Source organism: Streptomyces sp. NPDC102406, from assembly GCF_044765725.1.
In the GTDB taxonomy this organism is placed as follows: domain Bacteria; phylum Actinomycetota; class Actinomycetes; order Streptomycetales; family Streptomycetaceae; genus Streptomyces.
The window spans coordinates 1-55,307 of record NZ_JBIWKP010000015.1; the positions used below are offsets into that span (position 1 = coordinate 1).

General features: G+C 72.8%; 53 protein-coding genes and 1 pseudogene. 36 read left to right on the forward strand and 18 right to left on the reverse strand.

Annotation, left to right across the window (positions count from 1 at the left end; genetic code table 11):
• Positions 1-385: 385 nt before the first annotated feature.
• Complete coding sequence (locus ACIRF8_RS34370) at positions 386-1,063, reverse strand: pyridoxamine 5'-phosphate oxidase family protein (protein ID WP_404221556.1); 678 nt, start codon at positions 1,061-1,063, stop codon at positions 386-388.
• 37 nt (positions 1,064-1,100) lie between these two features.
• Here ACIRF8_RS34370 and ACIRF8_RS34375 point away from each other — a divergent pair, with 37 nt between their 5' ends.
• Entirely contained in the window at positions 1,101-2,432 is a 1,332-nt protein-coding gene (locus ACIRF8_RS34375; RefSeq protein ID WP_404221559.1) for an aminotransferase class I/II-fold pyridoxal phosphate-dependent enzyme, read from the forward strand.
• A gap of 39 nt (positions 2,433-2,471) precedes the next feature.
• On the opposite strand, the gene ACIRF8_RS34380 is transcribed toward ACIRF8_RS34375, so the two are convergent.
• Positions 2,472-3,413 carry a DMT family transporter gene (locus tag ACIRF8_RS34380; protein WP_404221562.1) on the reverse strand — a complete coding sequence of 314 codons (942 nt, stop codon included), beginning with the start codon at positions 3,411-3,413 and terminating at the stop codon, positions 2,472-2,474.
• A 75-nt stretch (positions 3,414-3,488) separates the two neighbouring features.
• Here ACIRF8_RS34380 and ACIRF8_RS34385 point away from each other — a divergent pair, with 75 nt between their 5' ends.
• Positions 3,489-4,406 carry a LysR substrate-binding domain-containing protein gene (locus tag ACIRF8_RS34385; RefSeq protein WP_404221564.1) on the forward strand — a complete coding sequence of 306 codons (918 nt, stop codon included), beginning with the start codon at positions 3,489-3,491 and terminating at the stop codon, positions 4,404-4,406.
• A 28-nt stretch (positions 4,407-4,434) separates the two neighbouring features.
• Here ACIRF8_RS34385 and ACIRF8_RS34390 read toward each other — a convergent pair whose 3' ends face one another.
• Positions 4,435-4,902 carry a pyridoxamine 5'-phosphate oxidase family protein gene (locus ACIRF8_RS34390; protein ID WP_404221566.1) on the reverse strand — a complete coding sequence of 156 codons (468 nt, stop codon included), beginning with the start codon at positions 4,900-4,902 and terminating at the stop codon, positions 4,435-4,437.
• Positions 4,903-5,019: 117 nt separating this feature from the next.
• Between ACIRF8_RS34390 and ACIRF8_RS34395 the strand changes: the two genes are divergently transcribed.
• Positions 5,020-5,661 carry a cysteine hydrolase gene (locus ACIRF8_RS34395; RefSeq protein ID WP_404221568.1) on the forward strand — a complete coding sequence of 214 codons (642 nt, stop codon included), beginning with the start codon at positions 5,020-5,022 and terminating at the stop codon, positions 5,659-5,661.
• On the opposite strand, the gene ACIRF8_RS34400 is transcribed toward ACIRF8_RS34395, so the two are convergent.
• Complete coding sequence (locus ACIRF8_RS34400) at positions 5,648-6,103, reverse strand: Rieske (2Fe-2S) protein (protein ID WP_404221570.1); 456 nt, start codon at positions 6,101-6,103, stop codon at positions 5,648-5,650. The two genes, ACIRF8_RS34395 and ACIRF8_RS34400, sit on opposite strands and share 14 nt — an antisense overlap.
• Positions 6,104-6,212: 109 nt before the next feature.
• Here ACIRF8_RS34400 and ACIRF8_RS34405 point away from each other — a divergent pair, with 109 nt between their 5' ends.
• The 7 genes from ACIRF8_RS34405 to ACIRF8_RS34435 all read left to right on the forward strand — a co-directional run bounded on the left by ACIRF8_RS34405 (position 6,213) and on the right by ACIRF8_RS34435 (position 12,247).
• Positions 6,213-7,025 carry a HipA family kinase gene (locus tag ACIRF8_RS34405; RefSeq protein ID WP_404221572.1) on the forward strand — a complete coding sequence of 271 codons (813 nt, stop codon included), beginning with the start codon at positions 6,213-6,215 and terminating at the stop codon, positions 7,023-7,025.
• Positions 7,022-7,405: a DUF3037 domain-containing protein gene (locus ACIRF8_RS34410; protein WP_404221574.1), complete on the forward strand. Its 384-nt coding sequence runs from the start codon at positions 7,022-7,024 to the stop codon at positions 7,403-7,405. The genes ACIRF8_RS34405 and ACIRF8_RS34410 overlap by 4 nt, the downstream gene beginning before the upstream one ends.
• A 146-nt stretch (positions 7,406-7,551) precedes the next feature.
• Positions 7,552-8,313, forward strand: coding sequence for a 3-oxoacyl-ACP reductase FabG (gene fabG / locus ACIRF8_RS34415; RefSeq protein WP_404221576.1), 762 nt, complete (start codon positions 7,552-7,554; stop codon positions 8,311-8,313).
• A 17-nt stretch (positions 8,314-8,330) separates the two neighbouring features.
• Positions 8,331-9,098: an SDR family oxidoreductase gene (locus ACIRF8_RS34420; protein WP_404221579.1), complete on the forward strand. Its 768-nt coding sequence runs from the start codon at positions 8,331-8,333 to the stop codon at positions 9,096-9,098.
• Positions 9,099-9,304: 206 nt separating this feature from the next.
• Entirely contained in the window at positions 9,305-10,834 is a 1,530-nt protein-coding gene (locus tag ACIRF8_RS34425; protein ID WP_404221770.1) for an ABC transporter substrate-binding protein, read from the forward strand.
• Positions 10,835-10,924: 90 nt separating this feature from the next.
• Positions 10,925-11,608 carry a uracil-DNA glycosylase gene (gene ung / locus ACIRF8_RS34430; protein WP_404221582.1) on the forward strand — a complete coding sequence of 228 codons (684 nt, stop codon included), beginning with the start codon at positions 10,925-10,927 and terminating at the stop codon, positions 11,606-11,608.
• An 87-nt stretch (positions 11,609-11,695) separates the two neighbouring features.
• Positions 11,696-12,247 carry a hypothetical protein gene (locus ACIRF8_RS34435; protein ID WP_404221585.1) on the forward strand — a complete coding sequence of 184 codons (552 nt, stop codon included), beginning with the start codon at positions 11,696-11,698 and terminating at the stop codon, positions 12,245-12,247.
• Between the two features lie 16 nt (positions 12,248-12,263).
• Here ACIRF8_RS34435 and ACIRF8_RS34440 read toward each other — a convergent pair whose 3' ends face one another.
• Positions 12,264-12,749: a hypothetical protein gene (locus ACIRF8_RS34440; protein WP_404221587.1), complete on the reverse strand. Its 486-nt coding sequence runs from the start codon at positions 12,747-12,749 to the stop codon at positions 12,264-12,266.
• Positions 12,750-12,887: 138 nt separating this feature from the next.
• Between ACIRF8_RS34440 and ACIRF8_RS34445 the strand changes: the two genes are divergently transcribed.
• Positions 12,888-13,790 carry a Gfo/Idh/MocA family protein gene (locus tag ACIRF8_RS34445; protein ID WP_404221589.1) on the forward strand — a complete coding sequence of 301 codons (903 nt, stop codon included), beginning with the start codon at positions 12,888-12,890 and terminating at the stop codon, positions 13,788-13,790.
• Between the two features lie 27 nt (positions 13,791-13,817).
• Here ACIRF8_RS34445 and lnt read toward each other — a convergent pair whose 3' ends face one another.
• Together lnt and ACIRF8_RS34455 are read right to left on the reverse strand one after the other, a co-directional pair.
• A complete protein-coding gene (gene lnt / locus ACIRF8_RS34450; RefSeq protein WP_404221591.1) occupies positions 13,818-15,398 on the reverse strand; it encodes an apolipoprotein N-acyltransferase in 1,581 nt (526 codons plus the stop codon).
• A 111-nt stretch (positions 15,399-15,509) separates the two neighbouring features.
• Positions 15,510-15,980, reverse strand: a complete 471-nt coding sequence (locus tag ACIRF8_RS34455; protein ID WP_404221593.1) for a nuclear transport factor 2 family protein — start codon at positions 15,978-15,980, stop codon at positions 15,510-15,512.
• 136 nt (positions 15,981-16,116) lie between these two features.
• Between ACIRF8_RS34455 and ACIRF8_RS34460 the strand changes: the two genes are divergently transcribed.
• Both ACIRF8_RS34460 and ACIRF8_RS34465 read left to right on the forward strand, forming a co-directional pair.
• Positions 16,117-16,830, forward strand: a complete 714-nt coding sequence (locus tag ACIRF8_RS34460) for a hypothetical protein (protein WP_404221595.1) — start codon at positions 16,117-16,119, stop codon at positions 16,828-16,830.
• Positions 16,831-16,848: 18 nt separating this feature from the next.
• Positions 16,849-17,604 carry an SDR family oxidoreductase gene (locus ACIRF8_RS34465; RefSeq protein WP_404221597.1) on the forward strand — a complete coding sequence of 252 codons (756 nt, stop codon included), beginning with the start codon at positions 16,849-16,851 and terminating at the stop codon, positions 17,602-17,604.
• Positions 17,605-17,634: 30 nt separating this feature from the next.
• Here the strand turns inward: ACIRF8_RS34465 and ACIRF8_RS34470 are convergent, their stop codons facing one another.
• The 3 genes from ACIRF8_RS34470 to ACIRF8_RS34480 form a co-directional block, all read right to left on the reverse strand.
• Positions 17,635-17,811, reverse strand: a complete 177-nt coding sequence (locus ACIRF8_RS34470) for a hypothetical protein (protein ID WP_404221599.1) — start codon at positions 17,809-17,811, stop codon at positions 17,635-17,637.
• A gap of 92 nt (positions 17,812-17,903) precedes the next feature.
• Positions 17,904-18,779: an undecaprenyl-diphosphate phosphatase gene (locus ACIRF8_RS34475; RefSeq protein ID WP_404221601.1), complete on the reverse strand. Its 876-nt coding sequence runs from the start codon at positions 18,777-18,779 to the stop codon at positions 17,904-17,906.
• Positions 18,780-18,977: 198 nt separating this feature from the next.
• Positions 18,978-19,961, reverse strand: coding sequence for an ArsR/SmtB family transcription factor (locus ACIRF8_RS34480; protein ID WP_404221603.1), 984 nt, complete (start codon positions 19,959-19,961; stop codon positions 18,978-18,980).
• 83 nt (positions 19,962-20,044) lie between these two features.
• Here ACIRF8_RS34480 and ACIRF8_RS34485 point away from each other — a divergent pair, with 83 nt between their 5' ends.
• The 3 genes from ACIRF8_RS34485 to ACIRF8_RS34495 all read left to right on the forward strand — a co-directional run bounded on the left by ACIRF8_RS34485 (position 20,045) and on the right by ACIRF8_RS34495 (position 23,493).
• Positions 20,045-21,232: an MFS transporter gene (locus ACIRF8_RS34485; RefSeq protein ID WP_404221605.1), complete on the forward strand. Its 1,188-nt coding sequence runs from the start codon at positions 20,045-20,047 to the stop codon at positions 21,230-21,232.
• Between the two features lie 178 nt (positions 21,233-21,410).
• Positions 21,411-22,571, forward strand: a complete 1,161-nt coding sequence (locus tag ACIRF8_RS34490; protein WP_404221607.1) for a Gfo/Idh/MocA family protein — start codon at positions 21,411-21,413, stop codon at positions 22,569-22,571.
• Complete coding sequence (locus tag ACIRF8_RS34495) at positions 22,564-23,493, forward strand: PmoA family protein (RefSeq protein ID WP_404221609.1); 930 nt, start codon at positions 22,564-22,566, stop codon at positions 23,491-23,493. The genes ACIRF8_RS34490 and ACIRF8_RS34495 overlap by 8 nt, the downstream gene beginning before the upstream one ends.
• 43 nt (positions 23,494-23,536) lie before the next feature.
• Here the strand turns inward: ACIRF8_RS34495 and ACIRF8_RS34500 are convergent, their stop codons facing one another.
• Entirely contained in the window at positions 23,537-24,244 is a 708-nt protein-coding gene (locus ACIRF8_RS34500) for a TVP38/TMEM64 family protein (protein ID WP_404221611.1), read from the reverse strand.
• Between the two features lie 419 nt (positions 24,245-24,663).
• Between ACIRF8_RS34500 and tuf the strand changes: the two genes are divergently transcribed.
• From tuf to ACIRF8_RS34515, 3 genes are all read left to right on the forward strand, one after another.
• Positions 24,664-25,845: an elongation factor Tu gene (gene tuf / locus ACIRF8_RS34505; RefSeq protein WP_404221613.1), complete on the forward strand. Its 1,182-nt coding sequence runs from the start codon at positions 24,664-24,666 to the stop codon at positions 25,843-25,845.
• A 93-nt stretch (positions 25,846-25,938) separates the two neighbouring features.
• Positions 25,939-26,784, forward strand: coding sequence for a patatin-like phospholipase family protein (locus ACIRF8_RS34510; RefSeq protein ID WP_404221615.1), 846 nt, complete (start codon positions 25,939-25,941; stop codon positions 26,782-26,784).
• Between the two features lie 41 nt (positions 26,785-26,825).
• Positions 26,826-27,692, forward strand: a complete 867-nt coding sequence (locus ACIRF8_RS34515; protein WP_404221772.1) for a spermidine synthase — start codon at positions 26,826-26,828, stop codon at positions 27,690-27,692.
• Here ACIRF8_RS34515 and ACIRF8_RS34520 read toward each other — a convergent pair.
• Both ACIRF8_RS34520 and ACIRF8_RS34525 read right to left on the reverse strand, forming a co-directional pair.
• The gene (locus ACIRF8_RS34520) at positions 27,679-29,019 is read right to left on the reverse strand and encodes an MFS transporter (protein ID WP_404221617.1); all 1,341 of its coding nucleotides are present in this window, start codon (positions 29,017-29,019) and stop codon (positions 27,679-27,681) included. The genes ACIRF8_RS34515 and ACIRF8_RS34520 overlap by 14 nt on opposite strands.
• A gap of 69 nt (positions 29,020-29,088) precedes the next feature.
• A complete protein-coding gene (locus ACIRF8_RS34525; protein WP_404221619.1) occupies positions 29,089-30,159 on the reverse strand; it encodes a hypothetical protein in 1,071 nt (356 codons plus the stop codon).
• 120 nt (positions 30,160-30,279) lie between these two features.
• Between ACIRF8_RS34525 and ACIRF8_RS34530 the strand changes: the two genes are divergently transcribed.
• From ACIRF8_RS34530 to ACIRF8_RS34550, 5 genes are all read left to right on the forward strand, one after another.
• Positions 30,280-30,732, forward strand: coding sequence for a DUF4442 domain-containing protein (locus ACIRF8_RS34530; RefSeq protein ID WP_404221622.1), 453 nt, complete (start codon positions 30,280-30,282; stop codon positions 30,730-30,732).
• A gap of 83 nt (positions 30,733-30,815) precedes the next feature.
• Positions 30,816-31,004 carry an antitoxin gene (locus tag ACIRF8_RS34535; RefSeq protein ID WP_404221624.1) on the forward strand — a complete coding sequence of 63 codons (189 nt, stop codon included), beginning with the start codon at positions 30,816-30,818 and terminating at the stop codon, positions 31,002-31,004.
• Between the two features lie 213 nt (positions 31,005-31,217).
• Entirely contained in the window at positions 31,218-33,713 is a 2,496-nt protein-coding gene (locus ACIRF8_RS34540) for a beta-glucosidase (RefSeq protein WP_404221626.1), read from the forward strand.
• 1 nt (position 33,714) lies between these two features.
• Complete coding sequence (locus tag ACIRF8_RS34545; protein WP_404221628.1) at positions 33,715-35,331, forward strand: carboxylesterase/lipase family protein; 1,617 nt, start codon at positions 33,715-33,717, stop codon at positions 35,329-35,331.
• Between the two features lie 96 nt (positions 35,332-35,427).
• The gene (locus tag ACIRF8_RS34550; protein ID WP_404221631.1) at positions 35,428-36,069 is read left to right on the forward strand and encodes a DedA family protein; all 642 of its coding nucleotides are present in this window, start codon (positions 35,428-35,430) and stop codon (positions 36,067-36,069) included.
• A gap of 21 nt (positions 36,070-36,090) precedes the next feature.
• On the opposite strand, the gene ACIRF8_RS34555 is transcribed toward ACIRF8_RS34550, so the two are convergent.
• The gene (locus tag ACIRF8_RS34555; RefSeq protein WP_404221633.1) at positions 36,091-36,630 is read right to left on the reverse strand and encodes a gamma carbonic anhydrase family protein; all 540 of its coding nucleotides are present in this window, start codon (positions 36,628-36,630) and stop codon (positions 36,091-36,093) included.
• Between the two features lie 126 nt (positions 36,631-36,756).
• Here ACIRF8_RS34555 and ACIRF8_RS34560 point away from each other — a divergent pair, with 126 nt between their 5' ends.
• Both ACIRF8_RS34560 and ACIRF8_RS34565 read left to right on the forward strand, forming a co-directional pair.
• Complete coding sequence (locus tag ACIRF8_RS34560) at positions 36,757-37,491, forward strand: acyltransferase (RefSeq protein WP_404221774.1); 735 nt, start codon at positions 36,757-36,759, stop codon at positions 37,489-37,491.
• A gap of 79 nt (positions 37,492-37,570) precedes the next feature.
• On the forward strand, positions 37,571-38,878 hold the full coding sequence (locus ACIRF8_RS34565; RefSeq protein WP_404221635.1) for an MFS transporter: 1,308 nt from the start codon (positions 37,571-37,573) through the stop codon (positions 38,876-38,878).
• 46 nt (positions 38,879-38,924) lie between these two features.
• Here the strand turns inward: ACIRF8_RS34565 and ACIRF8_RS34570 are convergent, their stop codons facing one another.
• Entirely contained in the window at positions 38,925-39,782 is an 858-nt protein-coding gene (locus ACIRF8_RS34570; RefSeq protein WP_404221776.1) for an EamA family transporter, read from the reverse strand.
• A gap of 110 nt (positions 39,783-39,892) precedes the next feature.
• Here ACIRF8_RS34570 and ACIRF8_RS34575 point away from each other — a divergent pair, with 110 nt between their 5' ends.
• Both ACIRF8_RS34575 and ACIRF8_RS34580 read left to right on the forward strand, forming a co-directional pair.
• Positions 39,893-40,465, forward strand: coding sequence for a helix-turn-helix domain-containing protein (locus tag ACIRF8_RS34575; RefSeq protein WP_404221637.1), 573 nt, complete (start codon positions 39,893-39,895; stop codon positions 40,463-40,465).
• A gap of 93 nt (positions 40,466-40,558) precedes the next feature.
• A pseudogene (locus tag ACIRF8_RS34580) lies at positions 40,559-41,056 on the forward strand (YbaK/EbsC family protein); the annotation flags it as partial.
• On the opposite strand, the gene ACIRF8_RS34585 reads toward ACIRF8_RS34580, so the two are convergent.
• Positions 41,052-42,038 (reverse strand): LacI family DNA-binding transcriptional regulator, encoded by a 987-nt coding sequence (locus tag ACIRF8_RS34585; protein WP_404221639.1) that lies wholly within the window; start codon positions 42,036-42,038, stop codon positions 41,052-41,054. The pseudogene ACIRF8_RS34580 and the gene ACIRF8_RS34585 sit on opposite strands and share 5 nt — an antisense overlap.
• 268 nt (positions 42,039-42,306) lie before the next feature.
• Here ACIRF8_RS34585 and ACIRF8_RS34590 point away from each other — a divergent pair, with 268 nt between their 5' ends.
• The 6 genes from ACIRF8_RS34590 (at position 42,307) to ACIRF8_RS34615 (ending at position 50,811) form a co-directional block, all read left to right on the forward strand.
• Positions 42,307-43,242, forward strand: a complete 936-nt coding sequence (locus tag ACIRF8_RS34590; protein ID WP_404221641.1) for a carbohydrate ABC transporter permease — start codon at positions 42,307-42,309, stop codon at positions 43,240-43,242.
• 4 nt (positions 43,243-43,246) lie between these two features.
• Positions 43,247-44,197, forward strand: a complete 951-nt coding sequence (locus ACIRF8_RS34595) for a carbohydrate ABC transporter permease (protein ID WP_404221643.1) — start codon at positions 43,247-43,249, stop codon at positions 44,195-44,197.
• An 84-nt stretch (positions 44,198-44,281) separates the two neighbouring features.
• Positions 44,282-45,622, forward strand: coding sequence for an ABC transporter substrate-binding protein (locus ACIRF8_RS34600; protein ID WP_404221645.1), 1,341 nt, complete (start codon positions 44,282-44,284; stop codon positions 45,620-45,622).
• Between the two features lie 42 nt (positions 45,623-45,664).
• Entirely contained in the window at positions 45,665-47,710 is a 2,046-nt protein-coding gene (locus ACIRF8_RS34605) for a beta-galactosidase (protein WP_404221647.1), read from the forward strand.
• Between the two features lie 56 nt (positions 47,711-47,766).
• Positions 47,767-49,800, forward strand: coding sequence for an RICIN domain-containing protein (locus ACIRF8_RS34610; RefSeq protein ID WP_404221650.1), 2,034 nt, complete (start codon positions 47,767-47,769; stop codon positions 49,798-49,800).
• Positions 49,801-49,911: 111 nt separating this feature from the next.
• Positions 49,912-50,811, forward strand: coding sequence for an NAD(P)-dependent oxidoreductase (locus ACIRF8_RS34615; RefSeq protein ID WP_404221652.1), 900 nt, complete (start codon positions 49,912-49,914; stop codon positions 50,809-50,811).
• Between the two features lie 25 nt (positions 50,812-50,836).
• Here the strand turns inward: ACIRF8_RS34615 and ACIRF8_RS34620 are convergent, their stop codons facing one another.
• Positions 50,837-51,244 carry a CoA-binding protein gene (locus ACIRF8_RS34620; RefSeq protein WP_404221654.1) on the reverse strand — a complete coding sequence of 136 codons (408 nt, stop codon included), beginning with the start codon at positions 51,242-51,244 and terminating at the stop codon, positions 50,837-50,839.
• 227 nt (positions 51,245-51,471) lie between these two features.
• Here ACIRF8_RS34620 and ACIRF8_RS34625 point away from each other — a divergent pair, with 227 nt between their 5' ends.
• Positions 51,472-52,446, forward strand: coding sequence for an arabinan endo-1,5-alpha-L-arabinosidase (locus ACIRF8_RS34625; RefSeq protein WP_404221656.1), 975 nt, complete (start codon positions 51,472-51,474; stop codon positions 52,444-52,446).
• Between the two features lie 3 nt (positions 52,447-52,449).
• On the opposite strand, the gene ACIRF8_RS34630 is transcribed toward ACIRF8_RS34625, so the two are convergent.
• The gene (locus ACIRF8_RS34630; protein ID WP_404221658.1) at positions 52,450-54,423 is read right to left on the reverse strand and encodes an APC family permease; all 1,974 of its coding nucleotides are present in this window, start codon (positions 54,421-54,423) and stop codon (positions 52,450-52,452) included.
• Positions 54,424-54,542: 119 nt separating this feature from the next.
• Here ACIRF8_RS34630 and ACIRF8_RS34635 point away from each other — a divergent pair, with 119 nt between their 5' ends.
• The gene (locus ACIRF8_RS34635; RefSeq protein WP_404221660.1) at positions 54,543-55,163 is read left to right on the forward strand and encodes a YigZ family protein; all 621 of its coding nucleotides are present in this window, start codon (positions 54,543-54,545) and stop codon (positions 55,161-55,163) included.
• The last annotated feature ends 144 nt before the right edge of the window (positions 55,164-55,307 follow it).

Sequence of the window (55,307 nt, forward strand, 5' to 3'; positions counted from 1 at the left end):
CAACGGCTCGATCACCGCCCACGATTCATCAGTCAGCTCATGTCGACGCACCACAAAGACACCAACGACCCAACCACTTTGCGGACACGACCTAGGGCGTGTTTCGGAAGTAGCGTCGTCCGCCCGAAGGGCGGGCCCCGCGGCGTCCGGTGCGTGCGATCGCAAGGCGCCGGGGCGTCCTCATGGCGGAGCTGTGCGGACGTTCCGGCAACGCCGCTGGGGGTCCCCCCTGCTCGAAGAGCTTGGGGGAGTGCGTGCCAGGTGTCGCGGGGCTGGGGGCACCTCCCGGCCGGAGGCTGGGGGAGGGACTTTCGAAACACGCCCTAGGAGACCTCGGAAGTCCCGCCCGGCCCACCACGCCGACCTTCCGCCCGTCGGGCAGGTGTCACAGGTCCCTGAGATAGGCGGGGACGTCGATGCCGTCGGCGAGGTCGTCCGCCGGGACGAGCGGGCCGTGGCTCTGCCGCAGGGGGACGAGACCCGTCCAGTGCGGCAGGTCCAGGTCCTCGGGCTCGTCGTTCGGGCCGCCGGTGCGCAGCTTCGCCGACACCTCGGCGAGGTCGAGGCTGAGCACGGCGGTCGCGGCGAGCTCCTTGGCGTTCGCCGGGCGCGCGTCGGCGGACCGGCCCGGCACGACGTGGTCGACGAGCGCGTCCAGGGCGAGCCGCTTCTCCTCCGGGTCCGTGACCTGGTGCGCGGTGCCGTGGATCACCACGGAGCGGTAGTTGATGGAGTGGTGGAAGGCGGAGCGGGCAAGCACCAGGGCGTCGACATGCGTCACCGTCAGGCACACCGCGAGCCCCGGGTCCTGCTGCCCTGCCATCCGCAACGGACGCGACCCCGTGGACCCGTGCACGTAGAGGCGCTCGCCCACGCGGCCGTAGAGCGTGGGCAGCACGACCGGGGCGCCGTCGCGCACGAACCCGAGGTGGCAGACGTACGCCTCGTCGAGTATCGAGTGGACCAGGGCGCGGTCGTAGGCGGCGCGTTCCTTGGAGCGCGTCGGCACCGTGCGCTCGGTCGGCGCGTAGGCGGGGGCTGACGACTCAGGGGCGACACTCATGTTGCGGACTCCATTGCACTAGTGCAAACTATGGTTTGTGCTAGGAGAGTATCGGATCACCGGGCGGCGTGCCGCGGACATTTCCGCGAGCGTCGAGGGCGCGGTCGCCGACGGCCTGCTGGAACCGGGGCAACCGCTGCCCCCGATGCGGGAGTTGGCGCAAGAGTTGGGCGTGAATTCCAATACGGTCGCGGCCGCCTACCGCACCCTGCGCGAACGCGGGGTGATCGAGACGGCGGGGCGCAGGGGCAGCCGGGTGCGGCCCAAGCCGGCCACGACCGGTCGGGAGCAGATCAGGGTGGACGTGCCACCGGGTGTGCGGAACGTGTCCGACGGCAACCCCGACACGGCGCTGCTGCCTTCCCTCGCCGAGGCGTTCAGGGCGGCGGCGACCGAGGCGGACCGCGCGCCGGTGCTGTACGGGGACGAGCCCCTGGAGCCGGAGCTGGTGCGCAGGGCGCGGGCCGACCTCGACCGCGACGGGGTGTCCGACGGACCGGTGGCCGTCGCGTCCGGGTCGCTGGACGCGATCGAGCGCGTCCTCACCGCGCACCTCAGGCCGGGTGACGCGGTCGCCGTCGAGGACCCCGGCTGGGGCAGCGTGCTGGACCTCGTGCCCGCCCTCGGACTGCGCCTCGTACCGGTCGGCGTGGACGACGAGGGACCGCTGCCGGGCGACGTGGAGCGCGCGCTGCGGGAGGGGGCGCGGGCCCTCGTGGTGACCGACCGGGCGCAGAACCCGACCGGCGCCGCCGTGAGCGCGGCACGGTCGAAGACGCTGCGCGCGGTGCTCGCGGCCCACCCCGACGTGCTGCTCATCGAGGACGACCACGGGCACGGCATCGTCGATCTGCCGCCGCACCCGCTGGCCGGGGCCACCCGCCACTGGGCGTTCGTCCGCTCCGTCGCCAAGGCGTACGGGCCCGATCTGCGGCTCGCGGTCCTCACCGGCGATCCCGTCACCGTCGACCGGGTGCGCGGCCGCCAGCGCCTCGGGCCCGGCTGGGTCAGCCGTGTCGTCCAGCGGGCGGTGGTCCATCTGTGGGCGAGCGGCGCCGTGGACGCGCGGGCGGTCGCGGCCTCGTACGGTCACCGGCGCGACGCGCTGATCGCGGCCCTCGCCGCCCGGGGGGTCGACGCACACGGGCGCACCGGCATGAACGTATGGATCCCGGTGCCCGACGAGACCGGTGCCGTGGCGCGGCTGCTGCACGCGGGGTGGGCGGTCGCGCCGGGTGCCCGGTTCCGGATGAACGCCGGTCCAGGCATGCGGATCACCGTCTCCCGGATGCGTGTCGAGGAGATCGACGCGGTGGCGGACGCGGTCGCCGAGGCGGTGGGATCGCGACCGGCGAGACATTACGCCTGAGGGGGCGGGCGGGCGACGGGCGGGGAGCCGTCGAACCGGTCACGGCTTCGGGCGCGCCCTGGACTGGGTCAAGGCCGCGCCCGCCAGGACGACGGCCGCGCCGACCGGGGTCGACCAGCTCAGGGACTCACCCAGCACGGCGACGCCCGCCGCGGTCGCGATGACCGGGATGAAGTACGTGACCATCTGCGCCGTGGTCGGACCGACCTCCGCGACCAGGCCGTACTGGAGAAGGACCGCGAGGCCCGTGCCGAGGGCCCCCAGGGCGACGATCGAGAGCAGCGGGGCCGGCGCGAGACGGGCGGGCCAGGAGGTGAACATCGGGGTGACGACGGCCAGTTGCGCGGTGGCGAGCAGCAACTGGGCGCCGGTCATCGACAGATGCGAGTACCCGGTGTCCGCCAGGGTCCTGCGGACGTAGATCCAGCCGACCGGGTAGCTGAACGAGGCGAGCAGCGCCAGCACCGTGCCCGTCACGTCCAGACCGTGGAAGCCCTGCCACACGCCCAGGACCGTCAGCACGCCGAGGAAGCCGATGCCGAGGCCCGCGACCCGGCGCCGCGTCGGCCGGTCCTCCGACAGTGCGACCAGGGACAGGGCCATGCCCCACAGCGGCGACGTCGCGTTGCAGACCCCGGCCAGCGTCGAGGGGATCGTCTCCTCGGCGAAGGCGAACAGGGAGAACGGGAGCGCGTTCAGCAAGAGCGCCGCGACCGTCAGATGCCCCCAGGTCCTGGCCCCGCGCGGCAGCCGCTCCCGCTTCACCGCCATCGCCGCGGCGAGCACCAGCGTGCCGAAGAACAGCCGCCCGAACGTCACCTGGAACGGGGCGTACCCCTGCGTGCCCACCTTGATGAGCAGGAAGCTGAAGCCCCAGATGAGGCAGAGCGCGCAGAACCGGACGCGCCAGTCGAGCGCGCGAGGGGCCGGGGCGGCAGGAGGGGCGGACGGTGCGGTACGGGCGGAGGTGACGGTGCTCATGCACGCCAGGATCAGGCCCGGCCACTTCTTAGCACAAGCGAGATTCCGTGCGCTGTATCGATTAGCATCGCTTACATGTTGAACCTGGAGCGGCTGCGCGTCCTCGACGCGCTCGCCCGGCACGGCTCGGTGAGCGGCGCCGCCGACGCGCTGCACGTCACGACATCGGCCGTCTCGCAGCAGATGGCGAAGCTGGAGCGGGAGGTCGGCCAGCAGATGCTCGCCCGGCACGGGCGCGGGGTGCGCCTCACCGACGCCGGACGGCTGCTCGCCGACCACTCCGCCCGCATCCTGTCGCAGGTCGAGCTGGCCCAGTCCGACCTTGAGGCGCAGCGCGGACAGGTCGTGGGCGAGCTGCGCCTGTCCGCCTTCCCCACCGCCGCGCGCGGACTCTTCCCCGCCGCGCTCTCCGCACTGCGCGCCGCGCATCCGCAACTGCGGGTGCGGTCACAGGAGTCGGAGCCGGAGGCCTCGGTCGCCGGGGTGATCCGCGGCGACCTCGACCTGGCCGTCGTACTCGACTGGTACAACAAGCCGATGCCGCTGCCCGACGGCCTGGCCAAGGCGAGCATCCTCGACGACCCGGCGGACATCGCCATGCCCGAGGGCCACCGGCTCGCCCATCGCGCCGAGGTCCGCCTGGAGGACTTCGCCGACGACGAGTGGATCACCTGGGGCGACGGCGAGTTCTGTCATGAGTGGCTGCTGTTCACACTCCGCGCCATGGGCGTCGAACCCCGGATCGGCCATCGCGCCGCGGAGACCCACACTCAACTCGGTCTCGTGGCAGCCGGGTTGGGGGTCTGCGTGGCGCCGCTGCTCGGCCGCGCGCCGGTCCCGGCGGGCGTGGTGACCGTGCCGGTCAGGCAGCGGGTCAAGCGCCATGTGTACGTGGTGTGGCGGGCCGACGCCGATCGCCGGCCCTCGATCCGGGCGGCGGTGGAGGCGTTGCGGAAGGTGGGCGCGGAGCTGGGCCGGGCGGCAGCCGGCTGACGGCCCCGCCGGGGTTCGAGGCGGGCCCTCAGAGATCGGCCAGCTTGCGGAAGTCCCAGGAGGCCGTCCTGTCCGGGGTCAGCCGGGCCCAGGCGTGGCGGCCGTCGTGGAACATCTCGGACAGGCCGAAGTTCTTCCGGGCGAACAGCCGCTCCGGCGCGTCGAGTTCGGGGCAGGGCTCGCCCGTGCGCGGGGACTCGCCGACGAACTCGATGCGCCCGGACAGCTCGACGCCGCGCAGCTCCCCGTACTCCTCGCCCGCGTCGACCACCACGGCCACCCGCCCGTCGGCCCGCAGGTCGGACCAACGGCGGCTGCGCGCCAGGGAGTACAGCCACAGCGATGTCCCGTCCCACGCGAACCACAACGGGCTGACATGCGGCGTGCCGTCCGCCGACACCGTGGCCACCCGGCACGTGCGCTGCTCGGTGAGGAACGTGTCCAGCTCCTGCGGGGTCATCATGATCCTGCGTCCCCTGCGCTGGCCGACGGTCATGGGCGCTCCCGGTTCGATGGTCTGACGGAGTGTCAGAAGGGAGCATGCGGCCTCTTCCGTCCCCGCGCAATGGTGGTTAGTCTCCAGCACCCCGCGAAGCCGCGTACAGGGAGAGTCATGCCGACCCGTGAGGACCTGGCCGAGCTGCTGGCCCCGGCGAACACCGTGCTGCTGACCGTCGAGTGCCAGGAGGGCGTCGTCGGCACCGACAGCGCCCTGCCCGAACTCGCCGCGGAGGCCCGGACGTCGGGCGCCCTGGTCCACGTGGCGAGGCTCGTCGCCGCCGCCCACGCGAGTGGGGTCCAGGTGCTGCACGCCGTGGCCGAGCGCCGCCCCGACGGCCGGGGAGCCAACCGCAACGGGCGTCTCTTCCGCGCCGCCGAGCGACTGCCCGTCCAGCAGTTGAGGGGCACCAGGGCCGTCCGGATCGCCCCGCCGATCGAGGTCGCCGACGAGGACCTCGTCGTCCGCCGCCTGCACGGGCTCTCGCCGATCGCCGGGACCGACGTCGACCCGCTCCTGCGCAACCTGGGCTGCCGCACCCTCGTCGTCACCGGCGTCTCCGCCAACGTGGCGATACCCAACGCGGTCTTCGACGCCGTGAACCTCGGCTACACCGCCGTCGTCCCCCGGGACGCGATCGCGGGGGTGCCCTCCGAGTACACCCCCGCGATGATCCGCCACACGCTCGCCCTCGTCGCCACCGTCACCACGACGGCGGATGTCCTCGCCGCGTGGAAACGCCCTAGGCGAGGCTGATCGAGTCGCCGCTGACCATGATCTTCTTCTCGGGCAGCGGGCGGGTGGCCGGCGGGTGCGCGACGCTGCCGTCCTCGATGGAGAACTTGCTGCCGTGGCACGGGCAGTCGATCGTGCCGCCCTCGATCCTCGTCACCGCGCACCCCTGATGCGTGCACGTGTGCGAGAACCCCTTGAACTCGCCCTTCCTCGGCTGGGTCACCACGACACCGGCAGCGGCGAAGATCTTGCCGCCGCCCTCCGGGATGTCCGATGTCCTCGCGAGTTCCTCGCTGCCGCCGCCGCCCGCCGCCGCGGCGTCGCCCGCCGGTTCGGACGCGCCGTCCTTCGTGTCTCCGCACGCGGCCAGCGCCGCCGCGAGCCCCACCGCGCCGACCGCCGCGACGACGGTGCGCCGGGCGGGAGCCGGTCCGAGGGGCCCGGATTCCTGTGAAGCGGTCATGCGCTCGGTTCCTTTCGCTGGGCCGACCTGGATCCCGTGGGGGGTGCTCTCCCGTACGTGCCGTGATCCCGAAGCGTTCAACGTCTCGCCGATCTCATAACCTGGGCGCATGCTCACCGAAGTAGCGGCGACCCGATATATCACCCCATTGAGGGAGGGCGGATCGCTCCCCGGCCTGGTCGAGGCCGACGACCTGATCCCGTACGTCATGAAGTTCACCGGCGCGGGACAGGGCCGCAAGACGCTCGTCGCCGAGGTGATCTGCGGGCAGTTGGCGCGCCGGCTCGGCTTCCGGGTGCCGGAGCTGGTCGCCCTCGACCTCGACCCGGTCATCGGGCTCGGGGAACCCGACCCCGAGGTACAGGAGCTGCTGAAGTCCAGCGGCGGCACCAACCTCGGGATGCGGTTCCTGCCGCGCGCGCTCGGCTTCGACCCGCTCGCCTACACCGTCGGCCCCGAGGAGGCGGGCCGGGTCGTCTGGTTCGACGCCCTGATCAACAACGTCGACCGGTCCTGGCGCAACCCCAACATGCTGGTCCACGGCGGCGACCTGTGGCTCATCGACCACGGCGCCACCATGATCTGGCACCACAACTGGCGCGGCGCGGCGGCCTGGGCGACCCGGCCCTACGACGCCACCGACCACGCGCTCGCCCCCTTCGGACCGGACGTCGCCGCTGCCGCCGCCGACCTGGCGCCGCGCGTCACGGGTGACCTCCTCGCCGGGGCGGCGGCCGACGTGCCCGACGTCTGGCTCGCGGACGAGCCGGGCTTCGACAGCCCCGACGCGGTGCGACGCGCCTACGTGGAGATGCTGGCGGAGCGCGCCGAGACCGTCCACGAACGGATCGAACTGCCCCGCGGCGGCGCGGCGGACGCCGCGCGACCGACCGGCTGGGTGACGCGAGGAGCGGCACGATGAACGAGCGCGATGTCTTCGAGTACGCCCTGCTGCGGGTCGTGCCGCGCGTCGAGCGCGGCGAGCAGATCAACGCGGGCGTGATCGTCTACTGCCGCGCCAAGTCGTTCGTCACGGCGCTCACCCATCTCGACGAGGCCCGGCTCCTGGCGCTCGACCCCGAGGCCGATGTGGCCGGTGTCCGGGCCCTGCTCGGCGCCGTCGAGCGGCACTGCCGGGGCGGCGAGAGCGCCGGGCAGGCCGCGGCCGACGACGCGGGGCGCCGCTACCGGTGGCTGGTCGCGCCCCGTTCGACGGTGGTGCGGGCGGGGCCGGTGCACACCGGTCTGACGACCGATCCCGCGGCCGAGGCGGAGCGACTGCTCCAGCTTCTGGTGCGGTGAACTCTTCAGCGGAGTGATCAGAGGCACCCGATGGGTACGTTGACACCGGGTGCCAGGGCTTCTAGCGTCACCCGCACAGGGTACTAAGCGGTCGCTCACCCGTTCCGGAGTGGGCGACCGCCCTCTAGGGCGAGGAGACCGAGAGCATGTCCACCACTGAGCAGCGCGTAGCGATCGTCACGGGAGCGGCGCGCGGCATCGGCGCCGCCACCGCCGTCCGGCTGGCCGAAGAGGGCCGCGCCGTGGCCGTGATCGACCTCGACGAGGCCGCCTGCAAGGACACCGTCGAGAAGATCACCGCCGCCGGTGGCAAGGCGCTCGCCGTCGGCTGCGACGTCTCCGACGAGGCGCAGGTCGAGGCCGCCGTCGCGCGGATCGCCGACGAGCTCGGCGCCCCCACGATCCTCGTGAACAACGCGGGCGTCCTGCGCGACAACCTGCTGTTCAAGATGAGCGCGTCCGACTGGGACACGGTCATGAACGTGCACCTGCGCGGCGCGTTCCTGATGTCCAAGGCCGTCCAGAAGCACATGGTGGACGCCACCTTCGGCCGCATCGTGAACCTCTCCTCGTCGTCGGCGCTCGGCAACCGCGGCCAGGTCAACTACGCCGCCGCCAAGGCCGGTCTCCAGGGCTTCACCAAGACCCTCGCCAAGGAACTCGGCAAGTTCGGCATCACCGCCAACTCGGTGGCCCCCGGCTTCATCGTCACCGAGATGACCAAGGCCACCGCCGACCGCGTCGGCATGGACTTCGAGGAGTTCCAGGCCGCCGCCGCCACGCAGATCCCGGTGGCGCGCGTGGGCCGGCCCGAGGACATCGCCAACGCCATCGCCTTCTTCACGGGCGACGCGGCCGGCTTCGTCTCCGGCCAGGTCATGTACGTCGCCGGCGGACCGCTCAACTGAGGCCGGGGGAAAGACACATGACCACTTCGCAGCTCCCGCCCCTGTCCGGCAACGTCGCCCTCGTCACCGGCGCCAGCCGTGGCATCGGCTACGGCATCGCCGAGGCCTTCGTCGCCCGCGGCGACCGCGTCTGCATCACCGGTCGCGGCGAGGACGCGCTGAAGGAGGCCGTGGAGACCCTCGGCTCCGACCGCGTCATCCACGTAGCCGGCAAGGCCCACGACGAGGCGCACCAGGCCGCCGCCGTCGAACGCACCATGGAGGCGTTCGGCCGCGTCGACTTCCTGGTCAACAACGCCGGTACGAACCCGGTGTTCGGCCCCATCGCCGAGCTCGACCTGAACGTGGCCCGCAAGGTCTTCGAGACCAACGTCGTCTCCGCGCTCGGCTTCGCGCAGCAGACGTGGAAGGCGTGGCAGAGCGAGAACGGCGGCGCGATCGTCAACATCGCCTCCGTCGCCGGTGTCTCGGCCTCGCCGTTCATCGGCGCCTACGGCATGAGCAAGGCCGCCATGGTCAACCTTACGCTCCAGCTCGCGCACGAGTTCGCGCCGAAGGTGCGGGTCAACTCCATCGCGCCGGCCGTCGTGAAGACCAAGTTCGCCCAGGCCCTGTACGAGGGCCGGGAGGCCGAGGCCGCGGCCGGCTACCCGCTGGGCCGGCTCGGGGTGCCCGAGGACATCGGCGGCGCCGCCGCGTTCCTCACCTCGCACCAGGCCGACTGGATCACCGGGCAGACGCTCGTCGTGGACGGCGGCATCTTCCTCAACGCGGGCGTCGCCTGACGAGGGACCGCCGGGCGAAAATGCGGGCGTCGGATGACAACGCCTGACAAACGTCCTCGACGCCGAAGTGCCCCGTCCGATCAAGGGAGTTGATCAGGCGGGGCGCTGCGGTATGGTCTGCCGACCCTTGGCAAGGCTGATCGAGGAGCGTGCGCGTGTTCAGACGGTTGCTTGCCCCCCGCACGTCGGCGGTGATCGCGTCCGGGATGCTGGTCGCCGGGTGCGGCCTGGTGGGATCGGGCGGCTCGGAGAATGAGAAACCGATCGTGGTGGGCACCACCAGCGCGCCCAGCACCCTCGATCCCGCGGCGTCCTGGGACGGCTCCTGGGAGCTGTTCCGCAACGTGTACCAGACCCTGGTCGCCTTCCCCTCGGGCGCCGCCGAACCGGAGGCGGACGCGGCCGACTGCTCCTTCGCGGACGGCGCCAACCGCGTCTACCACTGCAAGCTGCGCGAGGGCCTGCGGTTCTCGGACGGGGACCGGCTCGACGCCGCGGCCGTGAAGTACTCGATCGACCGGATCCGCGCGATCGCCGTCAAGGGGGGCCCCGGCGGTCTCCTCGGCAGTCTCGACCGCGTCGAGACATCGGGCGAACGCGACGTGACGTTCCACCTGAAGAAGCCGGACGCGACGTTCCCCTTCGTCCTCGCCACCCCGGCCATGTCGATCGTCGACCCCGGCGAGTACCCGGCCAAGGCGCTGCGCACGGACGGCAAGGTCACCGGGTCGGGACCGTACGCGCTGCGGGCCTACCAGGACGACGAGGAAGCGGTGCTCGTCGAGAACTCCCACTACAAGGGGTTCGCCGAGCGCAAGAACGCCGCCGTGACGATCCGCTACTTCCCGACGTCGTCCGCGATGGTCGCCGCCCTGAAGGCCGGGCGGATCGACGCCACCTTCCGCGGTCTCGCGGCCGAGGACGTCGTGCGGCTCCAGGCCGAACGCGACGACACGGCGGGCCTGCAACTCGTCGAGGGCGCGGGCACGGAGATCAGCTACCTCGTCTTCAACCCGAAGGACCCGTGGGCGGGCAAGCGCGCCGTCCGCCGGGCCGTCGCCCAGGTCGTCGACCGCGGGGCCATCGCGCACGACATCTACAAGGACACCGTCGAACCGCTGTACTCCATGGTCCCCAAGGGCCTCGCGGGACACACCACCGACTTCTTCGACGACTTCGGCGACCCCAGCCCGGCCAAGGCCGCAGGCATCCTCTCCGCGGCCGGTGTCACCGCGCCGGTGCCGCTCACCCTCTGGTACACCACCGACCGCTACGGCTCGGCCACCGCGCCCGAGTTCGCCGCGCTCAAACGGCAGTTGGAGGCCTCGCGCCTGTTCACCGTGACGCTCAAGAGCCGGCCCTGGAAGACGTACGAGAAGGGGTACCGCAACGGGGAGTACCCGGTGTTCGGGCGCGGCTGGTTCCCGGACTTCCCCGACGCCGACAACTTCATCGCGCCCTTCGTGGGCCAGGAGAACGCGCTCGGCACACCGTACGTGTCGCCCGAGATCACCGGCCGGCTCCTGCCGCGGTCGCGCGGCGAGAGCGACCGGGGCGCCGTCGTGCGGCAGTTCCAGCGCGCCCAGCGGATCATGGCGGACGACGCCCGGCTGCTGCCCCTGTGGCAGGGCAAGCAGTACATCGCGGCCAGCGACGAGATCTCCGGCGGCGAGCGGGCCCTCGACCCCTCGACGATCATGATGATGTGGGAGCTGCACCGCAAAACGAGCTGGTGAGCCGGGGACGGGCGGCAGGCCTCCTTGTCAGTGGGTGCCGGTAGGTTCGGGGGTGTCGAAAGAAGTGCCCGTACCCCGGAGGTTGTTGACGTGACCGACACCGCGATGCTGCCCGAGTCCTGGCGCGGCGTCCTCGGCGAGGAGCTCCAGAAGCCCTACTTCAAGGAGCTCACCGAGTTCGTCGAGGAGGAGCGCGCGAAGGGCCCCGTCTACCCGCCGCGCGAGGAGGTCTTCGCCGCGCTCGACGCGACGCCCTACGACAAGGTCAAGGTGCTCGTCCTCGGCCAGGACCCGTACCACGGCGAGGGCCAGGGGCACGGGCTGTGCTTCTCGGTGCGGCCCGGTGTGCGGACGCCCCCGTCGCTGCGCAACATCTACAAGGAGATGCAGGCCGAGCTGGGCACCCCGATCCCGGACAACGGATACCTGATGCCGTGGGCCGAGCAGGGCGTGCTGCTGCTCAACGCGGTGCTCACGGTGCGGGCGGGCGAGGCCAACTCGCACAAGGGCAAGGGCTGGGAGAAGTTCACGGACGCCGTGATCCGCGCCGTCGCGGACCGGCCCGATCCGGCGGTCTTCGTCCTGTGGGGCAACTACGCGCAGAAGAAGCTGCCCCTCATCGACACCGAGCGGCACATCGTGGTGAAGGGGGCGCACCCCTCGCCGCTGTCGGCGCGGAAGTTCTTCGGCTCCCAGCCCTTCACACAGATCAATGAGGCGGTCGCGGCCCAGGGCCACGAGCCGATCGACTGGCGCATCCCGGATCTGGGCTGAGCCGTGCCTGTCCCGGATCGCGGGCGCGGGCCGTTAGCGTCGGTGCCCGGGACCGGTGCGCGGCCGGTCGGAGAGGCGGAGGAGCCAGTGGGACAGCAGCGCGAGCAGGCGGCGGACGACGCCACGATGACCCGCATCGGCCAGGCGGTCATGCTGGCGCACGCCGGGGACCGCGAGGAGGCGCGGGACCGCTTCCTCGGGCTGTGGGCGGAGATCGGCGAGGACGGCGACCCGCTGCACCGCTGCACGCTCGCCCACTACATGGCCGACACCCAGGACGACCCCGCGGACGAGCTGGCCTGGGATCTGCGCGCCCTGTCCGCCGCCGACGGACTCACCGAGGAGCGGCTCGCGGCTCACGAGGGGTCCCTGGCGTTGCGGGCCCTGTACCCGTCGCTGCACCTCAACCTGGCGGCGGACTATGTGAAGCTGGGCCGCCCCGGCGCGGCCCGCGGCCATCTGGCACGGGCCTGGTCGGTGGTCGACGCCCTGGGGGACGACGGATACGGGAACAGGGTGCGCGCCGCCCTCACCCGGCTCGAACAGCGGGTCGCGGGCATGCCGGACGACGGTGACGACGCAGCCGGGGGCGGGCGCCCGGGCGGCGAGCCGCTCGGGCCGCCGCGCCGCGGCTCCTGAGACGAGCGGCCACGCGTCAACCGCCGTACGTGGTGCGGCAGATGACGGCCTGCGGACTGTCCGGGTCCCAGCCGCCGTACTGACGGCCCAGCGTGCACACATCGGTCCGCGGCGGAGGCTTCCGCACGACGCGCGGCGCGGGCGCGGGCGCCGGCGCCGTCCTGCGAGGTGCGGGCGCGGCAGGCGCGGGTTCGGGCGCGGCGCGGCGGGCGGGCGCGGCCGTCCGCGGGGGAGCGGACGGGGGCGGTTCCCCGGTGCGCGGGGCGGCGGCGGGAGCCGGGTGCGGGGAAGGGCCCGTGCGCCTCAGGGCCTCCCGGGCGGGCGCCTGGACCGGTGGCCGGTCGGCGTGCCCGTCGGGGCGGGGCGCGGGGGCGGTGGCGGACGGTGAGGGCGCGGCCGGGGCGGCCGGGGAGCGGACGCTCATGCATCCGGACGTGACGGCGGCGGTGACAGCGGCGGTCGCCGCCAGCAGGAGCGTTGCTGAGCTGGACTTTCGGGGCACCCGCGCCACTCTGCTCGACGCGGCGGCGCGGAGGGAACCGCAGCGGGCGAGGTTGCCCCGCACGGGTGACGGCCAAGCTCGAGAGCCCCGTATGCTGCCCGGACGCGACGGGACAAGGCGACAGAGGAGCACGAAGACGTGAAGGTCGGCTGCATCGGACTCGGGGACATCGCGCAGAAGGCCTATCTGCCGGTGCTCGCCACGCAGGCCGGGACGGAACTGCATCTTCAGACCCGTTCGCCCGCGACTCTCGCGCGCGTGGGCGACCAGTTCCACATCCCGGCCGCGCAGCGCCACGGTGACCTGGACGCGCTGCTCGCCCAAGGGCTCGACGCGGCCTTCGTGCACGCGCCGACCACCGTGCACCCCGAGATCGTCACCCGCCTCCTGGAAGCGGGAGTCGCCACCTACGTCGACAAGCCCCTCGCCTACGAACTCGCCGACTCCGCGCGGCTGGTGGAGCTGGCCGAGGAGCGCGGCGTCAGCCTGGCCGTCGGCTTCAACCGCCGGTACGCGCCCGGGTACGCGCAGTGCGTCGAGCACCCGCGCGAGCTGATCCTCATGCAGAAGAACCGGGTCGGCCTGCCCGAGGAACCGCGTTCCATGATCCTCGACGACTTCATCCACGTCGTCGACACGCTCCGCTTCCTGGTGCCCGGCACGGTCGACGACGTCTCCGTGCGCGCCCGCGTCGAGGGCGGGCTGCTGCACCACGTGGTCCTCCAGCTCGCGGGCGACGGGTTCACCGCGCTCGGCGTCATGAACCGGCTCAGCGGCTCCTCCGAGGAGATCCTGGAGGTGTCGGGGCAGGACACCAAGCGGCAGGTCGTCAACCTCGCCGACGTCGTCGACCACAAGGGCCAGCCGACCGTGCGCCGCCGCGGCGACTGGGTCCCCGTCGCCCGCCAGCGCGGCATCGAGCAGGTCTCGCTCGCCTTCCTCGACGCCGTACGCGCGGGCAGGGTGCTCAGCGCCCGCGACGCGCTCGCCACCCACGAACTGTGCGAGCGGATCGTGCGCGAGGTGCGGCGCCACGCCTGACGCAGGCGCGCCGCACGGCCGCTGACGTCAGCGGCCGTCCCAGGCATGGGCGGGCGGCGCCTCGGACGCCGCCGTCCGGCGCCTGAGCAGCCGCGCCGCCTCCGCCGCGGCCAGCACCGCGAGGATCGCCACGGCCGCGTGCACCGGCCAGTCCCCGAAGCGGACGTACAGCGTGCTGCCATGGGCCGTCGGCACCGTGTACACGCGGGCCGCGGACGCCGAGGTGGGCAGCCAGGCGCCCGCCCGGCGCCCGTCCGGGCCGTACACCGCGGACACACCGGTCAGCGTCGCGTGCACCATCGGGCGGCCGGTCTCCGCGGCCCGCACCGCGGCGAGCGAGGCGTGCTGCCCCGGAGCCCAACTGTGCTGGAACGTGGAGGTCGAGGACTGGGCGAGCAGCAGCCGCGCCCCGTCCCGGGTCAGCTCACGCGTCATGTCGGGGAACGCGGACTCGAAGCAGACCAGCGGCCCGACGCGCAGTTCCCGGCCCCCGTGGCGCACGTCCATGACGACCTGGCGGGTGCCCCGCACGCGGTCCTCGCCCGCCGCCTTGCCGACGGAGGTGGCCCAGCCGAGCAGGGTGCGCGCGGGCACGTACTCGCCGAAGGGGACGAGCCGCATCTTGTCGTAGCGCTCGCCCGTCGGGCCGCCGGGGCCGACGAGCACCGAGGTCTTGTGGATCCCGGGGCTCCCGGCGTCCGCGTCCCGGCGGCGGGCGTCCACGTTGACCAGGACGTCCGCATCGACGGCGCGGGAGAGCGCGGCGACCCGGCGTGCCAGGTCGGGACGGTCGGCCAGGTCGAAGCTGACGCTGCTCTCGCCCCACACCACCAGGTCGACGTCCTGCCCGGCGAGTCGGCGGGTCAGCGCCTCCTCCCGGTCGAACCGCCGCTCGGCGCTGTCGGCACCGTCGATCACGCCCGGCTGGACCACGGCGACGCGCGCCTGCCCGTCGGTCTGCGGGCGCGGCGCCCACGCCCAGGCCGCACCGGTGACGGCGGCGGTCGCGACGAGCCCGGCCACCGCGGGGGCGCGCGCGTCGCGGGCGACGAGGAGCACGGCGACACCGGTGTTCACGGCCACCACGAGCAGGCTCACCAGCCACACCCCGCCCACGGAGGCGAGCCGCAGCGCCGGCGCCACCTGCCACTGGCTGGAGCCGAGCAGCCCCCAGGGCCCGCCGAGCCCCTGCCAGGAGCGGACCAGCTCGACCATCAGCCAGCCCGACGGCACGGCCACGAGCGCCGCCGCACCCCGCCCCGGCGTGGGCACACCGTGCAGGAGCCTGCGCACCAGGACGCCCCACGGCGCCCACAGCGCGCCGAGCAGCGCCGCGATGACGACGGTGAACACGTGCAGGCTCGGCAGCAGCCAGTGGTGGACCGCCAGCATGAACCCGAGGCCGCCGAGCCAGCCGTCGAGGGCCGCGCGGCGCGGAGAGTCCGCCGAGCGCGCCAGCAGCAGCCATGGCACGAGGGCGGCATAGGCGCACCACCACAGCGAAGGCGCGGGGAAGGCGAGCGCGGGCAGGGCGCCCGCGAGGAGCGCGGCGGCACCGCGCCACCAGGGCGACGATCCGAGCCGCTGCCGCCATCGCCCTAGCCGCATCGGCCGCGCCTCCCCGTTCGTACGACACCCGGCGCCACCCGCCGCGTGCCTCCAGTGTGCGCGCCCGCGACGATCAACGACAGGGGGCCGGCCCGGGCGGGGGAGGGACGGTCATGCCCCGGCCGGGGTCCGCTCCGGAGCGCGCCGCCACTTCTCGTGGACGGTCACCCGGTGCAGCCGCCAGCCGCCGGGCGTACGGACGAGCCCGAAGGCGTACCGGCCGCCGCTGACGAAGTCCGGGGCGGTGCCGTCGCCCGCGAAGCGCATGGGATTGACGTAGTCCGCCCGGACGTCGGCCGTGTCGCCGATCTCCCGGTCCACGGAGTCGAACCGCACCAGCCGGTTCACGATCAGGTGCTGCCGCATCGGGAACAGCTCCATCGTGGACGTCAGCCAGCGTGCGATCTCCTCGGCACTGCCCTCCACGCCCCCGGCGTCCCGGTAGTCGGCGCGGCCGTCCGGCGCGAACAGGGCGCGGTACGCCGCCCAGTCACCGTCGTCCACGGCCACCGCGTACCCGGTCACCAACTCGTCGACCGCGAGCCGGTCCAGGACGGTCGCCAGTTCCACACGCTGCGTCATCGGCCAAGTGTCGAGCCCCGGGTACGTTCCGCCAAGAGCTGCGCACCGAACCGTGATTGACACTGCGTCAGAAGTGGCCCGCGGGACGGGCCGGGACGCCGGGAGCGGCCGGGCGGGACCCTGTTACGGTCACCCCATGTCAGCACAGCCGAACACCCCGAACACCCCTGATGTCCCGGACGCGCCGGACGCCCGGAGCGCCGCGTCGAAACCGGTCCCGGGGCCCGTCACCGGTGACGACGTCGCGCAGGCCGTCGCGCTCACCGTGACCGCGCTGCGCCCCGCGCTCGACGCCGACTGGGACGTCCCGGCCGGCTCGCTGGAGTGGACGTGCTGGGAGACCGGCGAACACCTCGCCGACGACCTGTTCGCCTACGCGGCCCGGATCGGCTCGCTGCGGCCACCGACGGACGCGCGGGAACCCTTCGGCTGGTCGCGGCGCCGCCCCGAAGGACCCGCGAACACCATCACCGCCGACCCGGCGGCCGGTCCCGCGGGGCTCCTGCAGACGCTGGAGAGCTGCGGCGGACTGCTCGCCACCGTCGCGCGGGCGACATCGCCGACCGCCCGCGCCTATCACGTCTTCGGGATCAGCGACCCCGAGGGCTTCGCCGCGATGGGCGTCGTCGAGACGCTGCTGCACGCCCACGATCTGGCCCAGGGGCTCGGCGTCGACCTCCCGCCGCCCCCGGCCGACCTCTGCGCCCGCTCCCTGCGCCGCCTCTTCCCGGACGCCCCCGAGGACGCCGAACCCTGGCCGGCCCTGCTGTGGCTGACCGGGCGCGGTGACCTCCCCGGGCGCGAGCGCGTCGGTGAATGGCGCTGGTACGGTGCACCCCGCGCGACATGATCATCCTCGGGAGGACCCGTGACCCACCCCGACGCCCCGCGCCCCCGCACCCTCGTGACGGGCGGCAGCCGGGGCATCGGCGCGGCGACCGCGCTGCGGCTCGCCCGTGACGGACACGACGTCGCGCTCTCCTACGTCCACGACAAGGACGCCGCGGACCGGGTCGCCCAGGCCGTGACCGCGGCCGGCGCCCGCTGCGCCGTCCTCCGCGCGGACACCTCCCGGGAAGCCGACGTGGAGCGGATGTTCGACCAGGCGGCCGACCGGCTCGGGCCGCTCACCGGCCTGGTCAACAACGCGGGCGTCACCTCCGCGCTCGGCCCGCTCGCCGAGGCGTCCACCGACGACCTGCGCCGCGTCGTCGACGTCAACGTCCTCGGCGTCCTGCTCTGCTGCCGTCGCGCGGCCCAGGACATGGGCGCCGCCGGCGCGGGCGCGATCGTGAACCTGTCCTCGGCCGCCTCCACCCTCGGCAGCCCCGGCGACTACGTCCACTACGCCGCGTCCAAGGCCGCCGTCGACACGCTCACCCTGGGCCTCGCCAAGGAGCTCGGCCCGCTGGGCGTACGGGTCAACGCGGTGGCGCCGGGCATCATCGACACCGAGATCCACGCGGCGAGCGGCGCGCCCGACCGGGCCGAGCAGGCCGCCCCCGGCATCCCGCTGCGCCGCCCCGGCACCGCGGACGAGGTCGCCGCGGCCATCGCCTGGCTGCTGTCGGAGGACGCCGCGTACACGACGGGCACGGTCGTGCGGGTGGCGGGCGGTCGCTGAACCCGGCCCGCCGGGGCGACGGCGAGCGGGTCAGGCGGCTTCGCGGACGACTTCGGCGCGGACGGCCTCGGCCCACTCCGTCACCAGTCGCTCGTACTGCGCGCGCTGCTCGGCGCGGAGCCGTCCGCCGGCGCGCAGCCACAGATTCCGGATCTGCTCGTTCACCTCGTCGGCAGACCGCACGGAACCAGAACTGACAGGCGGCATGTGCCAAGGCTACGTGCCGGGCGACCGGATGGGAACCCTGAGCGAGCGTTCGGACGCGCCAAGTGATCGAATACGTAACGGAGTTGGCGTACTCAGCCTGCGGACTCGGCGGCGTGCGGGCTCAGGACGCCCATGCCGACCAGGACGAACAGGGCGATGCCGAGCGCGATCCGGTAGTAGACGAACGGCATGAAACTCTTCGTCGAGATGAATTTCATCAGCCAGGAGATCACCGCGTAGCCCACGCCGAAGGCGATCAGGGTGGCGAAGATCGTCGGGCCCCAGGAGACGTGGCCGCCCTCGGTCGCGTCCTTGAGCTCGAAGACGCCGGAGGCGAGGACCGCCGGGATGGCCAGCAGGAACGAGTAGCGGGCGGCCGACTCGCGGGTGTAGCCGAGGAAGAGGCCGCCGCTGATCGTCGCGCCGGAGCGGGAGACGCCCGGGATCAGGGCCATCGCCTGGCAGACGCCGTAGATCAGGCCGTCCTTGACGGAGAGGTCCTTGAGCTCCTTGCGGCTGCGGATGGCCCGGTGCCGCCCGCCCGTCTCGTCGCGCGCCGCGAGGCGGTCGGCGACGCCGAGGACCACGCCCATCACGATCAGCGTCGTCGCCGTCAGCCGCAGATCGCGGAACGGGCCCTCGATCTGGTCCTTGAACGTCACGCCGAGCACACCGATCGGGATGGAGCCCACGATCACGAGCCAGCCCATCTGCGCGTCGTGGTCGCCGCGCATGGTCCTGTCCGTCAGCGAACGGAACCACGCGGAGACGATCCGCGCGATGTCCTTGCGGAAGAAGATCACCACCGCGGTCTCCGTGCCGAGCTGGGTGATGGCCGTGAAGGCGGCGCCCGGGTCGCTCCAGCCCGCGAACGCGGCGGTCAGACGGAGATGGGCGCTCGACGAGATCGGGAGGAACTCCGTCAGTCCCTGGACGAGTCCGAGAATGAATGATTCGAACCAAGACATGAGGAGATGGCGTTCCAGGGTGGGGGCGGAACCGGCCGCGAACGCGGTCCGGACAGGGCTCGGCGAGCCCCCGGGGCCTGGGCCGCGGGCGCACGCGTGGGCAGCGTAGCGCCCGGAAGTGACGACCCCACCACGGGGTCCCGCCTCGACGGCCCGGCGTGGGGCGCGTCACGGCGGGCTGGGCAGCCTCACGCAGCCTCACCCCGCGCTCGTGCGCTGTGCCGCCACGAGCGTGTCACCGGCCGGGGCGCGGTAGTACAGCACCGAGCGGCCCGCGCGCCGCCGCCCCACCAGACGGGCGTCGAGCAGCACCTTCAGGTGGCGGCCGACCGAGCCGAGGCCCTGGCCGGTGAGGGCCACCAACTGGGAGGTGGTCAGCGGCTGGGCGAGCAGGACGAGGACCTGCGCGCGGGCCGGACCGAGCAGCGCGGCGAGCCCCGAGGGCGGCGCGGCCCGGTCCCGGTCGGCGAGGGCGCCCGCGCACGGGTAGACCACGGCGTACCGGTCGGGCGCCGTCTCCCAGGAGAACCACGCCTGCTTCGGCGTGACGGGGACGAACAGCAGCCGCGCTCCGGAGATGTCCCGCGGCGGGTAGTCGTGCGCGTTGATCCGCAGGCGCCCGTCGCCCAGCCAGCGCATGGCGGGGAGCATCCCGTCCAGCGCCGCCGCCCAGCCGCCGAGGGTCAACTGCCGGGTCCGGGCGACGACATCGGCCTCGATGACCCGGCGCCGCCACGTCCACTGCGGCCGCACGGTCTCCCGCCACACCCACGCCAGGAGCGCGGCCGTGCGCTCCGCCAGATCGTCCGCGCGGACCAGGGCGGCCGGTAGCGGTCCGGCGCAGGAGACGGCGAGATCGGCGCGTACGACGCCCGGCGGGGTGGCGCGGATCCGGGCGAGTCCGTCGTCCAGATCGAGGTCGCGGAGCCCGGCCGGGGTGGGGGTCAGGAAGTCGGCGGTCCAGGTCGCCCCGAACGCGGCGCTCACCAGCAGCGCCGTCACCGGCTCCGCGGCGAGACGCGCGCGGTAGGCGGGCAGGTGCCGGTCCAGCCACTGCCGTTCGCCGGGGTGCGCGGCCCTGGGCGCCGCCAGTTTCTTCAGGCTCGCGACCGTCTCCGCCAGCGACGACACCACGAACCGACTGCCCGCGAGCGTGTCCGCGTCGACCCGCCAGACACCCACGGTCCCCACTCCTCCCGCGCGCTTCGTTTCGCCGGTCCGCGAAACATTAACGCCCCGTTCGTGCCGCCCCGCACCCTCCGACCATGCGCACGTACCGAGAGCTGTTCACCACACCGGAATACCCGTCCTTCTTCCTGTCCTGCTCGCTCAAGACCGCCGCCCAGACCGTCGGCGGCCTCGCCCTCGGCTCCCTCGTCCACGCCTCCACGGGCTCGGCGCTGCTGTCCGCGCTCGCCATGTTCGGGCCGGCGCTCGCCCAGGTCGTCGGCGCGTTCACACTGCTGTCGGCGGCGGACCGGCTGCCCCCGCGCGCCGCGCTCGCCGGGCTCCCGCTGCTCCTCGGCCTCGCCACCGCCGTACAGGCCGCACCGGGCCTGCCCACGGCGGTCGCCCTCGCCCTCGTCCTGGCGCAGGGCGTGCCCGCGGCCCTCGGCGGCGGCATCCGCAACGGACTGCTCACCGACCTCCTCGACCGCGACGGCTACCTGCTCGGCCGCTCGGTCCTCAACCTGAGCACCGGCCTCTGCCAGATCCTCGGGTACGCGCTCGGCGGCGTCCTGGTCCACCTCCTCTCCCCGCGCGGCACCCTGCTCGTCTCCGCCGGTCTGTACGGCCTGTCGGCGATCGCCGCCCGCTTCGGCCTGACCCGGCGCGCGGCGCGGGCCACCGGCCGCCCCTCCGTCGCGGAGACGGTCCGCGGCAACGCGCTGCTGTGGTCGTCCGCACCACGCCGCTCCGTGTACCTGGCCCTCTGGGTGCCGAACGGGCTGATCGTCGGCTGCGAGGCCCTGTTCGTGCCCTACGACCCCGGGCACGCGGGGCTGCTCCTCTCCAGCGCCGCCCTCGGCATGCTCACCGGGGACCTCCTCGCCGTGCGCCTCCTGCCGCCCCGCCTGCGGGCCCGCCTCGGCGCTCCGTTGCGCCTGCTGCTCGCGGCGCCGTACCTGGTCTTCGCGGTACGGCCCGCGCTGCCGCTGGCCGCGGTCGCGGTGGGGGTCGCGTCCGTCGGGTACGCGGCGAGTCTGCTGCTCCAGGAACGGCTCGTGGCGCTGACCCCGCGGGAACTCGGCGGGCACGCGCTGGGGTTGCAGAGCGCGGGGACGCTCTCGGCGCAGGGGGTGGCGGCGCTCGTCGCGGGCGCGCTGGCCGAGGCCACGTCACCGTCGACGGCCATGACGGTCCTGGCGGCCGTGTCCCTGGCCGTGACCCTCGTGCTCGCGCCGGGCCTGCGTCCGGTGCGGCAGCCGTCTTCCCGGGCGGTCACGCCCTGAGCGGGACCGGCCGTCGGTGGATCAACCTCCTCCGGCCTGTTGACCCGCGTCATCCCGCCGCTTAGCGTCAGCGCGGGGAAAGCGCTTGCTACGCGTCTTGTCGCGCGACGGGCCGTGCGGCGCCGCCCCTTCGCGTCAGGTCCCGTCACCGCACCCCGATGGAGTGTTGATCGCGCCCATGCGCAGCACACCCGCACCGACCCGCTCCGGCCCCCGTACCCACCGCCTCAAGGCCGCCGTCGTCGGCACCGGCGCCATCGCCCGCGTCAGCCACCTGCCCGCCCTCCAGGAACTCGCTGCCGAGGGCGAGGTGGAGATCGTCGCTGCCGTCGACATCGACGACGACGCCGTACGCCGGTTCTGCGCGGACGGCGGTGTCCCGCACCCGTACACCGATCTGGGGCGGATGCTCGACGAGCAGCGCCCCGACCTCGTCACCATCTGCACCCCGCCCACCCTGCACCGCGCACAGACCGTCGCCGCCCTGGAGGCCGGTGCCTGGGTGTGGTGCGAGAAGCCGCCGACCCCGTCCCTGGCGGAGTTCGACGCCATCGAGGCGGCCGAGGGCCCGCAAGGCGGGCCGTACGCGGCGATCGTCTTCCAGCACCGGTTCGGCTCGGGCGCCCGGCACGTACGCGACCTGCTGGCCGAGGGGGGAGTGGGACGGCCGCTCGTCGCCCACTGCCAGACGACCTGGTACCGGGACACCGCCTACTACGCCGCCCCCTGGCGCGGCCGGTGGGCCACCGAGGGCGGTGGCCCGGCCATGGGGCACGGCATCCACCAGATGGATCTGCTGCTCGACATCCTCGGGCCCTGGTCCGAGGTGCGGGCCATGGCCGGACGCCTGGTGCACGACGTGGAGACCGAGGACGTCTCGACCGCCCTGGTCCGCTTCGAGAGCGGCGCCATGGCCACCGTCGTGAACAGCGTCCTCAGCCCCGACGAGGTCAGCCGCATCCGCATCGACTGCGAGCGCGCGACTCTGGAACTGACCCATCTGTACGGCTACGGCAACGCCGACTGGACCGTCACCCCCGCCCGCGACGTCCCCAGGGAACTCGCCGCCTCCTGGCAGGACTTCGGCACCGACGTGCCCAGCTCCCACGTCGCCCAGCTCCGCGAACTCGTCGCCTCCATGCGCGCGGGCGAGCGCCCGCGCGGCAGCGGGCCCGACGGGCGCACCAGCCTGGAACTGGTCTCCGCGCTCTACAAGTCCGCGTTCACCGACGTCACCGTCCGCGCCGGCGAGATCGGCCCCGGCGACCCGTACTACACAGCCCTGCACGGCGGCGCGCCCGGCTGGGCACCCCTTCAGGAGGCCGGTGCCCATGAATGAGACCCTGCGCGTCGTCCACGCCCACGGCGACCGGATCACCGTCACCGAACCCACCACGGGCGTCGACCTGTTCGCGTACGTCTACCGCCGCGAAGCGGCATGGGAGGCCCCCAAGCCGTACCTGCACCCGATCAGGACGCTGAGCGGCGCCGTCGTCACCGACTACCGGCCCCACGACCACCGCTGGCACAAGGGCCTCCAGATGACCGCCTCCCACCTCTCGGGCCAGAACCTGTGGGGCGGCAACTCCTACGTCCACGGCGAGGGATACCTCGCGCTGCCCGAACGCGTCGGCTCCATGGCCCACGTCGGCTTCGACGACATCCGCGCCGACGCCACCGGCCTCGTCATCGCCGAGCGGCTGACCTGGCACCCGTACGACGGTGCCCTGTGGGCCGAGGAGGCGCGCCGCATCGAGGTGCGCGACGTCGACCCGGCCGCCGGGACATGGGCACTGACCTGGGCCAGCGCCGTCACCAACCGCCGCGCCGAACCGCTGGTGTTCGGCAGCCCCACCACGCACGGCCGCGAACTCGCCGGGTACACCGGCCTGTTCTGGCGCGGCCCGCGCGCCTTCCGGGACGGCCGCATCCGGACGGCCGACGCCGAGGGGCCCGGAATCATGGGCACGCAGGCGCCCTGGCTCGCGTACAGCGGGGAACACGACGGGTCCGACGGTTGCGCCACGCTCGTCTTCGAACACGCCCCGGAGAACGACCACGCGGGGGAGCGGGGCGCGCATCCGGCGCACTGGTTCGTGCGCAACGACCCGTTCGCGGCGGTCGCGCCCTCCTTCGCCTACTACGACGACCTCGTCCTGGAACCCGGCGCGACCCTCAGCCGCCGCTACCGCGTCGTCGTCGCCGACGGGGAGTGGGAGCGGGACGAGATCACCGACTACCTCGCGCGGCACCCCTGGTGAGGCCCGAGGGCGCTGCGGGACGGACGCTGCGGGCCGACACGCCCTAGACCCTGGCCCGGAGCTTGTGCCGCTTCAGCCACGCCACCAGCGCGCCCGCCACGCCCGTGATCGCGATGAAGCCCATCGCGGCCAGGAACACCGGGGACGTCGGCGTCGAGGCGCGGGCGCCCGCCACCACGTAGGCCGCCGTGTTCGGGATCGAGCCGAGCGCGGTGGCCAGCAGGAACGAGGTCCAGCTCATCCGGGAGATCGACGCGCAGTAGTTGGCCGCCCAGAACGGGACGCCGGGGAAGAGGCGCGCCGCCAGCATCGAGCGGAAGCCGTGCCTGCTCAACTGGCCGTCCGCCGCCTTGAGCCACCGCCCGCGCAACAGCGGGCGCAGCGCGTCCTGGCCGAGCATCCGGCCCAGGCCGAAGGCGAGACCCGCGCCGAGGACGGTCCCGCCGATCGCCCCGAGCAGACCGAGCTGCGAGCCGAAGAGGGCGCCCGCCGCCAGGTTGAGCAGGGGACGCGGGAGGAAAGCGACCGTGCACACCCCGTACGCCACCGCGAACAGCACCACCGCGGCGGCGCCGCCGACCTGGGCGGGCCAGCCGCCGGACAGGAACCGCTGCGGCTCGAAGAGCAGTACGCACGTCCCGCCCGCGGCCAGCAGCAGCACCAGGAGCGACAGTCTCGACCAGGGCGAGAGCAGCGCTCTGGTGCAGCGCGCGGCCAGGCCGGAGGGACGGACGGCTACGGGTTCGAACATCCGGGGAGACTAACCGACACCCGCATAAGATCGCCGTAGGTTGTGTCGCACTTCTCCCCCTCTTCTCCCGCCGCACGGCGACGTGTTCGCGCCGTCGGCCGTCCGGGAGGCGCCGACGGAGGCCGGGCCCCCGCCGGCGAAAACCATTCGACTCGGGCCGCAGCGTCGGCGATGCTCTGCACATGGTCCGGCACGCCTTCCTCGCAGCTCCGCCCGCAGTCGCGGGCGCTGCTCAGGCTGCCGCCTTTCACGCTGTCCCGTGCGCAGCAGCCGTCGACGGCGCGCGAAGCTGACCCTCTCCGGACATTCCGGCGGACCCCGCAGGGGGAGGGTCGGCAGGGCTCAGGGGTCCCCGCCTCCCGCAGGAGGCCCTCGCGTATCCGAAGCACTCGGATGTTCCGGAAAGAGAACACCCAGCCATGCCCAAGACGGCATACGTGCGCACCAAGCCGCACCTGAACATCGGCACCATGGGCCACGTCGACCACGGCAAGACCACCCTGACCGCCGCCATCACCAAAGTCCTCGCCGACCGAGGCGCGAGCACCTTCGTGCCCTTCGACCGGATCGACAAGGCGCCCGAGGAGGCGCAGCGCGGCATCACCATCAACATCGCGCACGTCGAGTACGAGACCGACACCCGGCACTACGCCCACGTGGACATGCCAGGACACGCCGACTACATCAAGAACATGGTCACGGGCGCCGCCCAGCTCGACGGCGCGATCCTCGTGGTCTCCGCCCTCGACGGGATCATGCCGCAGACCGCCGAGCACGTCCTGCTCGCCCGGCAGGTGGGCGTCGACCACATCGTCGTGGCGATCAACAAGGCGGACGCCGGTGACGAGGAACTCACCGACCTCGTCGAGCTGGAGGTGCGCGAGCTGCTGTCCGCGCACGGGTACGGCGGCGACTTCGTCCCCGTCGTCCGGGTCTCCGGCCTCAAGGCGCTCGCGGGCGAGCCCCGTTGGGAGGCGTCGATCGAGGCGCTGCTCGACGCGGTGGACACGTACGTGCCGATGCCCGAGCGGTACGTGGACGCGCCGTTCCTGATGCCGGTCGAGAACGTCATGACCATCAGCGGGCGCGGCACCGTCGTCACCGGCGCCGTGGAGCGCGGCCGGATCCGCAAGGGTGACCGCGTCCGCGTGTACGGGGCCGAGTCCCTCAAGGAGGGGGAGACCGTGGTCACCGGCATCGAGACCTTCGGCAAGCCGATGGACGAGGCACAGGCCGGGGACAACGTGGCGCTGCTGCTGCGCGGGGTGGCGCGGGACGCGGTGCGGCGCGGGCACGTCGTCGCGCAGCCGGACAGCGTGCGGCCCGCCAGGCGCTTCACCGCCCAGGTGTACGTCCTCTCCGCGGCCGAGGGCGGTCGCAGCACGCCGCTCGCCACCGGCTACCGGCCGCAGTTCTACCTGCGTACGGCGGACGTCGTCGGCGACGTCGACCTCGGCGAGGCGGCCGTCGCCCGGCCGGGGACCACCGTCACCATGACGGTCGAACTGGGCCGCGACGTGCCGCTGGAGGCGGGGCTCGGCTTCGCGATCCGCGAGGGCGGGCGGACCGTCGGCGCCGGCACGGTGACGCGCGTGGAGTGAGGACGAGATGTGGCCGGGACCCCGGGGTTCCGGCCACACCCGCGTACGCCACACTGGCCACGGACGGGACGGACGGACCCGACGGAGGTCGCGGTGGCGGGCAAGGCGCTTGTACTCGGCGGCGGCGGACTCGCCGGCATCGGCTGGAGCTGCGGCATCCTGCACGGCCTCGCCGAGGCGGGCGTCGACCTGGGGGACGCCGACACCGTGATCGGCACGTCGGCCGGCGCGGTCGTGGGCGCGCAACTGACCTCGGGCCGCCTCACCCACACAGCGCTCTACGAACGTCAACTCGCCGCCCCCGAGGGGGAGAAGGCCGGGACGCTCGGTCCGGGCACCCTCTTCCGCTACGCGCGCGCCGCGCTCACCTCCCGCACCATCGAGGCGTACGGGCGCAGGCTCGGGAAGATGGCCCTGGCCGCCTCCACCCCCGACGAGGCGACCCGGCGCGCCGTGATCGCGGGCCGGCTCCTGTCGCACGCGTGGCCCGACCGGCGCCTCCTGATCACCGCCGTCCAGGCCCGCACCGGGGAGTTCAGGGTCTTCGACGGGAGCTGCGGCGTCGGGATCGTCGACGCCGTCGCCGCGAGCTGCGCCGTGCCCGGCGTCTGGCCCCCGGTCACGATCGACGGCGCCCGTTGGATCGACGGCGGCATGCGTTCCCCGGCCAACGCCCAGCTCGCCGAGGGCCATGACCGGGTCGTCGTCCTCGCTCCCGTCGCGGCGGGCGCCGGAGTCCTGCACGCGGCCCGCACCCAGGTCGCCCGGCTCGCCGCGGCCGGCGCCCGGGTCACCCTCCTCACCCCGGACCGCGCCGCGCGCCGCGCCTTCGGCGGCAACAGCCTCGACCCGTCGTGCCGGGCGCCCGCCGCCCGGGCCGGACGCGAACAGGCCGCGGCGCACGTCGCGCAGGTACGGCGGACCTGGGGGAGCGGCTAGAGACCACGCGCCGGGGGAGCGGGACCCGCGTGCCCGGCACAATGGGGCACGTGAACGCACCCGACCCCGAGCCGATACCCGTCGTCCGCGCCGTGGACCACGGCACCGCCCGGCTCCTGCCCGACGTCGACCGGCGACGGGCCTGGCTGCTCACCGTGGACGGGGCGCCCCAGTCCTACGTCGACCTCGACGACCCCGCGCACCTGGAGTTCGAGTACGCCCGCAGGCTCGGGCACGTGCTCGACTGCGCGGCGCCGCCCGGGCAGCCGCTCGACGTGCTCCACCTGGGCGGGGGCGCCCTGACGCTGCCCCGCTACGTCGAGGCGACGCGCCCCGGGTCCCGGCAGCACGTCGTCGACGCGGACCGCGCGCTGTCGGCCCTGGTCGCCGAGCACCTGCCGTTGCCGCCCGCCGCGGACATCACCGTGCACGGGGCCGACGCGCGCCAGTGGCTGGAGAACGCGCCGGAGAACTGCGCCGACGTCCTCGTGGCCGACGTGTTCGGCGGATCACGGGTCCCCGCGCACCTGACGACGGAGGCGTACGCGCGCGAGGCGGACCGGGTGCTGCGCCCGGGCGGTCGCTACGCGGCGAACCTCGCGGACGGGGCGCCGTTCGCCTTCCTCCGCTCCCAACTGGCCACCTTCGCCAGTGTCTTCGCGCACGTCGCCCTGATCGCGGAGCCCGGGGTGCTGCGCGGCCGGCGGTTCGGCAACGCCGTGCTCCTCGCGTCGCGCGGCGAGCTCGACGTGGCGGAGCTGGCCCGCCGCACCGCCCGCGACGCGTTCCCGGCGCGGGTCGAGCACGGGGACGGGCTGCGCCGCTTCGTCGGCGACGCCCGACCCGTCACGGACGCGGACGCGGTGGACTCGCCCGAGCCCCCCGGCGGCTCGTTCAGTGTGGGATGACGTCCTTGGTGCGGGGTGACGTCGCTTCCGGCGCGGCGGGCGCGACCGGCGCGGGGACCTCTACCCCGGCGGCGGCGGGGCGGCGGCGCAGCGCGCGCACGTCCGGCACGCACAGGACCGCCGAGGTGGCGAGGACGACGAGGGCCGCGCAGCCCCACAGCGACGCCGTGCGCCCGAACGCCGACTCGGCGGGTCCGGCGAGCGCCGTCGCCAGCGGCACCATCGCCACCGAGCCGAACCAGTCGTAGGCCGAGACGCGGGACAGCTTGTCCTCCGGGATCTCCTGGTGCAGGGCGGTGATCCAGGAGACGCCGAAGATCTCGATGGTGACGCCGCTGACGAACATCACGGCGATCAGGACACCGAGCGGTACGGGGACCGCGAGCGCGGCCGACGGCAGGGCCAGCGAGAACACCGACAGCGTCGCGGCGAACAGCAGCCGCCGCGGTTTCCAGCGCATCATCAGCAGCCCGCCGAGGATCGTGCCGACGCCGAACGCGCCGAGCGCGACGCCCCACGGGCCCGCCCCGCCCAGTTCGTCGCGGGCCACCAGCGGCCCGAACACCGACTCGGCCGCACCCACCACGGCGACGACCACCGAGAACTGGGCGACGATCGCCCACAGCCAGGGCCGCCCGACGACCTCCCGCCAGCCGTCCCGCATGTCCGCGAGCAGCCCGCCGCCCGGCTCGCGCGGCGCGATGTGGCTCACGTCGAGGAACATCCGCAGCGCCCCGGCCACGGCGAACGCCGCCGCGTCGACCGCGAGCACCCAGCCGGGGCCGAGCGCCGCGACCATCGCACCGCCGAGCGCGGCGCCGCCCACCGCGGCGCCGGACATCCCCATCCGGAACAGGGCGAACGCGCGGCTCGCCTGCTCCCCGGAGACCGAGGCCATCAGCATGCCCTCGGCCGCCGGATTGAAGAACGCCTGACCCGTGCCGCCGAGGGCGCTGAGCGCCATCATCTGCCACAGCTTCGGGTCGCCCTGGAGCACCAGGAGCGCGAAGGCGCCCTGGGAGAGGAAGTTGAGGGCGTTGGCCGCGACCATCACGTGATGGCGCGGCAGCCGGTCGGCGACCGCGCCGCCGACGAGAAGGAAGATCACCAGGAACAGGGTGCGCGCCGCGGCCACCAGACCCACGTCACCACCGTCGCCGCCCGCGTCGAGCACGGCGAACGAGGAGGCGATGAGCGCGCCGTGCGCCCCGAGCGTCGTGACGAACGCGGAGACGGCGAGCAGTGTGTAGTTCCGTCCGGCCCACGCGGGACGGCGGCGCGGGCGCGCGGGCGCGGGCGGTGGCGGGGAGGCGGCGGCTGAGGTCACTGAGGGACTATCGGCCGCCGCACGCCCATTTGCCAAACCGTTTCCCCACGGGAGCGCGCGGGGAGGCGGTCAGGAAGCGGTCGGGTCCTTGTAGTAGCGGACCGAGCCGAGGATCTTGTCGATCGTCGCGTCGTCCAGCTCGCCCTTGACGCCCTTGGCGGCCCACAGGTCCCAGGACACGTAGTCCCCGGCCTCGTTCTGGAAGGCGAAGACGACCGCCTTGCCGTCGCTGGCGCACTTGCCCTTCTGCGGCGTGTTCTCCGAGGTCGCCTTGATGAGGCTGCCCGAGACGCCCTGGGCGTTGGTGAACTCCTCGGGCTTGCCGGTCTTCACCGACTTGATGTCCGGCTCGGTGTACCCGCCGTAGATCCACCAGGGCACGCGGTTCTCCGCGGCCTGGGCGGCGTTCTTGGCGCCGTCCTCACCGCGGGTGCCGACACCGGCCAGGGAGGTGTCGTCCTTGCGGCCGTCCTTGTCGGGGTCCTCGGAGCACCACTTGGACTTGTACTCGGCGGGGGCGGACACGGTGGTCATACCGTGTTCCTTCTTGCCCTTCTTGTTCTTGTAGTCGTACTCGAAGCCGATGATCTGGTCCGCGCCGCCGGAGCTGACCTCCCAGCCGGGGGGCACGTCGAACACCGTCTTGTGCTTGGTGTTCACCACCGGCTGCCAGCCCGCGATCACCGGCTTGACGGCGCTGTCGCCGCCGCGCGGGTTGTCGTCGGTGCCCTCCGACGGGCTCGCCGGGCTCGCAGGGCTCGACGCGCTCGCCGAGGCGGCGGGCTTCTTGTCGTCGTCCTTCGCCTTGTCGTCCTTGTCGCCGCCGAGCACCAGGAATCCGGTCACCCCGGCCGCGATCACGACGGCGACCGCCGCGACGATGGCGACGATCTTCGTGCGGTTGCCCCCGCCGCCCTGCTGGGGCGGCTGCGGCGGGCCGAGCGGCGTCGTCGGCGCGTTCCAGGCGGGCTGCTGCTGGTACGGGTTCGGCTGCTGGTAGCCCTGTTGCTGATACGGGTTGGGCTGCTGGTACCCCGGCTGCTGGTACGGGTTGGGCGTCGGCGGGTTGGCGGGGTAGTTCGGGTTGTGCGCGTCCTGCGGGTTCTGCTCGCCCCCGGGCGGCTGCTGTCCTGGCCACATGGCCGTAAACGATAGAGGGTCGTGGGACCGCCGGGGCCCCTGGCTTGTACCGGACCTGCAACGGTTCCGTTCCGCGGGCCGAGGATGGCCAACTTTGCTACTCATGGGTAACATGCGGTCATGAGCGCAGACCAGATGTCGATCGGCGAGATGCTCGCCGCCACGGTGCCGATGGCCCGCACCCTGAACCTCGCCTTCGTCGAGACCACCCCGGAGAAGGCGGTCGTCGAACTGCCGGACCAGGCGGACTACCACAACCACGTCGGCGGCCCGCACGCCGGCGCGATGTTCACGCTCGGGGAGTCCGCGAGCGGCGCCATCGTGCTCGCCGCCTTCGGGGACCAGCTCTCGCGGGCCGTGCCGCTGGCCGTCAGCGCCGACATCGCGTACAAGAAACTGGCCATGGGCCGGGTCACCGCCACGGCCACGCTCGGCCGCCCGGCCGCGGACGTGGTGGCCGAACTGGACGCGGGCCGGCGCCCCGAGTTCCCCGTCACCATCGCGATCCGGCGGGAGGACGGCGCGGTCACCGGCGAGATGACCGTCGTCTGGACGCTGCGTCCCAACGGCTGACGGACGCCCGCGGCCTCTGCGGATGCGACGGTTCCGCTCAGCGCTCATGCTGGAGGGGACGGCTCGAACCGAGGAGGCCGACCATGTCCGTGATGGACAAGCTCAAGCAGATGTTGAAGGGCCACGAGGACCAGGCCGGCAAGGGTGTCGACAAAGCCGGTGACTTCGTGGACGGCAAGACCCAGGGCAAGTACAGCGGGCAGGTCGACACGGCCCAGCAGAAGATGAAGGACCAGTTCGGCGGGGGCCAGGAGCCCCCGGCCCAGAGGTGACCACCCGGTCCTGACCGCCGGCCCCTCCCGCGGGGCCACGGGCACTGCTCCGCGCGTCAAGGAAGCCCCGCCGCACCCGCGGCGGGGCTTCCCCCATGTCCGCGTGTACCTCTTTGTGCGGCGGTCATTGACACGAGTCACCTCCGGTCATAGCTTTCCGGCTCGGTTCCGCATCCGCACGCGACGACGCGTACGTGAGAAGGAGTGAGGCCCATGCCCGACGGCATATCCCGGAGATCGGCCCTGCGGTGGTTGGGGGGCGCCGTCGCGGTCGCCGCGGCCGCCACCACGGGCCTGCCCACACCCGCCGGAGCGGCCGACGAGCGCGCGACACACCACGGGGCCGGGCCCCGGGTCGAGTCGCTGCTCCGCAGGCTCACCCTCGACGAGAAGCTCACCTTCCTGCACGGCGCCACCGATCCACGCGACCTCGGCCAGGCCGGCTACGTCCCCGGCGTCCCCCGCCTCGGCATCCCGCCGCTGCGCCTCGCCGACGGCCCCGCGGGGGTGCGCGTCACCGCCCATGCCACGGCGCTGCCCGCGCCCGTCCTGCTCGCGTCCGCCTTCGACCCCGCGCTCGCCCGCCGCTACGGGCAGGTCATCGGCCGCGAGGGCCGCGCGCTCGGCCAGGACGTGCTCCTGTCCCCGATGGTCAACCTGATCCGCACCCCCTACGCGGGCCGCAACTTCGAGACGTTCTCCGAGGACCCGCTCCTCGCCTCCGACGTGGTCGCGCAGGAGATCGAGGGCATCCAGGGCGAGGGCCTGATCGCCACCGTCAAGCACTTCGCCCTGAACAACCAGGAGAAGGACCGCATGACGATCGACGTGCGGGCCGACGAACAGACCCTGCACGAACTGGAACTGCGCGGCTTCAAGGCCGCCGTCGCGGCCGGCGCCGGATCGGTCATGGGCGCGTACAACAAGGTCGACACCACGTTCGCCTGCGAGAACAAGGCGCTGCTCACCGACATCCTCCGCGACCGCTGGCACTTCACCGGGTGGGTGATGACCGACTGGTTCGCCACGCACACCACCGTCACCGGCATCACCGCCGGACTCGACATGGAGATGCCCGGCGAACTGGCTTTCGGGACCGCCCTGAAGAAGGTCGTGCGCGACGGCACCGTGCCCGAGGCGTACGTCGACCGCGCGGTCCGCCGCATCCTCTCGGTCATGGACCGCTTCGGGCTGCTGGCGGCCAAGGCGCAGCGGCGGCCCGCGCGGGACGCGAAGGCGGGCGCCGCCGTGGCCCTGGAGGTCGCCGAGGCCGGGGCCACCCTGCTGCACAACCCGCGCCGCGTCCTGCCGCTGCCCGCCTCCCGCTCGGTCGCCGTCATCGGGCCGACCGGCCGGTACCCGTTCGTCAGCGGCGGCGGCAGCGCCCACGTGATCCCCGACCACGCCGACAGCCCGTACGACGCCGTCCGGGCCCGGGCGGGACACGGCGCCCGCGTCACCTACGCGCTCGGCGAGGACATCTTCGGCAAGCCCCTGCCCGCGACGGCGCTCACGCCCGCCGCCGACCTGGAGGAGCACACCGTCGCGGCCGGGCGGACCTGGACCTACGAGGGGACGCTCACCGCGGCGGAGGCCGACGACTGGACCTTCGTCATCCACTACTCGGGGCAGCGGCCCGAGGTCCTGCTCGACGGCGCCGAACTCTTCCCCTTGCTGCCCGGCTTCGGCGAGTACTTCAGCGGCGGCCTGCTCTCCGCCGCTCCCGACGGGCTGGCGGTGCGCCGCCGATCCCTCGCCCTGACGGCAGGTCCGCACCGACTGCGGATCACCGCGAAGGGCGGCGACCACGGGCAGACGTTCCGGCTGCGCCGCGTCACGGGCGCCACCCGGGCGGCCGACCGCGACGAGGCCGTGCGGGCCGCACGGGCCGCGCACAGCGTGGTGCTCTTCGCCTACGAGGACGCCACCGAGGGCGTGGACCGTACCTCGCTCGCGCTCCCCGGCCACCAGGAGGAGCTGATCTCGGCCGTCGCCCGGGCCAACCCCCGTACGGCGGTCGTCCTCAACACCTCGTCGGCGACGACCATGCCGTGGCTCGACGACGTCGCCGCGGTCCTCCAGATGTACTACCCGGGCCAGGAGGGCGCCGCCGCCACCGCCGCCGTCCTGTTCGGCGACCGCGACCCCGGTGGGCGGCTCACCCAGACCTTCCCGACGTCCGAGTCCACCCACCCGATGTCCGGCGACCCGCGCCGCTACCCCGGGGTCGACGGCGTCGAGGAGTACTCGGAAGGCATCCACCTCGGCTACCGCTGGTACGACGCGCGAGATGTGGAGCCGCTGTTCCCGTTCGGGCACGGCCTGTCGTACACCTCGTTCGCGTACACGGATCTCGCGGTGCGCTGGACCGGCCGGGAGGCGGAGGTCTCCTTCACCGTGCGCAACACCGGGGAGCGGACCGGGGTGGCCGTGCCGCAGGTGTACGTCGGCGCCTCCCCCGACCTCCGCGTCGACCAGTGCGTCAAGGTGCTCGCCGGGTACCGGCGGCTCACCCTGCGGGCGGGGGAGCGGCGCCGGGTCACGATCCGGGTCGCGCGCGAGACGCTCTCCTCCTGGGACACCGACCGCCACGACCTGGTCCTCGGCACCGGCCGCCGCACCGTCCGGGTGGGCACGTCCGCCCGCGAACCGAAGCTGCGCCGGGACCTCGTCGTCCCGCGCGGCAGCGCCCGGAAAGGCGGCCACTGACATGCGGACCCCATCCCGCCTGCGCATCCTTCTCGCCGCCGTGGTGGCGACCCTGGCCACAGGACTGCTGCCCGCCGCCTCCACCCACGCCACGGACGCCACGAACGCCACGGACCGAGCGGTCGAGGTCCACACCCGCTCCGGTTGGGTGCGGGGCCGACACACCCCCGAGGGACGGCAGTTCCTCGGCATCCCCTACGCCGAGCCGCCCGTCGGCGCGCTGCGCTGGCGCGAACCACGGCCGGTGCGGCCCTGGCCCGGCGTCCGCGCCGCGACCGACTTCGGCGATCGCTGCGTGCAGACGGCCAGTTGGGACCCCGGGTACGAGGACCCGACGTACACGGAGGACTGCCTGCATCTCAACGTGTACGCGCCCGACGGCTCCACCCGGCGCCCCGTGATGGTCTGGCTGCACGGCGGCGGACTCACCGCGGGCGCGGGCGCCGACATCGTCCCCGACACCTTCGCCCGGGCCACCGGCACCGTCGTCGTCACCGTCAACTACCGGTTGGGTGCCATGGGCTTCCTCGCCGCCGCCGGGCTCGACCGCCAGGCGTCCGACGGGGTCTCGGGCAACTTCGGCCTCCAGGACCAGCAACTCGCGCTGCGCTGGGTGCGCGCCGACATCGCACGGTTCGGCGGAGACCCGGACCGGGTCACCGTCGCGGGCGAGTCCGCGGGCGGTCGCTCGGTCTGCACCCAGCTCGCCTCACCGACGGGGCGCGGCCTGTTCCGCGCCGGGATCATCGAGTCCGGCGCGTACGGGGACTGCGCGGCCCGCACCCGGCAGAGCGCCGTCGCGTCCGGCGCCGCGTTCGCCGCGCGGCTCGGGTGCACGTCCGAGCCGGTGGTGGAGTGCCTGCGCGGCAAACCGGCCCGCGCGATCCTGGAGGCGCAGGGCGGCTTCGACTGGGGGCCCGTGGCCGGCGGCGCCTTCCTGCCCGAGCAACCGGCCGCCGCCATCGCCGCGGGCCGCTCCGCGCGCGTGCCCGTGCTCAACGGGGCCAACCAGGACGAGGGCCGCCTGTTCGCCTACGGCGCGTACGACGGACAGGGCAGGCCGCTCACCGCCGAGGCCTACCCGAAGGCCCTCGTCGACGCGTTCGGGCCGGAGGCCGGGGCACGGGCGCTGACCGCCTACCCGCTGAGCGACTATCCCTCGCCCACCTACGCCTATGCCGCCGCGGCCGGTGACCAGCTCATGGCCTGCCCGGCGCTGCGCCTGGACCGGCGCCTCGCCCGCAGCGGCCTGCCGGTCCACGCCTACGAGTTCGCCGACCGCACCTCGCCGCCGTTCGCGTCGATCAGGGAGGCGGGCCGGACCTTCGACTTCGGGGCCACCCATGTGAACGAGGTGCAGTACCTCTTCAAGCACTTCGGGCTCGTCACGCCGCTCGACCCGGAGCAGCGGGTCCTGGCGCGGCGGATGGTGCAGTACTGGGGCTCGTTCGTGCGGGGTTCGGTGCCACGCGCCGACGGGGCGCCCGCGATGCCGGACCAGCGGGTCGCGCCCGGGCGGACGCTGTCGCTGCGGACCGCCTCCGTGGGCGGGATCACGCTCTCCCCGACGATTCACCGGGACCACCACTGCACCTTGTGGGACTCGGCGGCGTCCTAGGAGGCAGACAGGGGCAGGTAGGCTGCCCGGCGTGCGCGGCAATCAGGGGGAGCGCACGCCGGGCACACGGATTTTTGGGTACGGGAGGCGACGGCGTTGCACGTCCAGGAATGGCTCGACACGATTCCGGCAGTCGCCATCTATGCCTTGGTGGCGGGGGTCATCGGCTTCGAGAGCCTGGGCATCCCGCTGCCCGGGGAGATCGTCCTCGTCTCGGCCGCGCTGCTGTCCTCGCAGAACGGTGACGTCAACCCGGTCGTCCTCGGGATCTGCGCCACCGCGGGCGCCGTCGTCGGCGACTCCATCGGGTACGCGATCGGACGCAAGGGCGGCCGACCGCTCCTCGCCAAGCTGGGGCGCAAGTTCCCCAGGCACTTCGGACCGGCCCACATCGCCACGGCGGAGCGGTCCTTCGAGAAGTGGGGCATGTGGGCCGTCTTCATCGGCCGGTTCATCGCGCTGCTCCGCATCTTCGCCGGGCCGCTCGCGGGTGTGCTGCACATGCCGTACTGGAAGTTCCTCACCGCCAACTTCCTCGGCGGCGTGGTCTGGGCCGGCGGGACGACCGCCGTCATCTACTACCTGGGGATCGTCGCCGAGGACTGGCTGAAGCGGTTCTCGTACGTGGGTCTCGGCGCGGCCGTCCTGTTCGGGCTCGGGACGATGCTGTACATGAAGCGGCGGGCGGCGAAGGTCGCGGCCGAGGCCGAACCGGAGCCCGTGGCCGCCGGGGAGTGACCCCGCCGCCTCCCGCCCCGGTCAGTCGTCGTGGGCCGCTCGGTGCGCCTTGGCCAGTTCCACGTACAGGGTGCCGTTGAGGGTGATGCCCTCGCGCTCCTCCTGGGTCAGTTCGCGCCTGACCTTGGCGGGGACGCCCGCCACCAGGGAACCGGGCGGGACCACCATGCCCTGGGGAACCAGCGCCTGCGCCGCGACCAGGGAACCCGCGCCGATCACCGCGCCGTTGAGCACCGTCGCGCCCATGCCGATGAGGCAGTCGTCCTCCACGGTGCAGCCGTGCAGCACGGCGTTGTGACCGACCGAGACGCGCTCGCCGACCGACACCGGGAAACCGGGGTCGCCGTGGACCGTGCAGTTGTCCTGGACGTTGCTGTCGGCGCCGATCCCGATGGGCCCGGCGTCGGCCCGCAGTACCGCCCCGTACCAGAGGCTCGCGCCCGCGCGCAGCGTCACCTCGCCGATCACCACGGACGTCGGCGCCGTGAACGCCTCCGGATCCACCGCCGGTTCCTTGCCGCCGATCCCGGTGACGAGTGCCTCGTGGCCAGTGCTTCCCATCGGGTGCCGCTCCCTCTGCGTCATGCGTACGTCGTCGCGCCTGAGCGAACCGTACCCGTGGGGTGAAGATCACAGCCCGGCGAGGTGGGGGCGGGCGGTACGGATGAGTAACGTGGCGCCGTGCCGATGAAGTGGAACGTGTTCTCGCCGGGCGGGCGGTCCGCCAAGGGTCCGCTCGCCCATCGCGCCGTGCAGGCCGCCTGGCGCTGGGCTCAGCGCGCGGGCGCGGTCACCGCCGAGCGGCCCGGCGGCCACCGGTTCGGCGCGATCGGGCACGGCACGAAGCTCGCGTTCCCGCAGGGGACGGTGTTCGGGGAGCCCTGGATCCGCCTCGGCGAGCACTGCATCATCGGCGAACAGGTCACCCTGACGGCCGGGATGATGCCCGGCCTCGACCTGGGGCCCGAGCCGATACTGACGCTCGGCGACGGAGTCGTCGTCGGACGCGGCAGCCATGTCATCGCCGACACGACCGTGACCGTCGGACGCGACGTGTACATGGGGCCCTACGTCTACATCACCTCCACCAACCACTCCTACGACGACCCGCACGAGCCCATCGGCAAGCAGTGGCCCCGGATGGAGCCGGTCGAGATCGGCCCCGGCTGCTGGATCGGCACCGGCGCCGTCATCCTGCCCGGCGCCAGGATCGGGCGGAACGTGGTCGTCGCGGCGGGGGCCGTGGTGCGCGGCGAGGTACCGGACCACGCGGTCGTGGCCGGGGCGCCCGCTCGGATCGTACGGACCTGGGACGCCGACGCGGGCTGGCAGCCGCCGCTGCGCACTCCCGCCCCACGGCCGATCCCCGCCGGGGTGACCCCCGAGCAACTGGTGGCTCTGGGGGAGCTCGACGAGACGTAGGGCCGTGTTCCGAGCGCCCGTGCGGTGCTGCGATAGTGAACCCCGGACCCGATAGATGTAGCGAGCAACCAGGAAGCCCGTGGACACCAGCGAGAGCAGCACCGGCACCGATCCGCAGGACGCGTCCGCCGGTCAGGATCCACGACCGCCGCGGCGCGGCCGGCGCCGCTGGGTCATGGACACCAGGCCGCTGCGCATCCCCGCCTACCGCCGCCTGTGGTCGTCGACGATCGTCACGGCGGTGGGCAGCCAGCTCACCGCGGTCGCCGTGCCCAAGCAGATCTACGACATCACCGGCTCCTCGGCGTGGGTGGGCGCCGCGAGCATGGCGGGGCTGCTGCCGCTCATCGTGTTCGCCCTGTGGGGCGGCGCGGTCGCCGACACCATGGACCGCCGCAAGCTGCTGCTGATCACCAACTGCGGTATCGCCGTGACCTCGGTGCTGTTCTGGGTGCAGGCCGTCGCCGGGTTCGACTCGGTGGCCGCGCTGATGGTGCTGCTCGCGGTGCAGCAGGCGTTCTGGGGCCTCAACGCCCCCGCGCGGAACGCCTCCATCGCCCGGCTCGTCCCCGAGGGCGAACTGGCCGCCGCCAACGCGCTCGGCTCGACCGTCATGCAGACCGGACAGGTCGTCGGCCCGCTCCTGGCCGGTGTCCTCATCCCCGTCATCGGCCTGCCGGAGCTGTACCTCATCGACGCCCTGGCCCTGTGCGTCACCGTGTGGGCCGTCCACCGGCTGCCCGCCCTTCCGCCCCTGGACTCCGCGACGAAGCGCCGGGCCGGTGTGCGCGAGATAGCCGCCGGGTTCCGCTACATCTCCGCGCACAAGGTACTGCTGCTCTCGTTCCTCGCCGACATCATCGCCATGGTCCTCGGCATGCCCCGCGCCCTGTTCCCGCAACTCGCCGCCGAGACGTACGCCCCCTACGGCGAAGGGCTCGCGCTCGGTCTCCTCTTCGCGGCCGTCCCGATCGGGGCGGTGGTCGGCGGATTGTTCTCCGGCACGTTCTCGCGGGCCCGGCGGCACGGCTGGATGGTGATCGGCGCGGTCATGGCGTGGGGCGCCGCCGTCGCCGGGTTCGGGCTGAGCGGCAGCCTGTGGCTCGCGGTGGTCTTCCTGGCCGTGGCAGGCGTCGCGGACATGGTCTCGATGGTCTTCCGCGGGGCGATCCTGCTCTCCGCGGCCACCGACGAGATGCGCGGCCGGATGCAGGGTGTCTTCACGGTCGTCGTCGCGGGCGGCCCCCGCCTCGCCGACGTGCTGCACGGTGCGGCGGGCTCGGCCTTCGGCCCGCGCGCCGCGGTCGTCGGCGGCGGTCTCCTCGTCGTGGTCGCGATGGGCGGCCTGGCCCTCGCGACACCGGCACTGCGCCGCTACCGCATCTGACGCCGGGGCGCCGGGGCGCCGGGGGATCCGGCGGATCGGGGTGCCCTCACCCCGCCGCCAGCAGCACCGTGCCGACCAGGGCGAGTCCCGCCCCCGCCGCCTGGATGCCGCGCAGCCGCTCGCGCAGGACGCCGCGCGCCGCGAGGGCCGTGACCACCGGGTACAGGGAGGCGAGCACGGCCGCGACGGTCACCGGGCCGTGCTGGGCGGCCACCGCGTACGTGCCGTTGGCGGCGACGTCCGCGAGCCCCACGAAGGCGAGCGCCGGCAGGGACAGCAGGACGAGACGGGCCCCGCCCTCCTCGGGCAGGACCGGCGCGCCGCGCCGCGCCGAGAGGTACAGCGCCGTGCCGCCCGCCGCCACGTTGGTCACGCGCTGCACGAACAGGGCAAGGAACAGGCCGGTCAGCGTGGTCGACGCCGCGGCGATCAGGGTCATCACCGCGCCGAAGCCGAACGCCGCGAGGAAGGTGAGCAGCACCGCCCGGCGCTGCACGGGCGCGCCCCGGAACTGGGGGCCGCCGGCCAGGACGACGCCCGCGACGGCGACGAGGATGCCCGCGAACTGGAGCGGCCCCGGGCGCTCGCCGAGGACGAGGCCGACGCCGACCGGCACGGCGACGCCGACCGACCCGAGCGGGGAGACGACCCCCATCGGACCGAGCGCGAGCGCCTTGTAGAAGGCGAGCATGGCCACGGGCCCCACCAGGCCGGCGCCGACGGCGAACCAGAGGCGGGGCCCCGCCTCGCTCCAGCCGCCGGTGGCGGCCACGATCGCGCCGAGCACGACCACGGCGACGGACTGGGAGACGACCACGACCGTCAGCGCCGGGGTGCGCCGGGTCAGCACTCCGCCGCCGAAGTCGGCCAGCCCCCACAGGACACTCGTGGCCAGGGCGAACATCGCGGACTGTGCTCCCACGGACAACCTCGCAGTACAGTTTGCTGAACATCTGGTGCAGCACACCGTAGTTCAGTACTTTGCACTCTGTCATTCAAAATATTGGACGGAATGTGTCGGATCTCGACCTCCTGACCCAGTCGCTCGCCCGCAACGTCAAACACTGGCGTTCCGAGCGCGGCTTCACCCTGGACGTCCTCGCCACCCGCGCGGGCGTCAGCCGCGGCATGCTCATCCAGATCGAGCAGGCCCGCACCAACCCCAGCATCGGCACCGTCGTGAAGATCGGCGACGCGCTCGGCGTCAGCATCACCACCCTGCTCGACTACGAACAGGGCCCCAAGGTGCGGATCGTCCCCGCCGAGCAGGCGGTACGGCTGTGGTCCACGGAGGCGGGCAGCTACCACCGGCTGCTGGCCGGGACCGAGGCGCCGGGCCCGCTGGAGATGTGGGACTGGCTGCTCCAGCCCGGCGACGGCAGCGCCTCCGACCCCCACCCCCAGGGCACCGCGGAACTGCTCCACGTCACCGAGGGCGAACTGACCCTCGTCGTCGACGGCGCCCACCACCGGGTGCCCGCCGGGGCGAGCGTCACCTTCGAGGCCAACGTGGCGCACGAGTACCGCAACGAGGGCGACGTGCCGACCCGGGTGGTCATGGCGGTCTCGGTGCCGTTCGAACGCTGAGACGCCCAGAACCCCGGCGGCTGTCGGCGCGCCGCCACGCGCGTACCCCTCGGCTCCTTCGACGGCGCCCGCCCGGCCCCCGACGCCCTCGACCTGCTCGTCCCTCCCGTCGCCGACGCCGTACGGCACGGGAGCGGCGCGGTCCCCGCGCAGGATCTGGTCCACGTCGACACCGGCCCCGAGTGGGCCGACACGGCCACGTCCGTCGAGCACTACGGGCCCGAACTGCTCGACCGGTCGGCGAACCGCGTCGTCGTCGCGGGCAAGCGCGGCGGCGCGACCACGCTCGCCGCCTGCGTCGTCCCGTCCGCCACCAAGGCCGACGTCAACGGGGCCGTGCGCCGCCGACCCGGCGCCCGCAAAGCCCCGTTCGCCGCGATGGACACCGCCGTGGGGGAGACCGGCATGGAGTACGACGGCATCACCCCGATCGGGCCGCCCGGCGACTGGCCGGTCCTCCTCGACGCGGCCGTCGCCGACCTGCCGTACGTCCTCAACGGCAGCGGCTCGCGCCGCGGCAAGCCGATCGCCTGGGGCAAGGCCCTCGCGGAACTCCCCGGCGCCGTCGTCCTCGACGGGCTCGGCGTCAGCGTCTGGAGCGCCCCGTGCTCTCCCGTACCACCAGCCGCGTGGGCACCAGCGTCGTCCCCCGTTCCGCCTCGCTCTGCCGTACCTGGCGCAGCGCGCTCTCCACGCAGCGGCGGCCGACCTCGGCGAAGTCCTGGTGGACCGTGGTCAGCGGCGGCTGGTACGAGCCCGAGTCGGGGATGTCGTCGAAGCCGATGACCGAGACGTCCTCGGGGACCCGCAGACCGCGCTCGTCCAAGGCGCGCAGCAGGCCGAGGGCCATCTGGTCGTTGGCCGCGAACACCGCGGTGCAGTCGGCCTGTTCGGCCAGGCGCAGGCCCGCGCGGTAGCCGGACTCCGCCGACCAGTCGCCGCGCACCAGCGGCGGCGGCACCCGCCCCGCGTCCTGAAGTGCCGCGCGCCAGGCGTCGGTCCGGCGCTGGGCCGCGAACGACTCGGACGGCCCCGCGAGGTGCCAGACCGTCTCATGGCCCAGGTCGAGCAGGTGGCGTACGGCGTCGCGGGTGCCGCCCGCCTGGTCCGTGTCGACGACCGCGTACCGGTCCCCGGCGTCGGAGTCGGCGACGACGACCTTCACGTGCGGCGGCAGCGAGAGCCGCGCGGAGTCCAGGAGATGGACCTCCATGATGACGATGACCGCGTCGACCGCCAGCTCGCCGAGGCGGGAGAAGGCGCCGCGCACCTCGTCCTGCGTGGGGACCGCGACGGGCAGCAGCGTCACCGCGTAACCCTCGTGCGCGGCCGAGGTCGCGATCGCCTCCAGGGTGCGCATGTTGCCCGTCGTGGACAGCGTGAACGTGATGACGCCGATGGTGCGGAAATCACCGCGTTTCAGCGCCCGCGCCGCGCTGTTGGGCCGGTAGCCGAGCTCCTTCATCGCCGCGAGGACCCGCTGCCGGGTCTCCTCGTTCACCCCGGGGAAGCCGTTCGAGACGCGGGAGACGGTCTGCGAGGAGACCCCCGCGACCCGGGCGACGTCCGCCATCGACGCGTTCTGTGTACGACGGCCCCGGCGCGCGGCCCCACCCTGCGCCGGGGCGCTGTCCGTTGCTCCCACCGTCTCCCTCGTCCGTCGTGTCCGTGCGTGTCGCGATGTCCCCGGCGACTCTTGACCGCCGTCATCGGGGCAGTGTAGACATGCCGCCACCGAATGTTTACGTAAACATAACAGCCCTCGGCACCTTGCATGCCGTGATGTTTGCGCAAACATCGGCAGCGCCACCCGCGAGGGATGTACGAGCGAGGGACACCGGATGACGACGCTTGACCCACCGGCCGCCGCCGGCCGCCGCCCGGCCGGGCCACCGGCGCGACGCACCAGCCGTGCGCGCCGCTCATGGACGGGTTGGGGGTTCATCGGCCCCTTCGTGCTCGTCTTCGCCCTGGTCTTCCTGGCCCCGCTGGCGTACTCGGTCTATCTGAGCCTGTTCCGGACCCGACTCATCGGCGGCACCACCTTCGTGGGCCTCGACAACTACCGACAGGCGCTCCAGGACGGCCAGTTCTGGGAGGGCGTCGCCCGCGTCGGCCTCTTCCTGCTCGTCCAGGTGCCGATCATGCTGGGCATCGCCCTGCTCGTCGCCCTCGCCATCGACAGCGGCCGGCTGTACGGCAAGGACTTCTTCCGGATATCGGTCTTCCTGCCCTACGCGGTGCCCGCCGTCGTCGCCACCCTCATGTGGGGCTTCATGTACGGCCCGCGCTTCGGCCTGGTCGGCGACCTCAACGACGCGCTGGGCCTGCACCTGCCCGACCCGCTCTCCTCCGGTCTGGTCCTCGCCTCCATCGGCAACATCGTGACCTGGGAGTTCGTCGGCTACAACATGCTGATCTTCTACTCCGCGCTGCGCGTCGTCCCGCACTCCCTCTACGAGGCCGCGGAGATCGACGGCGCGGGCCAGTGGCGGGTCATCTCGGCGATCAAACTCCCCGCGATCCGCGGCGCCCTCGTCATCGCCACGATCTTCTCGATCATCGGCAGCTTCCAGTTGTTCAACGAGCCCGCGATCCTCCAGAAGCTCGCGCCGAACGCCATCACCACCGACTACACCCCGAACTACTACACGTACTCACTGTCCTTCTCCGGCCAGCAGCACAACTACTCCGCGACGGTCGCCATCGTCATGGGCGTCATCACCATGATCGTCGCCTATGTGGTCCAGCTCCGCGGCATGCGCAAAGGAGCGTGACCCAGTGACCGGACCTCTCGCCACCACCGCCACGGCCACCGCCCCCCGGCCCGCGACGCCCCCGACGTCGGCCGCCCCGCGGCTGCGCACCCCGCGAAGGCACCGCCCGGGCCGCCCGCGACGCAGCGTCCTGCTCACCGTGCTCACCGCGGTCGTGCTGCTCTACAGCCTCCTGCCGCTGCTGTGGCTGCTGATCAGCGCCACGAAGACGCAGGATGGGCTGGCCCACTCCTTCGGCCTGTGGTTCGACGGGGACTTCGCCCTGTGGGACAACATCCGCCGCACCTTCACCTACCAGGACGGCGTCTTCGGCCGCTGGCTCCTCAACACCCTGCTGTACGTCGTGGTGGGCGCGGGCGGCGCCACCTTCCTGGCCGTCCTCGGCGGGTACGCGCTCGCCAAGTTCCGGTTCCCGGGCAAGCGGGCCGTGTTCGCGGTCGTCATCGGCGCGGTCGCGGTCCCCACGACGGCGCTCGCGGTCCCGACGTTCCTCATGTTCAGCAAGCTGGGCCTGACCGACACCCCCTGGGCCGTCATCCTCCCGTCGCTGATCTCACCGTTCGGGCTGTACCTGATGTGGGTGTTCGCGAGCGAGGCGATCCCCACCGAACTGATGGAGGCCGCGCGCATCGACGGCGCGGGCGAACTGCGCACCTTCTTCCAGGTGGCGCTGCCCCTGCTCGCGCCCGGCACCGTCACCGTCCTCCTCTTCACCACCGTCGCGACCTGGAACAACTACTTCCTGCCGCTGATCATGCTGAAGGACCCCGACTGGTACCCCCTGACCCTCGGCCTCGACGCCTGGAACAAGCAGGCCCAGACCGCCGGCGGCGAGGCCGTCTTCAACCTGGTCGTCACCGGCTCGCTGCTCACCATCGTGCCGCTGATCGCCGCCTTCCTGCTGCTCCAGAAGCACTGGCAGTCCGGGCTCGCCGCCGGAAGCGTCAAGGAGTAGCGCCGGCACCGCGATTCACCTCGGACCACCGCTGAGCGACCCCCGCAGAAACCCCGTAGACCACGACGAAGTGGAAGCATCCGCATGCCCAAGCACACCCGCCGCCTGCTGCGCGGCATAGGCCTTCTCGCCGCACTCGCCCTCGGGGCGACCGCCTGCGGCGGCACCGACGACGACAGCTCCGGCCGGAAGCAGGTCGGCCCGGCCGACATCGAGGCCGCGCTGAAGAAGGGCGGCACCGTCACGGTGTGGGCGTGGGAGCCCACGCTGAAGCAGGTCGCCGCCGACTTCGAGAAGGCGCACCCGAAGGTCCACGTCAAGCTGGTCAACGCGGGTACCAACAACGACCAGTACAAGGCCCTGTCGAACGCGATCTCGGCCAAGAAGGGCGTCCCGGACGTCGCGCAGATCGAGTACTACGCGCTCGGCCAGTACGCCCTCACCAAACAGGTCACCGACCTCAAGGCCTACGGCGCCGACAAGCTGGCCGGCGCGTACTCGCCCGGCCCGTGGAACGCGGTGAAGTCCGGTGACGGCGTCTACGGCCTGCCCATGGACTCGGGGCCGATGGCGCTCTTCTACAACAAGAAGGTCTTCGACAAGTACGAGATCGCCGTCCCGACGACCTGGGACGAGTACGTCGAGGCCGGCCGCAAGCTGCACAAGGCGAACCCCAAGGCGTACATCACCAGCGACGTCGGCGACGCGGGCCTGACCACCAGCCTCCTCTGGCAGGCCGGTGCGCACCCCTACAAGGTCGACGGCACCGAGGTCGGCATCGACTTCACCGACGCGGGCGCCAAGAAGTACACCGACACCTGGCAGAAGCTGATCGACGAGAAGCTCCTCGCGCCGGTCGTCGGCTGGAGCGACGACTGGTACAAGGGCCTCGGCGACGGCACCATCGCCACCCTGCCCACCGGCGCCTGGATGCCCGCCAACTTCGTCTCCGGCGTGAAGGGCGCGTCCGGCGACTGGCGGGCCGCCCCGATGCCGCAGTGGACCAAGGGCGCGCACACCAGCAGCGAGAACGGCGGCAGCTCCCTCGCGCTGCCCGAACTCGGCAAGAACAAGGAACTGGCCTACGCCTTCGTCGAGTACGCCAACTCCGGTGCGGGCGTGCAGACCCGCATCAAGAGCGGCGCGTTCCCGGCGACCACGAAGGACCTGGACTCCCCGGCGTTCCAGAACACCGTGTTCCCTTACTTCGGTGGCCAGAAGGCCAACAAGATCTTCGCCGAGTCCGCGAAGAACGTCCCCGCCGACTGGAAGTACCTGCCCTACCAGGTGTACGCCAACTCGATCTTCAACGACACCGTCGGCAAGGCCTACATCTCCGGCACGAAGCTGAGCGCCGGGCTGAAGGCGTGGCAGGACGCCTCCGTCAAGTACGGCACCGAACAGGGCTTCACCGTCGAGCAGTAGACCGGCGCGCACGCACCACTCCGTATGACTGGAAGGATCTTGATGACCGCCCCCCTCACCTCCCGTTTCCCCTACGCGAAGGGCACCGACGGCACCCGCAGAATCGGATACGGCGCCGACTACAACCCCGAGCAGTGGCCGCGGGAGGTGTGGGAGGAGGACGTCCGGCTGATGCGCGAGGCCGGCGTCAACGTCGTCTCCCTGGCGATCTTCTCCTGGGCGCGGCTCCAGCCCACCGCCGACACCTGGGACTTCACCTGGCTCGACGACGTCATGGACCTGCTGCACGCGGGCGGCATCGGCGTCGACCTGGCCACCGCCACCGCGTCCCCGCCGCCCTGGCTCACCACCGCACACCCCGAGATCCTGCCGGTGACCGCCACCGGCGAGACCCTCTGGCCCGGCGCGCGCCAGCACTGGCGGCCCACGTCACCCGTCTTCCGCGACCACGCCCTGCGCCTCGTGCGCGAGCTGGCCACCCGGTACGCGGACCACCCGGCGCTCGTCGCCTGGCACGTCAACAACGAACTGGGCTGCCACAACGTCTACGACTACTCCGACGACGCCGCCCGCGCCTTCCGCACCTGGCTGCGCCGCCGCTACACCACGCTCGACGCCCTCAACCACGCCTGGGGCACCGCCTTCTGGTCCCAGCGCTACAGCGACTGGGAGCAGCTTCTGCCGCCGCGGCTCGCGGCCTCGCACCCCAACCCGACGCAGCAGCTCGACTTCAAACGGTTCTCGTCCGACGCGCTCAAGGACCATCTGCTCGCCGAGCGCGCGGTGCTGCGCGAACTGACCCCGGACACGCCCGTCACCACCAACTTCATGGTGATGGGCGGCACCAAGGGCATGGACTACGCCGACTGGGCCACCGAGGTCGACTTCGTCGCCAACGACCACTACGTCATCCCCGGACCGCAGGACCGCGACGAGCTGTCCTTCGCCGCCAACCTCACCAGCGGCATCGCGGGCCACCGCCCGTGGTTCCTCATGGAGCACTCCACCAGCGCGGTGAACTGGCAGCCGGTCAACCTGCCGAAGAAGCCGGGGGAGTTGGCCCGCGACTCGCTGCTGCACGTGGCGCACGGCGCCGACGCTGTCTGCTTCTTCCAGTGGCGGCAGTCCGCGGCGGGCGCCGAGAAGTACCACTCGGCGATGGTGCCGCACGCCGGGCCCGACAGTGAACTCTTCCGCGCCGTCACGGAGCTGGGCAGCACCCTCGACGCGCTCGCCCCGATCGCCGGGTCCCGGCGCGAGCCCGCCCGCGTCGCCGTCCTGTTCGACTGGGACTCGTGGTGGACCAGCGAGCACGACTCCCACCCCACCACCCGCCTCGACTACCACCGCGAAGCCCTCGACTGGTACTCCGCACTGCTGCGCCTCGGCGTCCGCGCCGACGTCGTGCCCGCCCACCGCACCGACCTCTCCCGGTACGACGTCGTGATCGCGCCCGTCCTGCACGTGGTGCCGCAGCAGCTCGGCAAGGAGCTCACCCGGTACGTCGAGAGCGGCGGCCACCTCGTGACCACGTACTTCTCGGGTGTCGTCGACGAGAACGACCACATCTGGCTCGGCGGGTACCCGGGCGCGCTGCGCGACCTGCTCGGGATCCGCGTCGAGGAGTTCGGGCCGCTGCTCGACGGCTCGTCCGTCGACCTCGACAACGGCACCACCGGAACCCTGTGGAGCGACCGGATCGACGTGTCGGGGCCCGAGGTCGAGGTCCTGGCCCGCTACCGCACCGGCGGCTACGCCGCACGTCCCGCGGTCACCCGCCGCTCCACGGGCCGGGGCACGGCCGCGTACGTCTCCACCCGCCTGGGCGTCGACGGCCTCACCACCCTGCTGCCCGACCTGCTCGCCCCGGCAGGCGTGGACGGTGAACTCCCCGCGCACGCGCGCGGGGCGGTGGAGACGGTGGTCCGCCGCGACGCCGACCACCGCTATGTCTTCCTCGTCAACCGGAGCGACGAGGCGGTGGCGCTGCCCGGCGTCACCGGCGAGGTGCTCGTCGGCCCCGACCCGGGCGACGGGTTCGTCCTGCCGCCGCGCGAGGTCGCCGTCCTGCGGCAGCCCGCTTCCTGAACCGCATCACCGCAGCAGCACCAACCGTCCGCACACCCTCGCGTTGGGAGAGCACGTTGGCACGCCGTACCCGCACAAGACGCCTCCTCGGCCTCGTCGGCACCGCCGCCCTGGTCTCCGGGGCCGCCCTGACCACCGCGCCGCCGGTGACCGCCGCGACCCCGGCCGTCACGGTCACGCCCGATCCCTCGTACCAGCAGCAGCGGTTCGAGGGCTGGGGCACGAGCCTCGTCTGGTTCGCGAACGTCACCGGCGGCTATCCGAAGGAGATCCGCGAGAAGCTCGCCGACCTGCTCTTCGGCGACGACGGCCTTGCCCTGAACATCGCCCGCTACAACATCGGCGGCGGCAACGCCCCCGACGTCAAGGACTACCTGAGGGCGGGCGGCGCCGTCGAGGGCTGGTGGAAGGCGCCCGCAGGCACCACCCGGCACGACACCGACTGGTGGAGCGCGGACGACCCGGCGGACTGGAACCCGGACGCCGACGCCACCCAGCGCTGGTGGGTGGAGCGCATCAAGGACGACATCGACCACTGGGAGACGTTCAGCAACTCCCCGCCGTACTTCATGACGGAGAGCGGCTACGTCTCCGGCAACTTCGACGCGAACAAGGACCAGCTCAAAGCCGACTCGGTCGACGACTTCGCCGCGTACGTCGCCGGTGCCACCGAGCGCCTGGAGAAGGCGGCAGGCATCAAGGTCGACACCGTCGACCCGTTCAACGAGCCCAACACCGGTTACTGGGGCACCAAGCTGGGAGCGGACGGCGAGCCGACCGGCGGGCGGCAGGAAGGCGCCCACATAGGCCCGGAGCTCCAGCGGAAAGTCATCAAGGCCCTCGCACCGGCCCTGAAGAAGGCCGGGACGGGCGCGAGGATCGCCGCCATGGACGAGACGAACCCGGGCCTCTTCGCGACGAACTGGAACAGCTACCCGGCCGACGTGAAGAGCCTCGTCGGACAGATGAACGTCCACACCTACGGAACCGGGGGCCGCACCACGGTCCGCGACCTCGCCAAGGCCGCCGACAAGCCGCTGTGGATGAGCGAGGTCGAGGGCGACTGGGGCGACGGCCAGTCCTTCACCGACATGCGGCCCGGCCTCGGCCTCGCCCAGCAGATGGTCGACGACCTGCGCGAACTGGAACCCACCGCCTGGGTGTTCTGGCAGCCCGTCGAGGACTACGACAACATGAGGCCCGGCGGCGAGTCCGCGAAGGGCGGCAACTGGGGCGAGATCCAGCTCCCCTTCAGCTGCACCGCGAAGGACACCCTGGAGAGCTGCCCGGTCCGCACGAACACGAAGTACGACACGGCCCGCAACTTCACGCACTACATCCGGCCCGGCGACCGCCTGATCAAGACGGACGACACCGGCAGCGCCGCGGCGGTCTCACGCGACGGCAAGGGCGCCACGGTCGTCCACGTCAACCGGACGAGCGAGGCCCGTACGGTCACCCTCGACCTGTCGAAATTCACGAAGATCGGCCGGGGCGCCACCGTCACCCCGGTCGTGACCAGCGCCGACGGCAAACTGGAACGGCACACCGCCGTCCCGGTCACGGCGAAGAAGGCCACCTGCACCGTGCCCGCGCAGTCCGTGACCTCGTTCGTGGTCGACGGGGTGTCCGGCACGGCGAAGGACGCGGCGACGCCGCGCGAGGGCCGCACGTACGAGCTGACGGGCGTGCAGAGCGGCAAGGACCTCACGGTCGCCGACGACAGCGGCAGGCTCGTCATCAGGGCCGGCGCGTCCGACGCCGGTCAGCGCTGGCAGGTGCGGCGGATCAGCGGCGGCAAGGACGCGGCCAACCGCAAGCAGTACGTGTTCACCGGCGCGGGCAGCGGCAAGCGGCTCGCCGTCCGCGACGGCGTCCCCGTCGCCGAGGCGGACACCGGGCCGCGGGACGCGTCCGCGCGATGGATCCTCTCCACCACCGGCGACGGCACCTACACCCTCGTCAACGCCGGGACCGGAAAACTCCTCGAAGTGGGCGGACAGGCCACGGCCGACGGTGCCGCCGTCACCACCTACCAGCCCAACTCCGGGGCGAACCAGCGGTGGAAGGTCACGGACGTGACCCCCTGACCGGTCCGCGTCCACGCGCCCCGCGGCTTTTGGGCCGTGGGGCGCACCCATGGATCGCCGAGGTCAGGCCCTAAGCTCGGGCAGCAGCCGACGAGAGAGAGTGGACGAGGCATGAGCGACCAGTTGACCGTCAGCGTCCTGGGCACCGGGATCATGGGCGCGGCGATGGCCAGGAACATCGCGCGGGCCGGCCACACCGTCCGCGCCTGGAACCGCAGCCGCGCCAAGGCCGAACCGCTGACCGCCGACGGCGTGCACGTCACCGACACACCGGCCGAGGCCGTCGCGGACGCCGACGTCGTCCTGACGATGCTGTACGACGGCCCCGCCGCCCTGGATGTCATGCGCCGGGCCGCCGAGGGCCTGCGGCCGGGCACCGCGTGGCTCCAGTCGACCACCGCGGGCCTCGACGCGCTCGGCGACCTCGCCGACTTCGCCACCGCCCACGACCTGGTCCTCTTCGACGCGCCGGTCCTGGGCACCCGCCAGCCCGCCGAAGCCGGGCAACTGCTGGTGCTCGCCGCGGGCCCGAGCGCGTACCGCGGCGCCGTCACGCCCGTCCTCGACGCCGTCGGCTCCCGTACCGTATGGACCGGCGAGGACGGCGCCGCGGGCTCCGCGACCCGCCTCAAACTGGTCGCCAACAGTTGGGTACTGGCCGCCACCAACGCGGCCGGCGAGGTCCTCGCCCTGTCCAAGGCCCTCGGCGTGGACCCGCAGGACTTCTTCGACGCCATCGAGGGCGGCGGCCTCGACCTGCCCTACCTGCGCCTCAAGGCGGGTCTCGTCCTGGAGGACCGGCTCACCCCCGCCCAGTTCGCGGTGGACACCGCCGTCAAGGACGCCCGCCTCATCGTCGAGGCGGCCCGCCGCCACGGCGTCCGCCTCGACATCGCCGAAGCGAGCGAGGCCCGCCTGACCCGCGCCGCGGAATCGGGGCACGGGGAGGAGGACATGGCGGCGGCGTATTTCGCTTCGTTCGACGGGGACCCCGAGCGCTTCGCGCACTGACGCGCCGCTCCCGGCCCGTGCGCGCTCAGCCGAGCCGCGGAATCTCGATCGCCGGGCACCGGTCCATGACCATGTCCAGGCCGGCCGCGCGGGTGCGCTCGTACGCCGCCTCGTCGATGACGCCGAGCTGGAACCAGACGGCCTTGGCGCCGATGGCGGCGGCCTCGTCGGCGACGGGGCCCGCGAGGTCGCTGTTGACGAAGACGTCGACCACGTCGACGGGGAAGGGGATCGCGTCGAGCGTGGGGTAGCCCTGCTCGCCGTGGACCGTCTCGGCCTTCGGGTGCACGGGCACGACGCGCTTACCGAAGCGTTGCAGGACCTCGGCGACCCCGTACGCGGCCCGCGCCCGGTTGGACGACAGTCCGACGACGGCCCAGGTGTCCCCGGACTCCGTGAGGATCTTCCGGACGGTGGCTGGATCGGCGTACATGCTGGCTCCCTGTCGACGTGCGGCTTCCCGGCTTCCTGTCCTGCGGTCAACTCCGCGGGGGCGCGGCGGATTCCTCGTGGGGAGCGGACGGTCGAAAGCATTGACGCAAGGTGGGTTCGATTCTACGGTCCCGTCCGAAGTCGCGACCGCTGTTCGGGATTTCGGACAATTGTCCCGGCGTGTAGGCCCGACGGTCGCCTCCCCCCCAACGCGTCAAGGAGTACCGCGTGAGCCGCATCTCCCGCCGCACCAGAACCGCCCTGCTGGCCGTCCCCACCGCGCTGGCCCTCGCCCTGATCCCGTCGACCGCCTCCGCGTACCCGAACCCGGGGCGCGTCACCGGCGCCACCGTCGTGCACGACCCGACCATGATCCGCACCTCGGCCGGGCAGTACCTGCTGTACGCGACCGGCGGCGGGCTCGGCTTCCGTACGTCGGGCGACCGCATCGCGTTCACGGCCGGCAGCGACGCCTTCACCGGCAAGCCCTCGTGGTGGTCGTCGTACGCGACCGAGGCGTGGGCGCCCGACATCTCCTACCACGGCGGCAAGTACCTGATGTACTACGCCGTCTCGATCTTCGGGTCCAACAAGTCCGCCATCGGGCTCGCCGGTTCCACCACCGGGCTGCCCGGCTCCTGGACGGACTACGGCGTCGTCCACACCTCCACCACCTCCAGCGACTACAACGCCATCGACCCGAACCTCTTCGTCGACGGCGACGGAAAGTGGTGGCTGTCGTTCGGGAGCTGGTGGAGCGGCATCAAGATGATCCGGATCGACCCGGCCACCGGCAAGCAGTACGCCGGGGACACCGCCCGCCGCTCCCTCGCCGCACGCCCGACCGGGACCAAGGCGATCGAGGCCCCGTACATCGTCAAGCACGGCAGTTACTACTACCTCTTCGCCTCGTACGACGTGTGCTGCTCGGGCACCTCCTCCACGTACAAGGTGAAGGTCGGCCGTGCGAGCAGCGTCACCGGGCCGTACCGCGACAAGAACGGCGTCGCCCTGACCGACAACGGCGGCACCCCGGTCCTGGAGTCGCACGGCAGCGTGATCGGCCCCGGCGGGCAGTCGATCATGCATGACTCCGACGGGGACCTGATCGTCTACCACTACTACGACGGCAACGACAACGGCACGCCCAAGCTCGGCGTCAACCTCCTGGACTGGAGCAGCGGTTGGCCCGTCGCCCGTTGACCCTCAGCCGACGTGCACGCGAGGCCTGCGCCGCGGGTCAGGTTCCGCGCGGCGCAGCACCTCGCGGGTGACCGGGGCCACCTCGCCGTCGCCGAAGACCAAAAAGCGCAGCAGGTGGCTGACGGGGTGGCCCTCGGTCCAGTTGAAGTAGGCGTGCGGGACCTCGCCCGTACGGTCGCGCAGGTTCATCAGGACGGCCGCCACGGTGTTCGGGACGCCCGGGCCGCGCACGCGCAGGCGACGCACCCCGTGCTTCTCGTCGCCGTGCACGGTCAGGTCCTCGGTGAAGTCCGAGGAGTCCTGGACGAAGACCTCCAGGAAGAGCACCGGGCCGCCCTCGGGGATGTGCGTGTCCTCGCGCTGGCAGTACTCCTTGTCGCGGTACTCGGCGGTGCTGTGCTCCTGCGGCTCGTTCGCGATGATCCGCAAGGGGCCGCTCGCCGCCGCCCCGTCGATGATCCGTTCCGCCGCGTCGTCGAACGTGACCGCGCCCGCGCGCAGTTCGAAGGCGCGGTGCACCCGGGAGGCGAAGGAGGAGAGGAGGATCGCCACGATGAAGATGAGGGCGATCTTGATGCCGTCGGGACGTTCGACGACGTTGGTGACGAGGGTGTAGGCGAACACCGCGGTGATCGCGCCGAAGCCGATCGCCGCCCGGCGGTGCCCGCGCCGGTGCACGGCGACGGTCGACGCGAACGACGCCGACAGCATCAGCACCAGGACACCGGTCGCGTACGCACCCGACTGGTCGTCGACGTTCGCGTCGAACCACAGAGTGATGGCGACCGCCGCGGCCATGAAGGTGAGGACCAGGGGGCGGACGGCCCGCGTCCACTCGGGGGCCATGCCGTAGCGCGGCAGATAGCGGGGGACGAGGTTCAGCAGCCCCGCCATGGCGGACGCGCCCGCGAACCACAGGATGCAGATGGTCGACACGTCGTAGACCGTGCCGAAGCCCTCGCCCAGGTACGTGTGCGCGAGGTAGGCGAGGGCGCGCCCGTTGGCCGCACCGCCCGACTCGAACGCGTGCTGCGGGATGAGGATCGTCGTGGCGAGACTCGAGAGCAGCAGGAAACCGCTCATGATCAGCGCGGCCGTGGTGAGCAGCTTGCGGGTGTCGCGGACGCGGCCCGTCGGCTCCGCGTACGTGTCCGTGGACGCGCCCCGGACCTGCGGCATCACCGCCACGCCGGTCTCGAAGCCGGACATGCCGAGCGCCAGTTTCGGGAAGACGAGCAGCGCGACACCGATCATCACGAACGGCGAGGAGTGCTCGGCCGTCATCGCGTCCCACCAGTCGCCGACCTTGACCGGCTCGGTCAGGACGTGGGTCGCGGCCGTGACGAGGACGACGATGTTCAGCACCAGGTACGCGGCGACCAGCACGACCGCGACCCGGATCGCCTCCTGGAACCCCTTCAGGAAGACCGCGCCGAGCGCCGCGAGCAGCACGAGGGTGATCCAGGTGTTCGCGCCGTGCAGGGCCGCGGGCGCGAACGGGTTCTCCACGACGTGGGCCGCCGCGTCCGCCGCCGACAGCGTCATGGTGATCATGAAGTCGGTGGCGGCGAAGCCCAGCAGCACGAGGACGAACAGCTTCCCCGCCCACCAGGGAAGAAGCCGCTCCAGCATGGCGATCGACCCCTCGCCGTGCGGCGACTCCTTCGCGACCCTGCGGTACACCGGCAGGGCGCCCAGCAGGGTCAGGGCGATGAGCACCAGCGTCGCCAGCGGCGACAGCAGGCCCGCGGCGAGGGCCGCGATGCCCGGCTGGTAGCCGAGTGTGGAGAAGTAGTCGACGCCGGTCAGACACATCACCCGCCACCACGTGTGGCCCCGGTGCTCCTCCGGGGCGTGCCCGTGCGGTCCCTGATGGCGGGCCGTCCGGTCGGTCAGCCCTTCCAGGAGCCAGGAACGCCACCGGGGCGTGGAGGCAGGCGGTGCGGCGGCGGGACGCTCGGCCTGGGTGCCGGTCATGTGGGAAACGCTTCCTGTCTCTGCGGCGGCTTCTGTGGCGACCTGCGAGTATCCATCACATCCTCACCCGCACCGCGGGCGGGGGCGAGCCCGGTCACACCTGCGCATACGCTGGGGCGATGCAGGACGAGTACCGCACCGTGGCCCGTGAGGGCGTGCACGAGACAGAGATCAACCGCTCCAGGTTCCTGTGCGCGCTCGCGCCCGCCGCGACGGAGGAGGAGGCACAGGCCTTCGTCGCCCGCGTCCGCGCGGAACACCCGACAGCCAGCCACAACTGCTACGCCTACGTCATCGGCGCCGACGCCTCCGTACAGAAGGCGAGCGACGACGGCGAGCCCGGCGGCACCGCCGGGGTGCCCATGCTCCAGATGCTCACACGACGCGAGATGCGCTACGTCGCCGCGGTCGTCACGCGGTACTACGGAGGCGTGAAGCTGGGGGCCGGCGGCCTCATCCGGGCCTACGGGGGTGCTGTCGGGGAGGCGCTCGACGCCCTGGGGACGGTGACGCGCCGCAGGTTCCGCCTCGCGACGGTGACGGTCGACCACACCCGCGCGGGCAAGATGGAGAACGACCTGCGGGCCACGGGGCGAGACGTCCGGGACGTGCGCTACGGCGAGGCGGTGGCCATCGACATCGGGCTCCCGGAAGGGGACGTGGAGCGGTTCCGGAGCTGGCTGGCGGAGGCGAGCGCGGGCAGCGCCGGGTTCGAGCTCGGCGGCGAGGCCTACGGCTGAGCCGGGCCCGGGCGCGGACCGGCGGGATCCCGGCCCCGCGCGCCGGTGGCAGACTGAGGTCCGTGAGGGGCCAGGTGCCCGGGGACGCTAGCGTGGTCGGTGCCGGCGACGAGGACCGTACCGGCTCCGTGCCGAGCGCACGGG

What these genes read in the sequence shown, in the direction of transcription:
- ACIRF8_RS34370 (WP_404221556.1), bottom strand. Translation starts at nt 1,063, where the DNA reads ATGAGTGTCGCCCCTGAGTCGTCAGCCCCCGCCTACGCGCCGACCGAG.
- ACIRF8_RS34380 (WP_404221562.1), bottom strand. Translation starts at nt 3,413, where the DNA reads ATGAGCACCGTCACCTCCGCCCGTACCGCACCGTCCGCCCCTCCTGCC.
- ACIRF8_RS34385 (WP_404221564.1), top strand. Translation starts at nt 3,489, where the DNA reads ATGTTGAACCTGGAGCGGCTGCGCGTCCTCGACGCGCTCGCCCGGCAC.
- ACIRF8_RS34390 (WP_404221566.1), bottom strand. Translation starts at nt 4,902, where the DNA reads ATGACCGTCGGCCAGCGCAGGGGACGCAGGATCATGATGACCCCGCAG.
- ACIRF8_RS34395 (WP_404221568.1), top strand. Translation starts at nt 5,020, where the DNA reads ATGCCGACCCGTGAGGACCTGGCCGAGCTGCTGGCCCCGGCGAACACC.
- ACIRF8_RS34400 (WP_404221570.1), bottom strand. Translation starts at nt 6,103, where the DNA reads ATGACCGCTTCACAGGAATCCGGGCCCCTCGGACCGGCTCCCGCCCGG.
- ACIRF8_RS34405 (WP_404221572.1), top strand. Translation starts at nt 6,213, where the DNA reads ATGCTCACCGAAGTAGCGGCGACCCGATATATCACCCCATTGAGGGAG.
- ACIRF8_RS34410 (WP_404221574.1), top strand. Translation starts at nt 7,022, where the DNA reads ATGAACGAGCGCGATGTCTTCGAGTACGCCCTGCTGCGGGTCGTGCCG.
- fabG (WP_404221576.1), top strand. Translation starts at nt 7,552, where the DNA reads ATGTCCACCACTGAGCAGCGCGTAGCGATCGTCACGGGAGCGGCGCGC.
- ACIRF8_RS34420 (WP_404221579.1), top strand. Translation starts at nt 8,331, where the DNA reads ATGACCACTTCGCAGCTCCCGCCCCTGTCCGGCAACGTCGCCCTCGTC.
- ACIRF8_RS34425 (WP_404221770.1), top strand. Translation starts at nt 9,305, where the DNA reads ATGCTGGTCGCCGGGTGCGGCCTGGTGGGATCGGGCGGCTCGGAGAAT.
- lnt (WP_404221591.1), bottom strand. Translation starts at nt 15,398, where the DNA reads ATGCGGCTAGGGCGATGGCGGCAGCGGCTCGGATCGTCGCCCTGGTGG.
- ACIRF8_RS34455 (WP_404221593.1), bottom strand. Translation starts at nt 15,980, where the DNA reads ATGACGCAGCGTGTGGAACTGGCGACCGTCCTGGACCGGCTCGCGGTC.
- ACIRF8_RS34460 (WP_404221595.1), top strand. Translation starts at nt 16,117, where the DNA reads ATGTCAGCACAGCCGAACACCCCGAACACCCCTGATGTCCCGGACGCG.
- ACIRF8_RS34470 (WP_404221599.1), bottom strand. Translation starts at nt 17,811, where the DNA reads ATGCCGCCTGTCAGTTCTGGTTCCGTGCGGTCTGCCGACGAGGTGAAC.
- ACIRF8_RS34475 (WP_404221601.1), bottom strand. Translation starts at nt 18,779, where the DNA reads ATGTCTTGGTTCGAATCATTCATTCTCGGACTCGTCCAGGGACTGACG.
- ACIRF8_RS34485 (WP_404221605.1), top strand. Translation starts at nt 20,045, where the DNA reads ATGCGCACGTACCGAGAGCTGTTCACCACACCGGAATACCCGTCCTTC.
- ACIRF8_RS34490 (WP_404221607.1), top strand. Translation starts at nt 21,411, where the DNA reads ATGCGCAGCACACCCGCACCGACCCGCTCCGGCCCCCGTACCCACCGC.
- ACIRF8_RS34495 (WP_404221609.1), top strand. Translation starts at nt 22,564, where the DNA reads ATGAATGAGACCCTGCGCGTCGTCCACGCCCACGGCGACCGGATCACC.
- ACIRF8_RS34500 (WP_404221611.1), bottom strand. Translation starts at nt 24,244, where the DNA reads ATGTTCGAACCCGTAGCCGTCCGTCCCTCCGGCCTGGCCGCGCGCTGC.
- tuf (WP_404221613.1), top strand. Translation starts at nt 24,664, where the DNA reads ATGCCCAAGACGGCATACGTGCGCACCAAGCCGCACCTGAACATCGGC.
- ACIRF8_RS34515 (WP_404221772.1), top strand. Translation starts at nt 26,826, where the DNA reads ATGGGGCACGTGAACGCACCCGACCCCGAGCCGATACCCGTCGTCCGC.
- ACIRF8_RS34525 (WP_404221619.1), bottom strand. Translation starts at nt 30,159, where the DNA reads ATGTGGCCAGGACAGCAGCCGCCCGGGGGCGAGCAGAACCCGCAGGAC.
- ACIRF8_RS34530 (WP_404221622.1), top strand. Translation starts at nt 30,280, where the DNA reads ATGAGCGCAGACCAGATGTCGATCGGCGAGATGCTCGCCGCCACGGTG.
- ACIRF8_RS34535 (WP_404221624.1), top strand. Translation starts at nt 30,816, where the DNA reads ATGTCCGTGATGGACAAGCTCAAGCAGATGTTGAAGGGCCACGAGGAC.
- ACIRF8_RS34540 (WP_404221626.1), top strand. Translation starts at nt 31,218, where the DNA reads ATGCCCGACGGCATATCCCGGAGATCGGCCCTGCGGTGGTTGGGGGGC.
- ACIRF8_RS34545 (WP_404221628.1), top strand. Translation starts at nt 33,715, where the DNA reads ATGCGGACCCCATCCCGCCTGCGCATCCTTCTCGCCGCCGTGGTGGCG.
- ACIRF8_RS34555 (WP_404221633.1), bottom strand. Translation starts at nt 36,630, where the DNA reads ATGGGAAGCACTGGCCACGAGGCACTCGTCACCGGGATCGGCGGCAAG.
- ACIRF8_RS34560 (WP_404221774.1), top strand. Translation starts at nt 36,757, where the DNA reads ATGAAGTGGAACGTGTTCTCGCCGGGCGGGCGGTCCGCCAAGGGTCCG.
- ACIRF8_RS34570 (WP_404221776.1), bottom strand. Translation starts at nt 39,782, where the DNA reads ATGTTCGCCCTGGCCACGAGTGTCCTGTGGGGGCTGGCCGACTTCGGC.
- ACIRF8_RS34585 (WP_404221639.1), bottom strand. Translation starts at nt 42,038, where the DNA reads ATGGCGGACGTCGCCCGGGTCGCGGGGGTCTCCTCGCAGACCGTCTCC.
- ACIRF8_RS34590 (WP_404221641.1), top strand. Translation starts at nt 42,307, where the DNA reads ATGACGACGCTTGACCCACCGGCCGCCGCCGGCCGCCGCCCGGCCGGG.
- ACIRF8_RS34600 (WP_404221645.1), top strand. Translation starts at nt 44,282, where the DNA reads ATGCCCAAGCACACCCGCCGCCTGCTGCGCGGCATAGGCCTTCTCGCC.
- ACIRF8_RS34605 (WP_404221647.1), top strand. Translation starts at nt 45,665, where the DNA reads ATGACCGCCCCCCTCACCTCCCGTTTCCCCTACGCGAAGGGCACCGAC.
- ACIRF8_RS34615 (WP_404221652.1), top strand. Translation starts at nt 49,912, where the DNA reads ATGAGCGACCAGTTGACCGTCAGCGTCCTGGGCACCGGGATCATGGGC.
- ACIRF8_RS34620 (WP_404221654.1), bottom strand. Translation starts at nt 51,244, where the DNA reads ATGTACGCCGATCCAGCCACCGTCCGGAAGATCCTCACGGAGTCCGGG.
- ACIRF8_RS34630 (WP_404221658.1), bottom strand. Translation starts at nt 54,423, where the DNA reads ATGACCGGCACCCAGGCCGAGCGTCCCGCCGCCGCACCGCCTGCCTCC.
- ACIRF8_RS34635 (WP_404221660.1), top strand. Translation starts at nt 54,543, where the DNA reads ATGCAGGACGAGTACCGCACCGTGGCCCGTGAGGGCGTGCACGAGACA.